The sequence below is a fragment of the Variovorax sp. J22R115 genome, from assembly GCF_030317005.1.
Classification (GTDB): Bacteria; Pseudomonadota; Gammaproteobacteria; order Burkholderiales; family Burkholderiaceae_C; genus Variovorax.
This window is the reverse complement of the sequence record NZ_JASZYM010000009.1, coordinates 165,878-220,375: the sequence shown is the minus strand read 5'-3', so window position 1 is coordinate 220,375 and position 54,498 is coordinate 165,878. Positions and strand designations below refer to the sequence as shown.

The following is a 54,498-nucleotide window of genomic DNA, read 5'->3' as shown; positions in this document are numbered from 1 at the left end:
GCCTGCGGCAGCTTGCGCTCGTCCGGTTCGAATCGCCCGTAGCGAAGCACGATGGTCTGCGGGAAGGTCAGCGTTGCCTCGCCGTGGTGCAGCCAGTTCAGCCAGGCGCCGAAGCCGGGTTCGTCCGGGCGAACCGCGAGCCCGCGCGTGTTGTCCGGATCGCAGCGCTGCGCGAGGTATTGGCACATCGCGGCGGACTCCGTCATGCGCGTGTCGCCGTCGATCAGATAGGGCACCGTTCCCAGCGGATTGATCTCGAGGTACGAACGCTGCAGCGCGCGCGGCGGGAACGGCAGCATGCGCAGCTCGTACGGTGCGCCCACCTCTTCGAGCATCCACAACGGGCGAAAGGAGCGAGCGCTGACGCAATGGTAGAGAACGATCATGGGCGCACTCTACGCGGTGAGCCGGTCGCGCAGTTCGCGCTTGAGGATCTTGCCGACGGGGCTCACCGGAAATTCATCCATGATCTCCAGCCGCTCGGGCAGCTTGAAGGATGCGATCTTCTGCTGGCGCAGGTAGGCAATCAGCTCATCGAACTCGAGCGTGGTGCCGGGCTGCAGGATCACGCAGGCGCACGCCTTCTCGCCGAAGACCGGATCGGGCAGGCCGACCAGCGCGACGACTTTCACCTGCGGAAGTCCGAAGATGAGGTTCTCGATCTCGTCGCAGCTGATCTTCTCGCCACCGCGATTGATCAGGTCCTTGCGGCGGCCTTCGGTGAACACGTAGCGTCCGCGTTTGCGCACGATGTCGCCCATCCGATAGAAACCGTCGGCCGTGAAGGCTTCGGCGTTCTTCTCGGGTGCGTTGTAGTAGCCGCGGATGGTGTAGGGTCCGCGCGTCACCAGTTCGCCGGTCTCGCCGTCGGGTACTTCGCGGTCGTTGTCGTCCAGCACCTTGATCTCGTCGAGTTCGCTCACGGGCGCACCCGAGCTTTCGAGCAGGAGCTCGTTCGGGTCGTCGAGCCGCGTCATGTTGATCAGGCCTTCGGCTGTGCCATAGATCTCCTGCGGCGTGCAGCCGAACTGTTCGCGCAGGCGCGTGCGCAACTCGGGCGCCAGCCGTGCGCCGCCGTTCTGCACGACCTTGAGCGACGAGAGATCGAAGCGCTTCGGCACGTCGCTGTTGAGCCAGTTGGAAATGAGCGGGACCACGCTCGCGATGGCCGATACGCGCTCGCGCTCGACGGATGCGAAAGTAGCCTCCATGTCGGTGCCCGCGGCAATCACCACGGTGCCGCCCGCGTAGAAGGTGCCCAGCAGGCCCGGCGACGCGAGGTTGTAGTTGTGGCCCAGCGGCAGGATGGCCATGAAGACCGTTTCGCGGTCGAAGCCCGCCGCCTGCGCGCAGAGGCGGGCGTTGAGCACGTAGTCGTTGTGCGTGCGGGGGATTAGCTTCGACACCGAGGTCGTGCCGCCGGAGAGCAACATGGTCGACACTTCATCGGGGGCGGGGCGTGCGGCGAGCAGTCTCGCCGTGGACTGGTCGTCTTCGCCCACGCCGCCGTCGATCAACGGATCCAGTGCACGCTGTCCCGGCGCCGGCTCGCCCGCAACGATCACGTGGCGCAGGAAGGGAAACTCCGCAGCCATTTCCGCAGCCATCGGCCGGTAGTCGAAGTTGCCGACGACGTCGGGCACCAGGTAGGCGGTCGCGCCGGAGGCACGGATGAAATGGCGCACCTCGGCATGCCGGTGCGCGCGCAGCGCCATCACCGGGATCGCGCCCATCCAGTTGAGAGCCAGATACGCAATGACGAACTCCGGCACGTTCGGCAACTGCACCACCACGCGGTCGCGCGGCTTCAAGCCCAGGTCGAGCAGGGCCATCGCGAGTTGCCTGGAACTGCCCACCAGTTCTGCATAGCTGATGCGGCGGTCGTTGAAGACCAACGCGGTCTTCTCTGGCGCCGCACGCATCGTGCGCTCGACCATCTCGGCCACCGTGAGGTCCTCCCACAGGTCGAGTTGGCGGAATTTTTGGGCCGCTTCGGCGGGCCAGGGAACGCAGCCTTCGAGCATGGTGGATTCCTTCCAGGTCAAAACGCCAGTTCCGGGTGCAGCTTCTCGTAGGCGGCCGCAAGCTCGGGGTCGCGCTTGCGCACGTCCGCATGGTCGACGCGGCCGCTGCGCGTGACGTAGTCGTAGGCGAAGGAGATCGGATCCAGTGGCAGCTTGGGCCCGAGGTTTTCGTACCACTCGGTGCTCTTGATCGCGGCCTTCTGAAGCGAGTCGGAGCCGGGCTGGCGGATGCGCACGAATTCTTCGAGCATCTTCGGCACATCCGCGCCGCAGGTCTTGCAGGCGTCGAAGAGCGCGATCGAATCCTGCATGGCGAGGCGCGTGCCCGACCCGACCGACGGGTGGCCGGTGCGCAGCGCATCGCCGATCAGCACGATGTTCGTGTAGTGCCAACTGCGGTTCTTGACGATGGTGTAGCGGAACCAGTTCGACTTGTTGGACAGCAGCTTGTGGCCCTGCAGGTCATCGGCAAACACCTTTTCGCACCATGCGAGGCTCTGTGATTCACTCATGCGGTCGAGGCCCGATCGGTGGAAGGTGGCCGGGTCGACTTCGACCAGGAAGGTGCTGTGCGTGCGGCTGTAGCGGTAAGTGTGGGCGATCGCCAGCCCGTCGGGGTTCTGCCGGAAGATGAGCGAGAGCGGGTCGAAGAGTTGCGTGGTGCCGTACCACGCCAGCAGGTTCGGTCGCTCGTCGAGCGTCGGCCCGAAGTGTTCCTTGTAGCGAGTGCGGATGGCGCTATTGGCGCCGTCGGCTGCGACGATCAGGTCCGCGTCTGCAAAGGCCGTGACGTCGTCGAAGCGCTGCTCGAACTCGATGACCACGCCCACCTCGCGGCAATGCGCGTGCAGCGCCTTGAGCAGGTCGATGCGCGCCATGCGATGGAAGGTGTTGTGCGCGAGCGTGACGTGCACGCCCTGGTGCACGACGGCCATCTCGTCGAACACCTCCTGGTTGCGCGTCATCGATTCGTACAGTTCCGGCGCGAGGTCGCGCACGAAGGCGAGCGCCACGTCGGAGAAGACCACGCCCCAGCCGTAGGTGGCGCTTTCCGGGTCGCGTTCGTAGACGCGGATGTCGTGCGACGGGTCGTCGCGCTTCATCAGATAGGCGTAGAAAAGGCCGGCGGGGCCGCCGCCAATGATGCGAATCTTCATCTGCTTGTCTCTGTGGTTTGTCCGTGGGCGCCGACGTGGTCCCTGAGGCTACAGTGGCGGGCTCGATCCCGACATTGTGGGGATCACCGACAGCGACGGAATACTTTCATGAACTCGAACATCGTCATCATCGGCGGCGGCCATGCGGCCGCGCAACTGTGCGCCGGCCTCGTGGAGGCGGGGCAGGGCGCGCGCGTGCACCTGGTCTGCGAAGAGGCGGCCATTCCTTATCACCGCCCGCCACTCTCCAAGACCTTCCTGAAGAGCCCAGACGAGACGCCGCAGTCGCACAAAGCCGAGACGTGGTACGGCGAATCGGGCATCACCATGCACATGGGCGATCCGGCGGTGTCCATCGATCGGGCGATGCACACCGTCACGCTGCGCTCAGGCAAGGTGCTCGGCTGGGAGCGGCTGGTGCTCGCGACCGGCACGCGGGCACGTCAGCTCGCCGCGCTGGCGGGGCTCGAGAACGTGGCCCTGGTGCGCGCCGTCGACGAAGCGACGCGGCTGCGTGCACAACTCATTGCGGCGCAGCACGTCACGGTTCTGGGCGGCGGCTTCATCGGGCTCGAAGTGGCGGCTACAGCGCTGGCGCTTGGCAAACAGGTGCTCGTGCTGGAAAGCGCGCCTCGCCTGTTGAGCCGCGCCGTGTCGCCGGACCTGTCCGCCCATGTGCTCGCCACCCACCGTGCCGCCGGAATGGATGTGCGCGTCGGCGTGCAGTGTGGGGTCATGAAGATCGACGGCACGCGGCTGGCGGCGATCGAGGTGAACGGGCAACCGCAACCCATCGACCTGCTGCTGCTCGGCATCGGCGCAGTGCCCGAGACGGCGCTGGCACAGGCGGCGGGCCTCGAGTGCGTGGATGGCATCGTGGTCGACGCCTACATGCAGACCAGTGACGAGGCCATCCTGGCCGTCGGCGATTGCACGCGCTTTCCGGATCGGCGCGCGGGCCAGCCGCTGCGGCTCGAATCGGTGCAGAACGCGAACGACCAGGCGCGCACCGCGGTGGCGACGCTCACCGGTGCGTCGCGACCGCATGACGCGTTGCCGTGGTTCTGGTCGGATCAGGGCGGGCTGCGGCTCCAGATGGCCGGGCTGGTGCCGCCCGAAGGCACGGCGGGTGCCGTGACCGTCAGGCGCTCCGGCGCCAATGCGGCATCGTTCTCGCTGCTGCATTACGTCGACGGACAGCTTCGCTGTGTCGAATCCGTGAATGCACCGGTCGACCACATGATGAGCCGCAAGTTACTGGAAGCGGGTCGCAGCCCGGACCCTGCGGTCGCGGCCGATCCGGCCGTGCCGCTGAAGACGCACCTGGCCTAGCTCGACACGCTGTCCCGCTCTGACGGGGCACTGATGTTCTTGCGGATTTCGGCGTCCATCATCCGGGTGCCGGCCGCCAGTGCCGCCTCGTAGGTGTCTGCCCCGTATTCGGCCGCTCTCACGACCTTTCGAGGCACGCCGCAGGCGTCGGTTTCGAGCAGCGTCCAGAGAAAAGACCCGGGCGCCGGCTCGTCGATGACGAGTTTGATCGGATTTTTCATGCCTTGATGGTGGGCGCGTGCGGGCGGAATTTCTGTAGGCCAACGCCTACGTTTCTGCCGGATTCAGGTGGGCAGCGCGAGGTTCACGATCGTGTGGTCGAGCACGATCCTCAACACGCCGGGGGCGAGCCAGCGATGCGTCATCACACTCAATCCACCAGGAAGCCGCAGCTGAGGTTGGCGACCGTGCCCGTGATGGCACCTGCGTAGCCGGAGGCGAGGAAGACGGCCGTGTTCGCGACTTCGTCCAGCGTGGGCAGCCTCTTCAGCAGCGTGTCGCCGGCTGCGCCCGCCAGCATCTGTTCGATGCTCACGCCGGCGCGGTCCGCCATGGGCTTGAAAACGGCTCGCGTGTGCGAACCCGCTGCCGCGGCTTCAGGGATGGCGTGCGGCCGGATGCACACCACCCGGATGCCCTGCGCGCCGAGTTCGCCGGCCAAGTGGCGCGACATGGCTTCGATGGACGCGCTGGCGACGCAATTGCCCATGTACCCGGGACCCGGGAGCCGCGCCCCCGGCGTGGAGAGCGTGAGGATCACGCCCGATCCCTTCTTCGCCATGTGCCGGGCGACGGCCTTGGCGGTGATGAAGTTGGTGCGCGTGTAGGTCGCGATGGGGAATTCGTAGTCCTCGAGCGACAAGTCCGCAAAGGGCGTGCCCTGGACGTGAGCGACACCGATGGCGTTCAGTGCGATGTCGATGCCGCCGGCTTTGCGAGCCACGCCATCGGCATGGCGTTCGACGGCGGGGGCATCGAGGGCGTCCAACGCGGTGGCTTCGGCCAGCCCTCCGGCGGCAACGATGTCGGCGGCCACCGCCTCCAGTCTCGACGGGGTGCGGCCGGCGAGGAACACCTTGGCGCCTTCACGGGCAAAGGCCCGGGCGACCGCACCGCCGATGGCGCCGCCGGCGCCGTAGATCACGGCGCACTTGTCGTCGAGGAGCATGGATCTCTCCTAGTTTGTGTACGGCATCCACAAACCTTAGCAGAGATACTGGACGGCGTCCACATGCGCTCTGGACTGCGCCGGAACTCAGTAGCGGTAGGGGTTGTCCGGACGGTAGTCGTAGCGGTTGGGGACGCCGTCGCCATCGCGGTCGCGGTCATAGCGGTTGGGGACGCCGTCACGGTCTCGATCGCCGTAGCCGCGGCGGTCCCATCGGCCGTCGCGTCCGTAGTAGCCCTGCCCGCGAGGCGCGTAGCCGGGTTGCGCGTAGCCGTAGCCGGGTGTCACGACGTAGCCGCGCGCCGGTGGTGGAGGCGGGGCCGGGACGACGATGACGCGGCCCGAATAGGGCTGTGCCAGTACCGGGGCGCTGAGCGTGGTCAGCGACAGCAGTGCAACGGTGCCGAGGGCGAAGGCAATCTTTTTCATGGCGGCTCTCCTGTCTGTAAGGAGACTCCATGCTGCTTGCGCCGTGTGAACGCCCGGTAATGGCGAGGCGAAATCTTGTGTAGTGTTGCGTCGCTTGTGTGGCTGTCGACGCCGACGCGATCTCTTGTAAGAATTGGTGTAAGTGTAGTTAAAATGTACTACATGAATACCGACAGAGATAATTTCCACGATTGGGCGCGAGACAAGCCGGATTCCACTTCGTTTTCCGGGTTGCAGCGGACGGATCTCGCCGACCTTGCGGGCCAACCGGGGGTGCGCTGGGGCCGGCTCGTGTTTCTCGCAGTACTCGCCGTGGCGCTCGTTGTCGGCCTCAAGTACGTTGCGGGCGCTCTGACGCGGTAATCAGCCCAGCATCCGCAGGCCGTCCAGCGCACCGCGCTGGCGCGTTGCGCGCACACGCAGCACCTGCACCGTCGCGCCGATCAGGAACACGATGAACAGCGCGCCGATCGTCCCTTGCAGGGCTGGCGATGCATCCCGATCCGCCACCAGGGGCGCGCCCAGCGGCAGGCGGGTCGCCGTCTCGGTCACACCGGGGATCATGTGGAAGAAGAAGGTCAGCGAATAGCAGACCACCGCCACGTAGGCCGACAGCTTGCCGAAGGTCTGCGATCGTTCCGCCAACATCGCCGTTCCCAGCACCACGAGCGTCACGATGCCCAGCACGTGCGGCACGCCGAAGCCTCCGTGCTGGAAGATGCCGAAACCCGTCAGGCAGGTGAGCACGGTGGCGATCACATAGACCCGTCCCGTGCGCGTGGCGAGCGCAATTTCCTTGTAGCGCACGAGCGCGATGAGCCCGGCCACCACCGCCACAAGGCTGATGACTGTGTGGACGATGCCAAGAGGGGTCAAGCCGTAGATCATGGATTCGCTCCTTGGTTGGAAGGCTGGCTGGGAAAGCAATTTGAAGGCCAGTGGCAGGCGGCGCACGCGTTCGCCGCCGCGGATCATTGCGCGGGTGCCCAGAGTGTTCAAGGGCAGCGGTGCTTTCGACACTGCCTGAAGGGGCCCAGCCGACTACCTCCAAAGGGAGGCCCGCGCGTCACAAGGATTCACACCACTTAATTTGTTCCGCGGTGCCCGCGCGCTGATCATTTCCATCCCGCCGCAGCCCGATGAGAGGAAAAAGCATGCCGACGATCGAATCCATCCGGGTTTTCGTGATTCATGAGGATCCCGTCATGTCCGCCGGCCTGGTCGCGATTCTGGGCAACCGGCCCGGGTTGGCCGTGACCGCAAAGGGCGCCATCCATTCGGCCGAAGGGGTCGTGATGCCCGATGTGGTCGTCGCGGACTATCGCAGCGGCCTTGCATTCCTGGCCGATACCAAGGCAGCGAAGGGCGAGCGGCGCAACCGTGGCGCCAAGGTCATGGTTGTCACAACGATCGATCGCGAGTGGGAGATCCGCTCGGCCATCAACGCCGGCATCCACGGGTATCTCCTGCAGGGCTGCCAGATCGACGAACTGATCGATGGCGTGACCGCCCTGAGCCAGGGGCAGCGCTATCTGGCCCACTCCGTCTCGCGGCGAATCGCAGACAGCCTCACCCGCGAGCGGCTTACCACGCGGGAAACGCAAGTGCTGAACTTGCTGACGACAGGCTCGTGCAACAAGGCGATCGCCAAGGAACTCGGCATTGCCGTCGGCACCGTCAAGGTGCACGTCAAGGGAATTCTCGAAAAGCTCGATGCGACAACGCGCACGCATGCCGTCATCGTGGCGGCGCAGCGCGGGTTGGTCAGCCAGGGCTTGAGCGAGGCGCCGCTGCAGGTGCGCGCGCCGGCAAACCTCGCAACGGTCACGCCGCTGTTCCAGGAACAGGGTCAGGCCCGGTTCGCTTAGCGACGGGTCAGCGCTTCTCGGCCTCGAGCTGCCGGAGCACCAGGCGCGCGCCCGCCACGTTCGTCGCGCAAGGCACGTCGTGGACGTCGCATGCCCGCACGAGGGCGTTGATGTCCGGCTCGTGCGGCTGCGCCGTCATCGGGTCGCGCAGGAAGATGACGACATCGATGCCGCCCGTGGCGAGCCGCGCGCCGATCTGCAGGTCGCCTCCTTGCGGTCCGCTCAACAGGCGCTCGACCGTGAGGCCCACCTCGGAAGCCAGCCGCGCACCCGTCGTGCCCGTGGCGCAGAGTTCGCACTGGCGGAGCAGGGATTCGAATTCGTGTGCAAGAGCCACCATCGCCGTCTTCTTGCCGTCGTGGGCGATGAGCGCGACGCGGCGCCGCGGTGGAGTGGGAAGCTCGGCCATGGTGTTCCTTCAAGTGGGCGATCCAGCGTAACGAGCCCGCATCTGCCGAGTGCCGCTATTCCCTGGCATCGATCAGCCACGCGGGAACCGAAGATTTCTTCTCGCGCGCGATCTCGCCACAGTAGTCCCTCGCAGCGAAGTTCCTGGCCGCGCGCGCGGCCGGGACCGGAGCCCACATCAGGGTCGTGAGGGTGGAATTCGGCGAGGTGTCGATCTGCGCATTGGCGTCGTCCCGCTCGCCGTAGACGGCGATCGGCTTGCCGGGTGCCCTCCTGGTGTCCAGCGGCCACGCGCAGACCATCACGTAGCGCGGCGCGGTCTTGATGTCCAGCGGCTGCGGCTCCGGCGTCATCACACTGCGGCGCGACATCGCTTGCGTGATCGAGGGCACGTACTCCGTGTACTGGACCAGCAGCACCTCGCCGGTGTCCAGCCAGCCAAAGGTGGCGATCCCGGCGGGCGGGCCCCCTGCCGATTCCTGACGGTATATGGATAGCAGCGTGTATTGGTTCCTCGCCGGCATGGCGGTGCGATAGGTCCCGATGATCGCCACGCTGGCAAATCCCAGTGGCTGTGTCTCCGCCGAGGTGTCTGCGGCGATGCCGGCCATGCTCAGCCCGACCAACGCACTGCAAAGCGCACCGAATGAATGATGCATGGTCGCGTCCGGTGAGTGCGCGCCCCGGCAGGGCTTGCCGTGGCGGCGCCCGGAAATTGTGGTGCGGAGCTGCCGGGCTCGCAATGGCGCAAACACTCTGTCGTACGATGGCTCCGGAGGATCAACAGTTTTGACGAGCAAAGCAACCCAAGGCGAGCACGACGGCCTGGACGATTGGGCATCCCGGATCGCCACGATCACCGCGGAGACCAGCATCGGGATGGACGGCAGTTTCACCGAGCGCTGCATCGGAAGCCTTCTGCGCGTGGTGCGCGAGCAGCTCAACCTCGAGGTGGTATTCGTGGGCGAGTTCGTGGATCAGAACCGCGTGTTCCGGCAGATCTCCGCAAAGGCCCTGGAGGCCATCATCCGGCCAGGGGATTTCCACCCTCTCACTGAAAGCATCTGCCAGCGGATCGTCGATGGCCGAATGCCTTGCCTGGTGCCCGACGTCAAACGCGTGCGGGTCGCGAATGGCCTTCCCGATTACTACGAGGCCCTGGGCGCCCATATTGGCGTGCCGGTGAGGTTCTCGGACGGAAGCTTGTACGGTGTGCTGTGCGGCTTCAGCTTCGAGCCGCGCGACGACCTCGACGAGCGCGACGTGAGGCGCATGGAAATGGCGGCCCAAGCCACGGCGCGGTTGCTGGCGCAGGCCGACGGACGCGATGTCACGCGGACGGTCTGACGCCGCCTTGACGCCTACTTGACGCGCTGCTTGACCAGCTTGCGCGCCAGCGTGCGGCGGTGCATCCCCAGCCTGCGCGCCGTCTCCGAAATATTGAAGCCGGTTTCCGCGAGCGTTTCGTGGATGCGTTCCCACTCGAGCGTCTTGATCGACGTGGAGCGGTTCGTCAGTTCGACTTCCGTACTGCCTTCGGCCCGGCCGAAGGCCGCCTCGATGTCGTCGGTGTTCGACGGCTTTGCGAGGTAGTGGCAGGCGCCGAGCTTGATGGCTTCGACCGCGGTGGCGATGCTGGCGAAGCCGGTGAGCACCACGATGAGCATCGCCGGGTCATGCTGGTTGAGCGTCTGGACGCACGCGAGCCCCGAAGCGTCACCGTTGAGCTTGAGGTCGACCACCGCATAGCCGGGCGAGTGCTCCTTCAGGAGCGTCGACACTTGGTCCAGGTTCGCGGCGAGCATCACGGTATAGCCGCGACGTTCGAACGAGCGTCCGAGCGTCCGCGCGAAAGCCGCGTCGTCCTCGACGATCAGCAGCAGGCGTTCAGCTTCCATGTCCTTCGTCTTCCAATTCGTCGTCCTCATCCTCTTCGAGGGTGATGGCGGCCAGCGGCAGCGTGAGCGTCACGACCGCGCCGCCTTCCGGCCGGTTGCGCGCCTCGACCCTGCCACCGAGCGTGCGCGCGACGTTGACGACGAGGAACAAACCCAGCCCGGCGCCGGGCCGGCCTTTGGTCGACTGATAGGGCTTGCCGAACTGCGCGAGCATTCCGAGCGCGAAACCGGGCCCGCGGTCGCTGACCGTCAGGGTCAGGTCGTCGCCGTCGTGTGCGGCTTCGAGGGCCACCCAACGTGGAGAGGCTTCCAGGGCATTGTCGAGCACGTTGAAGATCATCTGCTTCAGCGCCGAATCGGAAACCATGGGCAGGTCGTGGCCGAACCGGTTCTCGTAGGTGAAGGACGTCACGGGGCGCGTATCGCGCCACTCGTCGACCAGGTCGTCGAGGAAGGTACTGACGGTCGTCTCGACCGAGTTCTCGCCTCGCGCCTCGCCTGCCGACAGCAGGATGCCGCTCAGGATGCTCTTGCAGCGCTGCACCTGCGCTTCCATCTCGCTGACCTCGGCCAGTAGTTCGGGGTCGGAAGTGAAGTGAGGCAGGTGCTGCCAGTCGCCGAGGATCACCGCCAGCGTGGCGAGCGGCGTGCCGAGTTCGTGCGCGGCGCCCGAGGCGAGCAGGCCCATGCGCACGATGTGTTCCTCCTCGGCGGCGCGCTGGCGAAGCGCGGCCAGGCGCGCATCGCGACCGCGGAGGTTGCGGCTGATCCGCGTGATGAAGACCACCAGCAGGGCCGCAATGAGCGCGAAGCAGATCAGCACGCCCAGGATGTAGGGGCTGAGCAGGCCGCGGTCATGGTTGAGCGGAATCGAGAGCGGTCCCGAGAACAGGGCCAGCCCGGCGAAGCAGGCGGTGGTGACGCCCACCATCGTCCACGTCGACCAGGCCTCCAGCAACACCGCAGCCAGGATGACCTGAAGCAGATAGAGAAAGACGAACGGGTTCGTTGCGCCGCCGCTGAGGTAGAGCTGGGCGGTGAGCATGGCCACGTCGACCAGCAGCGCGACGAACAGCTCGGTGTTGGACACGTCGCGGTGGATGCGCCAGCGGAACTGGCTCGCCGCGTTGAAGGCGGCGAGGCATGCCAGCACGGCCAGCATCTGGTCGAGCGGCAGCCTGATCCCGAAGCCGAAATGAACGACGAGGATGGTGGCGATCTGCCCGACCACGGCAATCCATCGCAGCTGGATGAGCTGCTGCATGTTCTTGAGGCCGGTCGCGTCGCCGTGGCTCACGGTTTCGGCCCGGTCGGAGGGCGAGCCGGGAGCGATCACAGTGACTTCAGTCATGCCCGGCATCTTCGTTCATGCGCCCCTGCCGCACGCGTCGCTCGTCGCGCCCCACGTACCAGGCGGCTGCGGCGACCATCAGGGCCAGGGCAAACCAGGTGAATGCGTAGACCAGATGGTTATTGGCAAAGCTGATGACCGTCAAGCCGCCGACCGGCCAGGTGCGCGGGACGTTCGCTGCGCCTGTGCCGGGGCGCGACGGGGCGGCTTCGGCATCCACGAAATAGGGCGCGACGCCGCTCAGGCCGCGAACCGCCGCGATGGCCTGGACATCGCGCGAATACCAGCGGTCGGCGGCCGGATCGTTGCGCCGCAGGAAGCTGCCGCCCGGCTCGGTGATTCGCAGCAGTCCGGTGACCGTGGACTCGCCTTCGGGGTCGGCCGCACCGCGTGCCGCGCGATCCCGCGCCTCGGGCGGCACGAAGCCGCGGTTGATCAGCATGATGCTGCCGTCGGTCATGCGCAGCGGCGTCAGGACCCAGTACCCGCCGCCGAGTTCGGTCGTGGCCTGAACGAGCGTTTCGCTATCGTGGAGAAAGGTGCCGGTGGCGCGCACGCGCCGATATGCGTCATCGGCTGCATTGAGCTTCGGCCATCGGTCGGTCGCGGGCGGCGCGACGGCTGGTGCGTGCACGCGTTGGTCGATCCGGGCGATGAGGTCGAGCTTCCAGGCCCGACGCTCGACCTGCCAGATGCCCAACGCCACGAATCCCGCGAAGGCGAGAAGGGCGCAGAGCGCCAGCGCGGCGAGGACGGCGCTGGAGCGGGGCTGGGTCAAGGCACCTTGTGCATGTCGTGCATCATGCCCGGCATCATGTTGTGGTTCATGTGATACATGACCCACAACGAGCCGCTCAGGGTGATGACGACCACCACGATCGTGAAGATCAGCGCCAGCATCGTCCAGCCGTGCTCGGACTTAGCGTTCATGTGCAGGAAGTAAATCATGTGCACGAGGATCTGCACGACCGCGAAGCCGAGGATGACCATCGCCGTGGTGCTGGATTTGTCGAACACATTGCCCATCACCAGCCAGAACGGAATGGCCGTCAGGATCACCGACAGCACGAAGCCCGTCATGTAACCCTTGAAGGTGGCGTGCGGGGCGCCGTCGTCGTGGCCGTGGTGGTCGTCGTGCGCACCGTGATGGGCGCCATGGGCTGGAGTATCGGTATGCGCGCTCATGGCAGCACTCCCATCAGGTAGACGAAGGTGAAGACGCCGATCCAGACCACGTCCAGAAAGTGCCAGAACATCGAGAGGCACATCAGGCGACGGCGGTTCGCTGCGATGAAGCCGTGCTTTGCCACCTGGGCCATCAGCACGATGATCCAGACGATGCCGAAGGTCACGTGCAGGCCGTGCGTGGCCACCAGTGCGAAGAACGAGGACAGGAACGCGCTGCGTTGCGGTCCGGCGCCTTCATGGATCAGGTGCGCGAATTCAAAGAGCTCGATGCCGATGAAGCCGGCGCCCAGAAGGCCGGTGACGATTAGCCAGATCATGGTGCCGCGCACCTTGTCGCGCTGCATTTCCAGCATTGCGAAGCCGTAGGTGATCGACGACAGCAGCAGCAGGGAAGTATTGAGCGCGATCAGCCGCAGGTCGAACAGGTCGGCGCCGGAAGGCCCTGCCGCGAAACTGCGCCCCAGCACGCCATAGATGGCGAACAGGCAGGCGAAGACGAGGCAGTCGCTCATCAGGTAGAGCCAGAACCCGAGCATCGTGCCGTTCTCGGGATGGTGCTCGCCGCTCACGTAGTAGCGGGCGCTCGGGTTGGCGCTGATCGCGCCGGGCGTTGAAAGGGCGGTGACGTCAGACATGGGCGGCCAAAAGGCGAGTGCGAGCGCCTTCGGTGCGAACGACCTCGTCCGCCGGGACGTGGTAGTCGCGCTTGTAGTTGAAGGTATGGGTGATGATGGCGGCCAGCATCGCGAAGAAGCCGACGCCTGCAAGGATCCACATTTGCCAGATCAGGGCGAAGCCGCAGACCGCGGCCAGCGCGGCAATGATGAAGCCCGCGCCAGTGTTCTTCGGCATGTGGATCGGGATGAAGCCTTCCTCGGGGCGCACATAGTGGTGCTTCTTCATGTCGGCCCAGGCATCGTTGTCGTGCACGCGCGGCGTGAAGGCGAAGTTGTATGCGGGCGGCGGCGAAGACGTCGACCACTCGAGCGTGCGGCCATCCCACGGGTCGCCCGTGAAGTCGCGCAGCTGGTCGCGGCGGATGTAGCTCACCACGAACTGGATGATCATCGACGCGATGCCCAGCGCAATCAGCACGGCGCCGAAGGCGGCGATCTGGAACCAGATCTGCAGCGAGGGGTCTTCGAAGTGGCTCACGCGGCGCGTGACGCCCATCAGGCCGAGCACATAGAGCGGCATGAATGCGAAGTAGAAGCCGACGACCCAGAACCAGAACGAGCACTTGCCCCAGAACGGATCGAGCTTGTAGCCGAAGGCCTTCGGGAACCAGTAGGTGATGCCGGCCAGCATGCCGAACAGCACACCACCGATGATCACGTTGTGGAAGTGCGCGATCAGGAAGAGGCTGTTGTGGAGCACGAAGTCGGCCGGCGGCACCGCCAGCAGCACGCCGGTCATGCCACCGATCACGAAGGTGATCATGAAGGCGATCGTCCACATCATGGGTAGCTCGAAGCGGATGCGGCCCTTGTACATGGTGAACAGCCAGTTGAAGATCTTCGCGCCCGTCGGGATCGAGATGATCATCGTCGTGATGCCGAAGAACGAGTTCACGCTGGCACCGGAGCCCATCGTGAAGAAGTGGTGCAGCCAGACGAGGTACGAGAGGATGGTGATCACCAGCGTGGCGTACACCATCGACGCGTAGCCGAAGAGCCGCTTGCCGCAGAAGGTCGCCACCACTTCGGAAAAGATGCCGAAGGCGGGCAGGATCAGGATGTAGACCTCCGGATGGCCCCAGATCCAGATCAGGTTGACGTACATCATGGCGTTGCCGCCAAGGTCGTTGGTAAAGAAGTTCGTGCCGACGTAGCGATCGAGCGACAGCAGCGCGAGCACGGCGGTCAGCACCGGGAAGGCGGCGACGATCAGGATGTTGGTGGCGAGCGCGGTCCAGGTGAACACCGGCATCTTCATCAGCGTCATGCCCGGGGCGCGCATCTTCACGATGGTCGCGATCAGGTTGACGCCGGAGAGCAGCGTGCCCACCCCCGCAATCTGCAGGGACCAGATGTAGTAGTCGACCCCTACGTCCGGACTGAATTCGATTCCGGACAGCGGCGGATAGGCCAGCCATCCGGTGCGGGCGAACTCGCCGACGAACAGCGACGCCATCACCAGCCCGGCGCCGAAGGTGGTCATCCAGAAGCTGAAGTTGTTCAGGAAGGGGAAGGCCACGTCGCGTGCGCCGATCTGCAGCGGCACGACGTAGTTCATCAGGCCCGTGACGAGCGGCATCGCCACGAAGAAGATCATGATCACGCCGTGCGCGGTGAAGATCTGGTCATAGTGGTGCGGCGGCAGGAAGCCCGCTTCGCCGCCGAAGGCGACGGCCTGCTGGGCACGCATCATGATCGCGTCGGCGAAGCCGCGCAGCAGCATCACCAGCCCGAGGATGATGTACATGATGCCGATCTTCTTGTGGTCGATGCTGGTGATCCAGTCGCGCCACAGAGTGCCCCACACCCGGAAATAGGTGATGGCGCCAAGGAGCGCCATGCCACCAAGGATGACGGCAATGAAGGTCGCGAGAAGGATCGGCTCGTGAAACGGAATCGCCTCCCAGGAGAGGCGGCCGAAGATGAGCTTCGTCAGTTCAGGATGGTCAGGCATCTTTACTCTTGGATGCGAAGGTTGGTACGCGGAATGGACATGCCGGCGGGATCGTCGACCGTGCACATTGCCGTGACATAGGTTCGGATCGGAGAATTCTTCTGGTCAGCCTGCCAGGGCTTCGTCGTGATGTTGTAGGCACCGACTGCGCCGCCCACACCGCCATTCGCATCGATGGCCGCCATGTGCTTCACGCACATCTTGTTGCGGTCGACGCAGCGGTTGAGGATCGCGTCGTAGAGGTCGGGAGCGACGGTCCCGAATCGGCGCACCGGGTCGCGTTCGCTGGGGCGCTCGAGTTCCATGTAGCGCTCGCGCGTCAACTCGTCGCCGCCCGTCTTGGCTTTTTGCACCCACTGGTCGAAGTCGGTGTCGCTCAGTCCGTGGAACCTGAAGCGCATTCCGGAAAAGCCTGCGCCGCTGTAGTTGGCGGAAAAGCCCTCGAACTCGCCCGCCTCATTGATGACGGCGTTGAGCTTGGTCTCCATGGCGGGCATGGCGTAGATCTGCCCCGCCAGCGCCGGGATGAAGAACGAATTCATGACCGACGAAGCCGTGATCTTGAAGACGATCGGCCGGTCCACCGGCGCGGCCAGTTCGTTGACGGTGGCGATGCCTTGCTCGGGATAGATGAACAGCCACTTCCAGTCGAGCGCGACCACTTCGACGGTCAGGGGCTTGGTTCCTTCCGGCACGGGGCGTTGAACGTCGATGCGTCGCAGCGGCCGGTAGGGGTCCAGCGTGTGCGTGCTGATCCAGGTGATAGCGCCGAGGGCGATGATGATCAGCAGCGGCGCTGCCCAGATGGCCAGTTCCAGCTCGGTGGAGTGGTCCCAGTCCGGTGAATAGGTGGTTTGCTTGTTGGACTGCCGGTACTTCCATGAAAAGAAGACGATCAGTCCTATCACTGGCACGATGATCAGCAGCATCAGCACGGTGGAAATGACGATCAGGTTGCCCTGCTGGCGGGCGACGTCGCCGGACGCGTTCAGCACCACCGTGTTGCAGCCCGCCAACAGGGCGAGCGGGAGCACGAGCAGTCCGCGAAGGTTCTTGAGGGGAGGCATGCCGAAGAATGAGCGTAGGGAGCGCAAAGAGACCACAATCTACTTGTTTTGGCCCGTGCCGGATATTGGACGTTTTGTCCTATGGCGGCAATCTTCATTCAGTGAGACGCTCGTCGTGTACAGATGACACACGAACCACAGTAGAAATGATGATGTCCGGCATCAGTCCCTCCAGCACCGAATCCCCGTTGCACGAAACTCTCCACGAAGGCCCCGAGGGCGACGCGGATCATTCGCACGTCACCCCTTCGGAGATCGCCGTCGGCGTGGTCATCGGCCGCGCCTCCGAATACTTCGACTTCTTCGTCTACGGGATCGCTTCGGTCCTGGTCTTCCCGGCGGTGTTCTTCCCCTTCGAGAACCGCCTCGAAGGCACGCTCTTCGCCTTCACGATCTTCTCGTTCGCGTTCATCGCACGCCCCTTCGGCACCGTGATTTCGATGGCCGTCCAGCGCCGGTTCGGGCGGGAGGCCAAGCTGACGATCGCCTTGTTCCTGCTGGGCATTTCCACCGCCGGAATGGCCTTCCTGCCGGGCTATGCGAGCATGGGCTTTGCGTCCATCGTGCTGCTGTCGATCCTGCGCGTGGGGCAGGGCTTGGCGCTCGGCGGCTCGTGGGACGGCTTGCCTTCGCTGCTCGCACTCAACGCCCCGGCCAACCGCCGCGGCTGGTACGCGATGCTGGGGCAATTGGGAGCGCCGGTCGGCTTCTTCCTGGCCAGCGCGCTGTTCGCCTACCTCTACTCCAGCCTTTCGACCGAGGACTTCCTGGACTGGGGATGGCGTTACACCTTTTACGTTGCGTTTGCCATCAATGTGGTCGCGCTCTTCGCACGGCTGCGTCTGGTGTCCACCAATGAGTACGACCGCCTGCTCGAAGCGCGCGAACTGCAGCCGACCAACGTCGTCGAGCTGACGCGCTCGCAGGGCTACAACATCGTCATCGGCGCATTCGCAGCGCTGGCGAGCTATGCGCTGTTCCACCTGATCACCGTGTTCCCGCTGTCGTGGATCACGCTGTATTCGAATCAATCCATCACCGAATTCCTGGTGATCCAGATGATCGGTGCCGTCCTCGCGGCCATCGGCATCGTCGCTTCGGGCGTCATCGCCGACCGCGTCGGCCGGCGCCAGACGCTGGGCAGCCTCGCCGCGCTCATCGCGGTCTTCAGCGGATTCGCGCCGACCTTGCTCGACGGCGGCCGGCTCGGCCAGGACGTCTTCATCCTGCTGGGCTTCGTGCTGCTGGGGTTGTCCTACGGGCAGGCCGCAGGGGCCGTGACGGCCAACTTCGAGTCGAAGTACCGCTACACCGGCGCCGCGCTGACCTCCGACTTGGCCTGGCTGCTCGGCGCCGCTTTCGCGCCGCTGGTGGCCCTGGGCTTGTCCGCAAACTTCGGGCTGGGCTACGTGAGCCTCTACCTTTTGTCGGGCGCGGTCTGCACGCTCGTTGCGCTGCGAGTGAACCGCTCCCTCGAAATCCGCGATTGAACCGGTGCGGTGGCGCGGCTCAGCGCCGGGACCGCCACTGCCTGAGCAGCGCGATCGCCAGCGTGATGACCAGCGCCGCCACGATCAGATCATGCTCGTACGGTCGCAAGTGGCCGACCGCCGCGTGGATCCAGCTTGTGAGCTTCACGCCGAACAGGCTCACCACGGTCGCCCAGACGACTGCCGCCACCGCACCGAGCGCCGCATAGAGCGCCGCTGACATCCTGCCCATGCCCAGCGTGGCCGGCAGTGCGATGCGCAATCCCCACGCAAACCGCATGAGGAAGATCGTCGCGACAGGATGACGCGAAACGAACCCGTCGACACGTTCCATGTGGGCCCGGAGCTTTGGGCGGCTGGCCAGCAGGTCCACGCCCTTTCGGCGTCCGAGATGGAAGTAGAACTGGTCGGTGACGAAGGCCGCGGCCGCCCCGCAGGCGATCAGCGGCACCAGCGAGAGATACCCTTGATGCACGGCAAAGGCGCCGAGCATGAGGATGGTCTCGCCCTCGAACAGGCCCGCGACGAAGACGGCGGCATAGCCATATTGCTGGAGCAGTTCCGAGAGATGCATGGACGCCATCATGCAGGCACGGACGCGTAAGGAAAGCGAAGCCTGGATGGATGTAGGCTGCGCATTCCATGACTGAAGTACTCATGCCGGCCATCGAAGGCGCCCTGCATTTCGGACCTTTCCGGCTACTGCGCTCGCAAAAGCTGCTGCTCGAAGGAGACAAGCCGCTGCGCCTGGGCAGCCGCGCCTTCGACATCCTCACGGCCCTGGCCGAACAGGCCGGCGACGTCGTGAGCAAGGACGAACTCATCGCCCACGCATGGCCGGACACGATCGTGGAAGAAAACAGCCTGCGCGTGCACATTGCGGCGCTGAGACGGACGCTCGGCGACGGCCAGGATGGGCTGCGCTACATCGCCAACGTGCCGGGACGGGGCTACTGCTTCGTCGCACCGGTGTTCCGGCCTTCGAAGCGAGTCGTCGCGAGCGAATCCCCGGCGGCGGAGCGGCCGATTCACAACCTGCCCGTGCGCCTCACCCGAATGATCGGGCGCTCGCAGTTCGTCGAATCGCTGGCAGCCGCGTTGCCTCGACACCGTTTCGTCAGCGTCGTGGGGCCGGGTGGCATGGGCAAGACCACGCTCGCGCTCGCCGTGGCCGAGGACACGCTGGCGAGCTACGCGCACGGCGCGCGTTTCGTCGACCTCGCGCTGCTCGCGGATCCGCAACTCGTGCCGAGTGCGCTCGCCGCGGCGCTCGACGTCTCGGTTGCCATCCACGATCCGGTGGCCGGCCTGGTGACTCATCTGCAAGACAAGCGCCTGCTGATCGTGCTCGACAACTGCGAGCACGTGATCGAGGCCGCCGCCGCGCTTGCGGTGCGCGTGCTCAAGGCGGCGCCCGGCATTCACCTGCTGGCGACCAGCCGCGAACCGCTGCGCGCCGAGGGCGAACGGGTGGTCCGGCTCGCCTCGTTGGCCGCGCCCCCGGAATCGCCTCATCTGACCGCCGCAGCAGCCCTGGGTTACCCGGCCGTGCAGCTCTTTGTCGAACGCGCGGTTGCCACGCTGGACAGCTTCGAGCTCACCGATGCCGATGCGCCGCTGGCCGGTGAACTGTGCCGTCGTCTCGACGGCCTTCCGCTGGCGATCGAACTCGCTGCGGCGCGCGTCGGATTCTTCGGCATCCGCGAACTGGTCGCGCGCCTGGACGACCGCTTTCGCCTGCTGACCAACGGACGCCGCACCGTGCTTGCACGACACCAGACCCTGCGTGCCTTGCTCGACTGGAGCTACGAACTGCTGTCCGACAGCGAGCGCGTCACACTTCGGCGCCTCGCCGTGTTCAAGGGCGGCTTCACCTTGGAGTCGGCCGGTGCGGTCGCGGTGGACAGTACCTTCGGCGTAGTCGACGTGCTGGGCGATCTCACCGCGCTGGCCGCCAAATCGCTCGTGACGGTCGATGTGAACGACGAGGTCACCCGCTACCGGCTGCTCGACACGACGCGTACCTACGCGCTGGAGAAGCTGGTGCGCAGCGACGAGGGTCCGAAGATCTGCCGCAGGCATGCCGAGCACCTCTGTGAATTGCTCGGCGCCACGAACGTCGATGCGCCGGCGACGGTGCGCTCGCAATGGCTGGCGACCTATGGCCGCTTGATCGACGAGGTGCGCGCCGCCCTGGACTGGGCGTTCTCGTTCGCCGGCGATCCCGCGCTCGGCGTGCGATTGACGGAAGCGTCGACGTCGCTCGCGTACCAGCTGTCGCTGCTCGACGAGTACCGCGTTCGCGTCGAGCGGGCGCTCGGCGACATCGCGTCCCTCGAAACGCCGCAACCGCTGGTGGAACTCCGGCTGCATGTCGCTCTCGGCGCCTTCGCGGGACAGACGCGCGGCGCGCATGACGTGGCGAAGCGGGCCTTCAGGCGCGCTTTCGAACTCGCGGAGCAGACGGGCCAGACGCAGCACCGGATCGAATCGCTCTTCGGCTTGTGGGTCGGCGCGTTCGCGACCGGAGAGTACGCCGAATCCCTTCGCCTCGCCGAGGCCATGGCTGCCGAAGCGAAGGTCGATGCCGACGCGGTCGCCGCGTTGATCGCCGACAGGATGACGGCGCAGTCGCAACACAGCCTGGGCCATCACGCGGTGGCGCGCGATCTCGCCGAACGCGTGCTGGACCGTTCCCTGGAGCAGCTTCAGTTCGTGAAGAGCAAGCTGCCGTCGGTCGATCGCCGCGTGTCGATGCGCATCATCCTGGCGCGCGTCCAGTGGATCGAGGGCTATCCGGAACAGGCCGCCAGCACGGCAGCCGAGGCCTTTGAACTCGCGCTGTCGGACGTGGCCTTCGGCGTGTGCCACGCGTTGGGCTGGGCGGCATGTCCGGTGGCCTTGTGGACGGGAGACATCGTTGCCGCGCGGGGCCTGACGCAGACCTTGCGCGAGCAGTCCACCAAGTACGCGCTCGAGTACTGGCAATCATGGGCACGCAACTACGAACGCGTGCTGTCGCAGCAAGTTCCGCTCGTGTCGCCGTCAGACCCCAAGCAGTCGGACATGTTCGGTACGCTCGTGGCGGCGGAGGTCGGTGCGGCGAGCATCGCGCGTGTGGAGAACGGCACGGTCGGTTGGTGTGCGCCGGAGATCCTTCGCGCTCACGGGGAAAACCTGAAGGCGCGCGGTGTCGTCGCCGGCGAAGTGGAGTCGCTCTTTCAGAGATCGATGGAACTGGCGCGCCGCCAGGGCGCCTTGTCATGGGAGCTGCGCAGCGCCACCAGTCTCGGCCGCCTGTGGGAGGAGCAGGGGCGCGTGGCCCCTGCGCGCGAGTTGTTGAGATCGGTGAGGACGCGCTTCACCGAAGGCTTCGCCACGGCGGACCTGCGGGCCGCCGATGCATTGCTGGCGCAGTGGGCTTCGCCCCGACCGGGTCAGTAACTCGTCTCGCCCTTGGACTTGATCTGGCCGGACTTGTTGGCCTGCGCGGCCGCGGTCCTGCGCGTCTTGCGGGCCGATGAGCGGTCGGCGCCCGAGACCTTCGGCTCGGCGTGAGGTATGGGATCGCCTTCGCCCAGCTGCGGACCCTTGGCCGCTTCGGCGCCGACAGCCTTGCGTGAGCTGCGCGCAGCGGAACGTTCCTGGGCAGAGGTCTTGGGCTTGGCGGCGGGGATCGGTTGGCCTTCGCCAATTTGCGGGCCGCGTGCGGCTTCGGACCCTTCCTTCTTGCGCTCGGCGCGGGCCGCGGCCTTGTCGTCGACACCTATGGCTTGAGCGTGCGCGCTGATGGCGAGCATCTGGCCGATGGCCATGGCAAGGGACAGGGCAAGAATCTTCTTCATTCAAATCTCCAGAAAACCTTCATCGAAGGGACATCCCATGATCCTCTTTCGTGCCCCACATGCCAATTGCCCTTGGGGGCAGTAGCGGCTATCCCTACCGGCCAGTGAGATGAGCGCGGCATCGCGCAGGTCGAGCGCCTGGCGGAGCCTACGGAGTGCGATCGGCAGGCGGTGCCCGATCGGGCGAGGGAACGTCGCCGCCCTTCTGGCGTTCGCGAAACAGCGCGGCGCGCATCAGGAAGATGGTGGTGACCGGCGCGGTCAGCGCGACGAAGAGCGCGATGAGCGTCGCGTGCAGGAAAAGGCTGCCGCCCTGCACGGAGAAGTAGACGATGGTGGCGAGCGTGATGCACCACACGCCGACCGTTGCACCGAGCGTGGGTGCGTGGATGCGGCGGAAAAAGGTGGGGAGACGGATCAGTCCGAACGAGCCGATGGCGGCGAACGCGGCGCCGAGCACGGCGAACACGGCCGTCAGGATCTCCGCCCAGAGCGGCAGCGGGCCCATGATGAAATCCGTCATGGCGTCGCTCCCTGGATCATTCGATCACCTCGCCCCGCAGCAGGAATTTCGCCAGGGCGGTCGAGCCGACGAAGCCGAACAGCGCAATCAGCATCGCGGCTTCGAAGTAGACGTTGCTCGCGTACACGATGCCGAGGACCAGCATCATCAGCATGCCGTTGATGTAGAGACAGTCCAGCGCCATCACGCGGTCCTGCGCGGTGGGGCCGATGACCAGGCGCGCGACGGCGCACAGCATCGCCACCGCCAGCAGGAACAGCGCGAGCTTGAGCGCCCAGAAGAGAACTGGCGTCATGATTCGAAAATCTCCATCAGCGGGCGCTCGTAGCGCGACTTGATCATGGCGATGAAGGCCTGCTCGTCGTCCTCGTTGAACACGTGGATCAGCAGGCTCGAACGGTCGAACGATATCTCGCCCCATGCGGTGCCGGGTGTGAGGCAGAGAATCATCGCGAGCACCGCCAGCGCGTTGGGGTCGCGCATCTCCAGTGGCACGCGCACGAAGTGCGGCTCCATCCGGGCGCTACGCCGCGTGAGCAGCAGGCGAGCCACCGTCAGCGCCGAATGCACCAGGTCGAAGACGATCACGCCGGAGAGTCGCAGCGCGAGGCCCGGCCGGCGCATCTTCGCCGTGGCGGGACGCAGGGACTGGGTCAGGAGCGGCACCGCGAAGGCAAGGATGGCGGCGAGCAGGAGCGTGGCCGCATCCATCGACTGGTTCAGCAGCAGCCAGACCACGAAGAGGCCCAGCGACAACGGCGGGGAGGGGATCCAGCGCTTCATTTCGCAGCCTCCGGTTTCGCAGCAGGGCTGGGCACCTGCCGGGCGCCCAGTACGGCGTTGCGGTAGGCGGTCGGCGAGTGCAGGCTCTCCGCGGTGGCGATGGCATGCTGCATCACGGGCCCTGCTTCCCAGGTCAGCGCGAAGCAGGCTGCCAGCAGCGCAGCAACCGGGAGCACTTCGAGCGCAGGGAGCGCTGGCATGGTGGCGTGCACCTGTGTCCAGAAATGACGAATCCCGGTGCGTCCCAGGGCGAGCAGCGTGAAGAAGCCCGAAACGAGCAGCAGCGCCAGGAAGGTCCAGGCGGCCGGTGTGATGCGTTCGGCGCCGAACATGCCCGACAACATCGCGAACTTGCCGACGAAGCCGGACAGCGGCGGCAGGCCCGTGAGCAACAGCGTGCAGCCGACGAAGCTGAGGCCGAGAAATGCCACTCCGGCAGGTATGGCGCGTCCGTAGAGGGCTTGCGCGTCGTCGTCGAGGTTCACGTCGTCCAGCCGGCTGAGGTCTTCCGACAGGAAGGGCGCTCCGCCCGCCGCCTCGTGCGGGGCAATGCTCAAGCCGGCGTTGCGCCAGCGCTCGATCATGTCGATCAACAGGAAGAAGGCGCTTGCCGCCAGTGTCGAACTCAGCAGGTAGTAGAGCGCTCCGGCCCACATGGCCGGCTGGCCGAACCCTATGGCCGCCAGCAAGGTACCGGCCGAGACCAGCACACTGAAGCCGGCAAGGTTCGAGAGCCGCTGCGTCCCGAGGATGCCGAGCGCGCCGACGAACAGCGTAGCGAGCCCTACCGTGACCAGTACACCCTGCCCGAATTGCGCGGAAGCGCCGGTGTCGGGCGCGAAGAGGACGGTCCACAGGCGAAGCACGGTGTAGATGCCCAGCTTGGTCAGCAGCGCGAAGACGGCGCCTACCGGCGACACGGCGGCGCTGTAGGCCGGCACCAGCCAGAAGTTGAGTGGCCACGCCCCGGCCTTGGCGAAGAAGGCTGTCGCGAGGATGGCGGCGGCGGCGTGCACCAGTCCACGATCGGCCGGTGCGAGTTGCGCGATGCGCACTCCGAGGTCGGCCATGTTGAGCGTGCCGGTCACGCCGTAGAGCAGCGCGGCGCCGATCAGGAACAGCGACGACGCGGCCAGGTTGATCACCAGGTAGTGCAGGCCGGCCTGCACGCGCAAGCGCCCGGAGCCGTGCAGCAGCAAGCCATAGGACGCGGCCAGCATCACCTCGAAGAAGACGAACAAGTTGAACAGGTCGCCGGTCAGGAAGGCGCCGTTGAGGCCCATGAGCTGGAGTTGCAGCAGCGGGTGGAAATGCACGCCCGCCCGGTCCCAGCGCGAAGTCGAATAGATGGATGCCGCAAATGCCACCACACCGGTGAGCGCGACCATCATCGTCGACAGCCGGTCGGCCACCAGCACGATGCCGAAGGGCGCACGCCAGTTGCCGGGCAGGTAGACCCCGATCGAGCCGGGCCCGCTGCCGGTGTCCGCCGCATTGACCCAGCGCAGCAGCGCGAGCGCGGCGAGAAGGCCGATGAGGCCCGACGCCACGCTCAGGGCCGACTTGGTACGGCGGCGCTGCTCGCCGAGCATCAGCATCAACGCGGCCGTCAGCATCGGCACCAGGATCGGCACGGCGATCAGGTGCGGCATGCTGAAGTCGAGCAGCTGGTCGAGCAGGCGGAAGAGCTGGGTCATCATTCCTGCTGCCCCCGCCGTTCCTCGCCGTCCACGTGGTCGGTGCCGCTGAGACCGCGCGAGGCCAGCAGCACGACCAGGAACAGTGCCGTCATCGCGAAGCCGATCACGATCGCCGTGAGCACCAGCGCCTGAGGCATCGGATCTGCCGTATTGGCCAGCGTGGCCGTGAAGCCGGGAATCAGCACCGGCTCGCTGTCGATTTTGAGACGGCCCATGCTGAAGATGAAAAGATTGACCGCGTAGGAGATCAGCGTCAGGCCCATGATCACCTGGAAGGTACGCGGACGCAGCAACAGGAACACGCCAGAACCGGTGAGTACGCCGATAGCGATGGCAAGGACGATTTCCATCAGGCCGCGCCCTCCGTTTCGGCCGCGATACGCGCGGCTTCTTTTTCGGCCTGCTCGTCGACCCAGCGATGGCTGCGGATCGACTGGTGGGCCAGCGACGTAAGGATCAGCATGGTCGCGCCGAGGACCAGCGCGAACACGCCCATGTCGAAGAACAGCGCGCTGGGCACGTGCACCTCGCCGAGCCGCGGCAGATGCAGGTGCGCCGTGTGCGTCGTGAGGAAGGGGTAGCCGAGCACCACCGCGCCGCCGCCCGTGGCAAGCGCGAGCATCAGCCCGACCGCGATCCAGCGTCGCGGATAGATGCGCAGGTGCTCCTCGACCCACTCGGTGCCCGAGACGATGAACTGGAGTACCAGCGCCACCGACATCACGAGCCCGGCGACGAAGCCGCCCCCTGGCTGGTTGTGGCCGCGCATGAAGAAATAGACCGACACCAGCACCGACAGCGGCAGCAGCAGCCGGACCAGCACGGCAGGCACCATGAGATAGCCCACGGCGGTGTCCTTGGCGCGGCGCGGATTGAGCAGGTCGCTGCTGCCGTCATCGGGCTGCACGCGTTGCTGTGGCGGCAGCGCCATCGATTCGGGCGCCGGGCGGAAGCGTCGCAGCAGCGCATACACCGTGAGCGCGACGACACCGAGCACGGTGATCTCGCCCAAGGTGTCGAAGCCGCGGAAGTCGACCAGCATGATGTTGACCACGTTGGTTCCGCCGCCCAGGGACAGGGCGTTGTCCAGGAAGAAAGGCGAGATGCTCTGCGGGAAGGGTCGCGTCATCACCGTCCACGCGATCGCGGCCATGCCGGCGCCGGCCGCGATGGCGACGATCAGGTCGCGCCCGCGCCGGCCCCAGGGCCGGAGCATCGCTCGGATCGGCTCCGGCTTGGCGGTACGCATCGGGAGCCAGCGGAGTCCGAGCAGGATCAGTACCGTCGTCACCGCCTCCACCACCAGCTGCGTGAGCGCGAGGTCGGGCGCCGAGAACCAGATGTAGGTGATGCAGCACACCAGTCCGGCGGCGGACGCCAGCATCAGCGAAGCGAGGCGGTGGAACTTGGCCTGCCATGCCGCGCTGACGGCGCAGACGCAGCCGATGAGCCAGGTCATCGCGAACATCGGCGAGAAGGGGAGCAACTCGCGGGAGCCGCGCGCGGCTGGCGTGAACCAGAGCGATGCACCCGCGCCCGCCAGCGCGACCGCGACGAGCAGCAGCAATTGCGTCTGCAGGCGCCGCGTGCCGAGCAGGCGACGGCTGCGGCGACCGGCTTCGCTAAGCCGCGCGAGAGCGTTCTCGAAAATGCGCTGGCCGTCGAGGCCGTGCATGAGGGGCGTGGATTCGAGCGCGCCGCGCTCGCGACCTCGGCGTTGCAGCAGATAGAGCGCTGCCCCGCCCGCCAGCGCAACGAGGCTCATCAGCAGCGGCAGGTTGAAGCCGTGCCACACCGCCAGGCTGTACACCGGCAACTCGCCGCCGACGACCGGCGTCGCGGCCGTGGCGAGGAACGCGCCCACCGACCACGCCGGCGCCACGCCGACCACCAGGCAGATCAACACGAGCAGTTCCACCGGCACGCGCATCCAGTGCGGCGGCTCGTGCGGCTGCTTCGGCACGTCAGGGGGGGCGCACGGTGGGCCGAAGAACACGTCGAACACGAAGCGCGCCGAATACGCGACGCTGAAGATGCCCGCAATCGTCGCGATGACAGGCAGGCTTCTATTGACCCAGGGCGTCGACTGGATGAAGACGGTCTCGGCGAAGAACATCTCCTTGGACAGGAAGCCGTTGAGCAGCGGCACGCCCGCCATCGACGCGCTCGCGATGATGGCCAGCGTGCCGGTGATCGGCATCAGCTTGAGCAGCCCACTGAGCTTGCGGATGTCGCGCGTGCCGCTTTCATGGTCGATGATGCCCGCCGCCATGAAGAGCGATGCCTTGAAGGTCGCGTGGTTCATGATGTGGAACACCGCGGCGACGGCCGCCAGCGGACTGTTGAGCCCGAGCAGCAGGGTGATGAGCCCGAGATGCGAGATGGTCGAGTAGGCGAGCAGCGCCTTGAGGTCGCGCTGGAACATCGCCACGTAGCCGCCGAGCAGCAAGGTGATGGCGCCGGCGCCGCCCACCATCCAGAACCACTGCTCGGTGCCGGAGAGCACGGGCCACAGGCGCGCCATCAGAAACACGCCGAGCTTCACCATCGTGGCCGAATGCAGGTAGGCCGACACCGGTGTGGGCGCGGCCATGGCGCGTGGGAGCCAGAAATGGAAGGGGAACTGCGCACTCTTGGTAAAGGCGCCGAGCAGCACCAGCACCAGCACGACAGGGTAGAGCCGATGCGCGCGGATCAGGTCGCCCGAGGCCAGCACGACGTCGAGCTCGTAGGTGCCGACGATGCGGCCCAGCACGAGCACGCCCGCCAGCAGGCACAGGCCACCCGCGCCGGTGACAGCGAGCGCCATGCTGGCGCCGCGCCGCGCATCGCGCCGGTGGTGCCAGTAGCCGATCAGCAGAAAAGAAAACAGGCTGGTGAGCTCCCAGAACAACACCATCTGCACCAGGTTGCCCGAGAGCGCCACGCCCATCATCGCGCCCATGAATGCGAGAAGGAACGAGAAGAAGCGCGGCACCGGATCCGACGCCGACATGTAGTAGCGCGCATAGAGCACCACCAGCGCGCCGATGCCCAGCACCAGCATGCAGAACAACCATGCGAAGCCGTCCATGCGGAATGAGAGATCGAGGCCAAGGGCAGGCAGCCACTCGATCTCCTGCCGGATCACGTTGCCGTGGGCGACCTGCGGAAAAAACCATGCGGCCTGGACCGCGCAGCCCAGTGCAACCAACCCCGCCAGTGTCGATTCCCGGTTGCGCGCATTCGACGGCAGCAGAGCCGCGAGCACGCTGGCAATGAAGGGAAGCGCGACGAGAAATACGAGGGGCATTGCGATCGATTCTATCGACCGACCATTGCACCGAACTCATTCAGCCGATGAAGTGCTGCACCGTCCGGAAGCCCAGCCACGTCAGCAGAAGCGAGCCGCCCAGATGCAGGGCCACGGTGCCGAGCGCGAGGCCGGGACGTCCGCCCACGATCATGCCGACGACCTCGGCCGAGAAGCTGGAGAAGGTGGTCAGCGAGCCCAGGAAGCCGGTGACCACAATGAGGCGCCATGCGGGATCGATGTCGGGCAATGCGGTGAACCCTGCGATCGCGAGGCCGACAAGATAGCCGCCGATGAGATTCACCGCGAGCGTTCCCCATGGCAACAGGCCGCCCGGGTTGAGCCACATCGCGAATCCCCAGCGCAGCAGTGCACCGATGCAGGCGGAGACGCAAATGACGACGACATTCAACAGCATCAGACGATTATCTTCAGCCGGACGCCTGCTACTTCTCTGCGCCCATCACCACGTCGGGCAGGATTGTCACGATGCTCGGGAACACCGTGATGCAGACGATGCAGAGCACCAGGCAAAAGAAGAAAGGAATCGCCGCCTTGGCGATCACGTTGCTGTCCTTGCCCGTCATGTTCTGCAGCACGAAAAGGTTGAAGCCGACCGGCGGTGTGACCTCCGCGATCTCGACCAGCAGCACGATGAAGATGCCGAACCACACCAGGTCGAAGCCGGCCTTCTGGATCATCGGAAGCACCACCGCGCTGGTCAAGACGATCATCGAGATGCCGTCGAGCGCTGTGCCGAGCACGAGGTACACCACGACGAGCGCACCGATCAGCGCGTAGGGCGAAAGGTGCATGCTGTCGACCCACTCGGCCAGTTCGCGCGGGATGCCGGTGAAGGCCATGGTCTTGGTCAGGAAGGCGGCGCCAGCCAGGATGAACATGATCATGCAGCTGGTGCGCGTGGCACCCATGATCCCGTCCTTGAAGTTCCGCCACGTGAGGCTCTTGCCCCAGGCCGCGATGGCCAGGGAGCCCAGCACGCCGAAGGCCGCGCATTCCGTGGCCGTGGCCCAACCTGCGACCAGCACCCAGACGATGAAGATGATCAACAGTGCACAGGGGATCAGGTTGCCCGACAGGCGGATCTTCTCCATGAAGCTGGTCGGCGGATCGGCAGGTGGCACCTGGTCGGGATGGCGCAGGCTCCACCACCCGATGTACCCCGAGAACAGCACCATCAACAGCAGCCCTGGCAGGAAGCCCGCCAGGAAGATGCGGATGATCGACGCATCGGCCGCCACCGCGTAGACCACCATCGTGATCGAAGGGGGGATCAGGATGCCCAGCGTGCCGGCGGTGGCGAGCGAGCCGATGGCGAGCTTCTCGTTGTAGCCGCGGCGCACAAGTTCAGGCAGCGCGACTTTCGCGATGGTGGCGCAAGTCGCGGCGGACGATCCGGACACCGAGCCGAACACGCCGCAGCCGAGGATCGTGGTGTGCATCAGCCGCCCGGGCACGCGGTTGAGCCAGGGACGCAGGCCCTCGAACATTTCTTCGCTCAGCTTGGTGCGAAACAGGATCTCGCCCATCCAGATGAAGAGCGGCAGCGCGGCCAGCTCCCAGGAAGCGTTCGATTCCCAAAAGGAAGAAAAAAGGTTCTTGGCCGGCAGCGTATTGGTGAAGAAGGCCTGGCCGACCCAGCCGACGATGGCCAGGGTCATCGCGATCCAGACACCGCCGGCCAGCAGCACGAGCATGATGGCGAGCAGCAGCGCGCCCATCAAAAGGGTTTCGAGCATTGCTTGCCTTCTAGACGTCGGAGGAAAAATCGCCTGCGGCGTGGCGCTCTTCGACTGCGCGCTGGTAGCTGGGCTTCTCGCCGCGCACGACGCCCACGAGCTCGTCGATCATCGCGATCAGCAGTAGCCAACAGCCCAGCACGAAGGTCGATTGCGGAATCCAGATCGGAATGACGACGAGGCCGGTAGCCATCTCCGCGAACTCGTAACTCTCCCAGGTGAAGCTGGTGGCCGAGTAGGCGAGGTAGGTCACGGCGATCGCGGCAATCAGAAGGCAGGTGACGTCGAGCGCACGCCGAAGCTTGGGCGAAACGACGTCGAGCAGCAGCGTCACGCGGACGAAGTCACCGTGCCGGAAGGCGTGGGCCATCGCGAAGAACGCAGCCGCGGCACAGAGCCAGGCCACCACGTCGTTGAGCCCGCTCACGTGCCAGTTCACCTGCCGGCCGACGCCCGCGACGATCATGAGCACGAAGATCAGGAACACGCAGAACGCGGCGAGCGCACCCGCGCCGTCATAGAGACGGTCGAGGAAGCGGCGCATCGATTACTTCTTCTTGAAGGCGTCGACGATGGCTGCGCCATCCGCGCCGGCGGCCTTCAGCCAGTCGGCCTGCATGATCCCACCGACCTGGCGCATGTCGGCGTCGAGCTTGGGCGAGGGCTTGTGGATCTTCATGCCTCGCTCGGCGAGGAGGCGCTTGTACTCGTCGTTCTTCTCTTGCGCGACTTTCCAGCCGCGTGCCTCTGCGTCGGCAGCGGCCTTGGTGACGGCAGCCTTCGTGGCGGGGTCGAGCGCGTCGAACGCCTTGAGGTTCACGAGCACCGCGTTCTTCGGGATCCACGCCTGCGTGTCGTAGAAGTTCTTGATGCTTTCGTAGGTCTTGGTGTCATAGCCGGTGGAGCCGGAGCTCATGTAGCTTTCGATCACGCCCGTCGCCATCGCGGCGCTGAGTTCGGCCTGCTGGATCTGAACCGGCTGCGCGCCGATCAGTTCGGCGATCTTGGCCGTCGCCGGGCTGTACGCGCGCCACTTGATGCCGCGCAGGTCGGCCACCGAGCCGATCTCCTTCTTCGAATAGATGCCCTGTGGGGCCCACGGGACCATGAACAGGACCTTGATCCCTTGGGCTGCGAGCAGCTTCTCCATGGCGGGCTTCGAAGCGTCGTAGAGCTTCTTCGCTTCAGGATAGGTGGTTGCCAGAAACGGCACGCCATCGAGCGCGTAAATCGGGTTCTCGTTGGCAAAGTTGGCCAGGAGGATCTCGCCGGCCTGGGCCTGGCCGCTCTGCACGGCACGCTTGATCTCGGGAGCCTTGAAGAGCGAGGCGTTGGCATGCACCGTGACCTTCAGCTTGCCGGCCGTTGCCGCATCGACATCTTTCGCGAACTGCGCGATGTTCTCGGTGTGGTAGTTGGTGGCGGGATAGGCGGTGGGCAGGTCCCACTTGGCCTGCGCGAAGGCGGCTGCGCCGAGGGTCAGGCCAACGATTGCAATGCCGAACTTGTGATTCATGGGCTCTCCAGAACGTGCGAAAGTAAAAAGGCGACGGGGAGCATACGTGCAAATATCGGGCCATCGCTCGGGCATTTCCCTGCCATGGCCCAGGCCCGAATCGCATGGGATCGAAGCGAAAAGGCCGCCCGTGGGGCGGCCTTCGAATCAGCGCGGCGCACCGCGCAATATGCGGACTTAAGGCTTGCCGGCGGGCTTGTCGGCCTTCCTCGACTCGTTCCTGGCGACCTTGGCCGTTGCGTGCGCATTGCCAAAGCTCTGGCCGTTGACCGTGAGGCCCTCGGCCGACAGCTTGGTCGCGGCTTTTTCCTTCACGCCCTTCACGCGGCTCATGAAGTCGGGCCAGTCCTTGAACTCACCTTGCTTGCGCGCCTCGACGATGCGCTTGGAGAGCGCGGGCCCGACGCCCCTGAGCGAATCGAGCTCCGCGTCCGACGCCTTGTTGGCATCGACGGCCGCCCAGGATGCGACAGCAAACAACATGGCCGTGATGGCCACGATCTTTTTCAGCATACAAACTCCCTGACATTGTTTTGTGAGAAACGCCGGAGCGTTCCACCAGGCGCCTCGTGCGCACTGGCGCCGAAAATGATAGCGGCGACGCCGTCGCGTGCAAGCTGGCCAACTTGCCGGACGCGGTCAGAGTTCCTCGACTCTTCGGGGAGGGTAGCTGTCCCAGGCCTGGCAGCCCGGGCAATGCCAGAAATACTGATGGGCCTCGAAGCCGCATGCAGCGCAGCGATAGCGCATGAGCGGTCGGGTGGCCTGGTCGAGCGAGCGCTGCACCTGCGGATGAAACTGCTCGTGCTCGAAGCGCTCGCCGCTGAGCCAGCGCGATGCGGCCACCAGGGAGGGGTGGTGCGCGAGATGAGCGATGTACCCGTCGCGCGGCTCCAGCATGACGTCTGCCGTGGATTGCGCGTCGTCGGGCAAGGCCGGCGTGCCACCCAGCGCGATGATCGCTTCAAGCACGTCGATCGAGGGGGATGCGACGTACCGGCGTTGCAGCAGAGCCAGCGCTTCGCCGGAACGCTGCGAAGCGACGGCAGCCTGTTGCAGCATGGCGGCGTAGAGCGGCAGCGCCAGTGGCGCGTTCTCGCTGAGCGCTTCGAGCGTGTCGAAGGCGGCGGCGGAATCGCCGTTTCGCAACTGAAGGGTGGCTGTCTCGATGGCCGGCCGTGGCGCGTGCGGTGCCAGCGCCACGGCTTCCCGCAGCGATACCGCTGCGGCATCGAGATCGCCCGCTGCCACGCGTTCGGTGGCCTGTTCGCAGAGATGGTGGGCCCGGCGCGCGCTGTAGCTGGCCTGCTCGGATTCGTCGAGCTTCTGCGCTACCGCGGCGGCTTGGGCCCATTCGCGCGAACGCTCGTAGATGGCGAGCAGCGACAGCCTGGCCTCGTTCTCGTAGCGCGTGCCCTCGAGCTTTTGCAGTGCGGCTTCCGCGCGATCGAGCAGACCGGCGCGCAGGAAGTCCTGCGCCAGTGCGTGCTGCGCGCGGTCGCGGTCGGCGCGGCTCAGGTCGCCGCGCCCCAGCAGATGTTCGTGCACGCGCACGGCGCGCTGGTATTCACCACGGCGGCGGAACAGGTTGCCGAGCGCGAAGTGCAGTTCCTGCGTGTCGGGGTCGTTCTGCACCGCTTCGATGAAGGCGTCGATGGCCTGGTCCTGCTGCTCGTTCAGCAGGAAGTTGAGCCCGCGGAAATAGGCCTTCGGGGCTTGGCGGTTCTCGATCTTCAGTTGCCGGAGGTCGAAGCGCGATGCGAGCCAGCCGAGGACGAAGGCGATAGGAAGGCCGAGGAGCAACCAGCTGAGATCAAAGTCCATGTTGGCGTACGGCGGGTAGGTCGGTGGTGACGACAGGCTGGGCGGGCGTCGTGGCGGTGGTTCCGGTCGGCGTCGGGGTGGTGGGCAACTGGGCTGCCGCGCTGCGATGCTTCCACCAGCCCGGCAGCATGCCGAGGGCGCCGACCACGAGTCCGCCCGCAAAGGCTGCGAGGACCACGAGCACGAGCGGGGCGCGCCAGGAGGTGCCGAAGAAGAAGTAGACAGTGGCGTCGTGCTGGTTGTTCAGCGCGAAGGCGAAGAGGGTAAAAAAAATGGCTGCCTTAAGCAGCCACAGGAGGTATTTCATGCGCGTCCCCGTTGGCGGGGGAATTCTATGCCCGCCTGTCGCGGACCCCAATCGCCTCAGCCGCGTTTCTGTTTCGCGGCGTCGAGCTCGACGGTTCGTGCATCGACCGCTTCGCGCAGGGCCTTGCCCGGCTTGAAGTGCGGCACACGCTTCTCCGGAATCTGCACGCTCTCGCCTGAGCGCGGATTGCGCCCGATGCGCGGAGGGCGCCGGTTCACGGTGAAACTTCCGAATCCACGGATCTCGATCCGGTGCCCGCGCACCAGCGCGTCGCTCATCGCGTCAAGAATGGTCTTGACGGCGTATTCGGCATCGCGGTGTGTCAGCTGCGCGAAGCGCGCTGCGAGTTCTTCGACAAGGTCGGAGCGGGTCATGGCAAGAAAAAACGGAGACGAAAAAAAAGGACAGAGCGGAGCATGCGCCCACTCTGTCCCCGGACGCAGCTTACTTGTCGCTGTTGTCCAGCTTTGCGCGCAGCAGGGCGCCGAGGCTGGTCGTGCCCGCGTTTTCGCGTGCCGACTGCTGGCTCAGGCTGGCCATGGCGCCTTGTTCGTCGACCATGTCCTTCTGCTTGATCGACAGCTGGATGTTGCGGGTCTTGCGATCCACATTGACCACCACGGCCGTGACTTCGTCGCCTTCCTTGAGCACGTTGCGTGCATCTTCCACGCGGTCGCGGGAGATTTCGCTGGCGCGCAGGTAGCCGATGATGTCCTCGCCGAGGTCGATTTCAGCGCCGCGGGCGTCCACAGTCTTGACCTTGCCGGTGACGATCTGGCCCTTGTCGTTCACGGTCGTGAACGTCGTGAACGGATCGCTGTCGAGCTGCTTGATGCCGAGGCTGATGCGCTCGCGGTCGACGTCGACGGCCAGCACGATCGCTTCGACTTCTTGGCCCTTCTTGTAGTTGCGAACGGCGGTTTCGCCGGCTTCGTTCCACGAGAGGTCGGACAGGTGAACCAGGCCGTCGATGCCGGCAGCCAGACCCACGAACACGCCGAAGTCGGTGATCGACTTGATCGGGCCCTTGACGCGGTCGCCGCGCTTGGTGTTCTGCGCGAACTCTTGCCACGGGTTTGCCTTGCACTGCTTCATGCCCAGGCTGATACGGCGCTTGTCTTCGTCGATTTCGAGGACCATGACTTCGACTTCATCGCCCAGCGAGACGATCTTGTTCGGAGCGATGTTCTTGTTGGTCCAGTCCATTTCGGAGACGTGCACCAGGCCTTCGATGCCGGGTTCGAGTTCGACGAACGCGCCGTAGTCGGCGATGTTCGTGACCTTGCCGAACAGGCGGGTCGACTGTGGGTAGCGGCGCGAAACGCCCATCCACGGGTCGTCGCCCATTTGCTTGAGACCCAGAGAGACACGGTTCTTCTCAGTGTCGAACTTGAGGATCTTGGCGGTGATTTCCTGGCCGGCCTGAACCACTTCGCTCGGGTGGCGAACACGGCGCCATGCCATGTCGGTGATGTGCAGCAGACCGTCGATGCCGCCGAGGTCGACGAACGCACCGTATTCGGTGATGTTCTTGACGACGCCGCGCACGACTGCGCCTTCCTTCAGGGTTTCCATCAGCTTGGCGCGTTCTTCGCCCATGCTGGCTTCGACCACGGCGCGGCGCGAGAGCACCACGTTGTTGCGCTTGCGGTCGAGCTTGATGACCTTGAATTCGAGGGTCTTGTTCTCGTAGGGGGTCAGGTCCTTGATGGGACGCGTGTCGATCAGCGAACCCGGCAGGAATGCGCGGATGCCGTTGACCAGGACGGTGAGACCGCCCTTGACCTTGCCGCTCGTCGTGCCGGTGACGAAGTCGCCGGATTCGAGGGCCTTCTCGAGCGCGAGCCACGAAGCCAGACGCTTGGCGGTGTCGCGCGAGAGGATGGTGTCGCCGTAGCCGTTTTCAACGCTGCCGATGGCAACGGAAACGAAATCGCCGGCCTGGACTTCGAGCTCGCCCTTGTCGTTCTTGAACTCTTCGATCGGCACGTAGGCTTCGGACTTGAGGCCTGCGTTGACCACGACGTGGTTGTGTTCGACACGCACGACTTCGGCGGTGATGACCTCGCCGGTGCGCATTTCGGAACGCTTCAGGGATTCTTCGAATAGGTCGGCAAAAGATTCAGACATTGTGTTTTCCTTCCGTCACGCAGGGTTTGCAGACGCACCATTGCGGCTGACTTGTATCTGGAGACGGCGGTTGTTTGGGCTTGGGGCCCGGTTGAGGTTGAACAACCAGCAGGCCGGTGCGCTGTCGCGCGGCGGGGACCTGCTGGACCGAAACGCCGATCAAGAAGACTCGAAAGGCTGTACTTGCTGCCACCAGTCCAGCACCTGTTCGACCGATTGCTCGACCGAAAGGAAGGAGTTGTCCAGGAGGCGGGCGTCAGGCGCCGGCTTGAGTGGCGCGACGCTGCGGGACGAATCCCGGAGGTCACGCGCCTCCAGGTCGGCGCGAAGGGTATCAATTGTAGTCGAAATACCCTTTGAAATCAATTGCTTATAGCGCCGTTCGGCCCGGTGAGCGGCGCTGGCGGTGAGGAAAACCTTGAGCTTGGCGTCGGGAAAGACCACCGTGCCCATGTCGCGGCCATCGGCCACCAGGCCGGGCAGGCGACGGAAGCTTCTTTGCAGCGCCAGCAAGGCGGTGCGAACGGCGGGCAGCGCCGATACGCGGGAGGCATCCATGCCGGCGGCCTCGCTGCGGATCGCGTCGCTCACGTCTTCGCCGGCCAGCAGGACGCTGCCTTCACTGAAGCCCAAGGGCAAGGTACGGGCGAGTTCGGCGATCCGGGCCTCGTGCTCGGCGGTGGCATCCAGGCCGCTGCGACGCATGGCAAGACCGGTGACGCGGTAGAGCGAACCCGAGTCGAGGTAGTGGTATCCGAGGCGGCGTGCCACTTCGACGGTGAGCGTCCCCTTGCCGGACGCGGTCGGGCCGTCAATGCAGATCACCGGCACTTCGACGGCCCTGGCCACCGAGAACAAGGTTTCGAAGTAGTCGGGGAAGGTCTTGGCGACGCAGTGCGGATCCAGAATGCGCACCGCCACGCCGGCCGGATTGAACGCTGCCAGCGAGAAGCACATCGCCACCCGGTGGTCGTCGTAGGTGCGGATGCTTGCTGCGCGCCAATCCGCCGGGGCCAGCGGATGAACGCGGATGAAGTCCGGGCCGTCCTCGACCGTGGCACCGAGCTTGCGCAACTCGTTCGCCATGGCATCGATGCGATCGGTTTCCTTCACGCGCCAGCTCGCGATGTTGCGCAGGGTGCTGGGGCCGTCCGCGTAGAGCGCCATCACGGCCAGGGTCATGGCTGCGTCGGGAATGTGATTCGCGTCGATGTCGATCGATTTGAGCGGCCATATCCCCCGCGAAATCTCGAGCCAGTTCGGTCCGCTTTCGACGCGGGCGCCCATTTGGCGGGCGGCCTCGACGAAGCGGATGTCGCCCTGGATCGAGTCGGCGCCGACGCCTTCGATCCGGATTCCCGAACCGTGGGCAATGGCGCCGAACGCGATGAAGTAGCTCGCCGACGACGCGTCGGCCTCGACGTGAATCTCTCCGGGCGAGCGGTACTCGCTGCCCGCCGGAATTGTGAATCGCTGCCAGCCATCCCGCTTCACGACGATGCCGAAGCGCGCGAGCAGGTTGAGCGTGATCTCGATGTAAGGCTTGGATATGAGTTCGCCGACCACCTCGATCACGATGTCCCGGCGTGCCGCGAGAGGCAGGGCCAGCAGCAGCGCGGTCAAGAACTGGCTGGACACATCACCGCGTACGCGGATCGGTGCATCGAGTTGGAGCGAATCGAGCGCGACGGGATGAATCCGCAGTGGGGGATAGCCCGGGTTGCCGAGATAGTCGATGTGGCAGCCAAGCTGGGTCAGCGCATCGACGAGGTCACCGATCGGACGCTCGTGCATGCGAGGCACGCCGCGCAGTTCGAATTCGCCGCCCAGAAGCGCCAGTGCGGCGGTGAGCGGGCGCATCGCCGTGCCGGCGTTGCCCAGGAACAGCGAAGCCTCAGGGGTTCGGAGCTTGCCGCCGAGCCCTTCGATGCGCAGGGTGTTGTCGGACCGGTCGATGCCGCAGCCGAGCGCGGCCAGCGCATCCAGCATGACGCGTGTGTCGTCCGAGTCCAGCAGGTCGCGCACTGTCGTCGTGCCGCTGGCGAGCGCCGCCAGCAGCAGCACCCGGTTGGAGATGCTCTTGGAGCCTGGCAGGCGGACGGTGCCGGCTGCCGCTGCGAGCGGCGGAATATCGAGGAAGGGGGTCGAGAACATCGTCAGTCGGGCGAAGCCGCCGCGCCCGGCTGCCATTGCGCACGAGTGCGGCTCGCCGCGGCGATGGCGTCCTCGAGAGCTTGCGCATTGCCCGACGCCACCATGGCTTCAAGTTGCGTCAGTGCGTCGCGAAACGCCTGCGACTGGAGCAGCACTTGTTCGCGATTGGCGAGCAGGACGTCGCGCCACATGGCCGGATCGCTGGCCGCGATGCGCGTGAAGTCGCGAAAGCCGGGGCCGGCCAGCTCCAGGAAGCGTTCGCCCTGTGGCTGCGCGGCAATGGCATTGGTGAAAGCGAAGGCGAGCAGGTGGGGCAAGTGGCTGACGGCGGCGAAGGCGCTGTCATGCGCCTCGTAGGTCATCGTCACCACCTTGGCGCCGATGCCGGTCCAGACCTGCGTGGCCCGCTGGACGTTGGAGCGCAACGTGGCCTTGATCGGCGTGAGCACCACCTGGCGTCCGGTGTAGAGGCCGGCATCGGCATGCTCGACACCGGCGACTTCCTTGCCGGCGATGGGATGCGCCGGAACAAATGCACCGAGCTGGTCCTGCAGTCCGCGGCGCGCGGCCTCGATCACGTCGCCCTTGGTCGATCCCACGTCCATCACCAGCATCTGCTCGGTGATGCCGTGGCGGATCGCCTTGAATGTCTGTTCGGAGGCGCCGACCGGCACGGCGATCAGGACCAGATCGGCCCCCGACACCGCGAGCAGGGCCGAAGGCGCGGCCACGTCGATCACGCCCAACTGCTTGGCGCGCTCGGTGGTGGAAGGCGACTTGCTGTAGCCAACCACGCGCTTGACCAGACGGGCGCGCTTAAGTGCCAGGGCGAAAGATCCGCCCATCAATCCGCAGCCGATCAGACCCAACTGTTCGAACATCGCTGGGCCTCAGGCGGTGACGGGATAGGCGCCGATGACCTTGTAGAACGCGCAAAGCTTGCGCAGTTCGGCCAGCGCGGCAGCCACGTTGGGCTGCGAGGGATGCCCGTCGAGGTCGATGTAGAAGTAGTACTCCCACTGGCCAGTGCGCGCGGGGCGCGACTCGAAGCGGGTCATCGAGACGTTGTTGTTCTTGAGCGGCACCAGCAGGTCATGGACCGCGCCGGGGCGATTGGGCACTGACACGACGAGGCTGGTGCAGTCCTTGCCCGACGAGGGTGGCATCGCGAGGGTCTGCGGCAGGCAAATGACGGCAAAGCGGGTGCGGTTGTACGAGTCGTCCTGGATCGCATGCGCCACGATGTGCAGTCCGAAGCGCGTGGCGGCGCGTTCGCTAGCGAGCGCGGCCCAGGCGGGATTGCCGGCTGCGAGCCGGGCGCCTTCGGCATTGCTGGAGACTGCACGGCGTTCCGCGTGCGGGAGATGCTTGGAAAGCCAGGTCTGGCACTGGGCGAGCGCTTGTGGATGGGCGAGGACCGCCTCGATGCCTTCGAGTTCATTGCTGGTGCGCAGCAAATGATGCCGCACCAGCAAGCTGACTTCGCCGACGACGTGAGTGGGCGAGTGCAGGAACAGGTCGAGCGAGCGGGTGACGACGCCCTCGGTGGAATTCTCGACGCCGACCACGCCGTATTGAGCACTCCCTGCGGCGGTAGCGTGGAAGACTTCGTCGAAGCTCGCGCAGTAGATGAGGTCGGCGGCGCCGCCGAAGTACTCGACGGCGGCCTGTTCGCAGAACGTGCCTTCGGGGCCCAGCACGGCCACCCGCTGGGGCGACTCCAGCGCGAGGCAGGCCGACGTGATCTCTCGCCAGATGGCCGCCACGTGCAGGTCCTTGAGCGGACCGCCGTTGCTCTGCTGCATCTTCTCGATGACTTGCGCGACCCGATCTGGGCGGAAGAAGGGCGTGCCTTCGCGCTTCTTGACCTCGCCGACCTGCTCGGCGACATGCGCGCGCCGGTTCAGGAGATCGAGAAGCTGCTGGTCGAGCGAGTCGATCTGCACTCGCAGATCGGCAAGGCTGGAGGAGATGTCAGGGGTGGAGGGCTGGGGGGCGGGTGCGGTCATCGTTGAGGTGCGCAGCGTCTAGGCATGCGACCGTTCGAATTCTCGCATGTAGGACACGAGCGCCTGCACTCCGGTCAGCGGCATGGCGTTGTAAATGCTGGCGCGCATGCCGCCGACGGACTTGTGGCCCTTGAGCTGCAGCAGGCCCGCTTCGCGCGCGCCTGCGAGGAACGCGTCGTTGCGGCTTTCGTCGCGCAGGAAGAAGGGCACGTTCATGCGCGATCGGCAGGCGGCGTCGACCCTGTTGTCATAGAAGCCGGACCCGTCGATGAAGTCGTACAGGAGGCGTGCCTTCGCGATGTTGCGCGCTTCCATGGCACCGACACCGGTGAGCGCGCCCTCGGTCTGCTGACGCAGCCACTGGAAGGTCAGCCCGGCGATGTAGATGCCCCACGTGGGGGGCGTGTTGTACATCGACTGGTTGTCGGCGACCGTCTTGTAGTTGAAAGCGCTGGGGCAGATCCCGAGTGCATGGCCGAGCAGGTCATCCCGCACGATCACGATCGTGAGGCCGGCCGGACCCAGGTTCTTCTGGGCTCCGCCGAAAGCGAGCCCGACGCGGCGCCAATCCACCGGCCGCGAAGCCACGTGGGACGAGAAGTCCATGACCAAGGGGGCCTTGCTGCCGAGGGCTGCAAGGTCGGGCAGTTCCTGAAATTCGACGCCGTTGATCGTCTCGTTGCTGCAGATATGCACGTACGACGCATCGTTCGAAAGCTTCCAGGTCGACGGGTCGGGCAGGCGCGTGTGCTGCTCCGCAGCATTGGTCGCCGCGATGTTCACCTTGCAGTAGCGCTGCGCTTCCTTCTGCGACTTGGCGCTCCAACTGCCCGTGACCACGAAATCCGCGCTGGTACCGCGCGACAGGTTCATCGGAACGATCGCGTTTTCGCCCAGCCCGCCCCCTTGCATGAAGAGGATGTGGAACTGTTCCGGCACCGCGAGGAGATCGCGGATGTCGGTTTCGGCCTGCCTGCAGATCGCGCCGAACTCCTTGCCGCGATGGCTCATCTCCATCACGCTCATGCCGCTGCCTTCCCAGTCCAGCATCTCGGCGGCGGCACGCTGCAGCACCGCCTCCGGCATCGCAGCCGGACCGGCGGAGAAGTTGTACGGGCGCGGACCCGCTGGCTGCGTCACTTCTTGGCGGGCGCCTTGGCGGGCGCTGCCTTGGCTCCTGCTGCGCCACCCACCGGAGCGCCCAGCGCCTTGGCGACGCTGCTGTCGAGAGCGACCATCTTGGGTTCGATCGAGGCACGCGTTTCGGCAACCAGCTTTTCCGTCAAAGCGGTCTGCAGCTTGGGATTCATCTCCTGGTACTTCTTGCTCAGCGGCGAGTTGATCCACGCCAGCAGCTGGCGCATTTCTTCTTCGCTGAAGTTCTGTTCCATGATGGGCGTCAGGGCGCCCGGCGCGAGTTGCACGGCCTTGTCGCGCACGATGGGATAGGCCTCATCGAAGTACTTCTTGAGTTCGGCGTCGGCCGCCTTGGCTGCTGCTTCACGCTTCTCGGCGGGAACCTGCGTCTGCAGGTACTGCGAGCCTGCCTGGGCGATAGGGGCGCTCGACTGCTCGACCAGACCGCGCGCCAGCGATTCGATGCCGGGCTTCTGCAGATCGACGAACTGCTTGATGAGCGCGGCCTTGTCCTGGGCCATGGCCAGCGAACTGCCGGCAAGCGCGACCGTCAGGAGCGCGAGTTTGATTTTTTTCACTGAGGATTCTCCGTTGAAGATGATGAGGAAGTGTCGTCGGCGCCGGGCTCGTTCTCGACGTTCGCGTCGTTCTCGACGATACGCTGCAGCCCGCTGAGCTTGGCACCTTCGTCGAGCCCGATCAGCGTGACGCCTTGCGTCGCGCGACCGAGTTCGCGAATTTCGGCGACCCGTGTGCGCACGAGCACACCCTTGTCGGTGATGAGCATGATCTCGTCGTCGGCATGCACGAGAGTCGCGGCCACCACCTTGCCGTTACGTTCACTCTGTTGAATAGCGATCATGCCTTTGGTTCCCCGGCCATGACGCGTGTACTCGGTAATGCTTGTTCTTTTTCCGTAACCGTTTTCCGTGGCCGTCAAGACGCTTTGCTGCTCGTCCTCGGCGACGAGCATGGCGATCACGCCCTGGCCGTCCTCGAGCGTCATGCCGCGCACGCCGCGGGCGTTGCGGCCCATGGGGCGCACGTCGTTTTCGTCAAAACGGACCGCCTTGCCGCCGTCGGAGAACAGCATCACGTCATGTGCGCCGTCGGTCAGCGCTGCGCCGATCAGGTAGTCGCCCGGATCGAGATCCACGGCGATGATGCCGGCCTTGCGCGGGTTGCTGAACTCGTCGAGCGCGGTCTTCTTGACCGTGCCCATCGAGGTCGCCATGAACACATACTGGTTGGCGGGGAAGGTACGCTTCTCGCCGGTCAGCGCCAGCACGACGTTGATCTTCTCGCCCTCCTGGAGCGGGAACATGTTGACGATCGGCCGACCCCTGGAGCCGCGCGACCCTGCGGGCACTTCCCAGACCTTGAGCCAATAGAGGCGACCGCGATTCGAGAAGCAGAGGATGTAGTCGTGCGTGTTCGCGATGAAGAGCTGGTCGATCCAGTCGTCCTCTTTGGTCGCCGTGGCCTGCTTGCCGCGGCCGCCGCGTTTCTGGGCCCGGTACTCGCCCAATGGCTGGCTCTTGATATAGCCGCTGTGGGAGAGAGTCACGACCATGTCGGTCGGCGTGATCAAGTCTTCCGTGGAAAGGTCGAAGGCGCTGTGCTCGACCTGGCTGCGGCGCACGCCCAGCTTGGTCTGGCCGAATTCCTGTTTGATCGTGGCGAGCTCGTCGCCGATGATCACCGAGACGCGTTCGGGCTTGGCCAGGATGTCGAGCAGATCGTCGATCTCGGCCATCACTTCCTTGTACTCGGCGACGATCTTGTCTTGCTCCAGACCCGTCAGGCGCTGCAGTCGCATCTGCAGGATTTCCTGAGCCTGCGTGTCCGACAGCCTGTAGAGGCCGTTCGTGTTCATGCCGAATTCGCGTTCGAGACCATCCGGGCGGTAGTCGTCGGCATTGATTACGCCACCGTCGGCGCGCGTGCGGGTGAGCATCTCGCGCACCAGCTTGCTGTCCCAGGCGCGACTCATCAGCTCGGCCTTGGCGACCGGGGGCGTCGGCGCATTGCGGATGATCGCGATGAACTCGTCGATATTGGCGAGGGCGACGGCCAGGCCTTCCAGCACGTGGCCGCGTTCGCGGGCCTTGCGCAGGTTGAACACGGTGCGGCGGGTCACGACTTCGCGACGGTGCTGCAGGAAGACCTCGATCAAGTCCTTCAAGTTGCACAGCTTCGGCTGGCCGTCCACGAGGGCCACCATGTTGATGCCGAAGGTGTCCTGTAGCTGCGTCTGCTTGTAGAGGTTGTTGAGTACGACCTCGGGCACTTCGCCACGCTTGAGCTCGATGACCAAGCGCATACCCGACTTGTCGGACTCGTCCTGGATATGGCTGATGCCTTCGATCTTCTTCTCGTGCACCAGCTCGGCCATGCGCTCCTGGAGCGTCTTCTTGTTGACCTGGTAGGGGAGCTCGTCGACGATGATCGCCTGGCGCTGGCCGCGATCGATGTCCTCGAAGTGGCACTTGGCGCGCATCACGACCTTGCCGCGGCCGGTGCGGTAGCCGTCCTTGATGCCGTTGATGCCGTAGATGATCCCGGCCGTGGGGAAATCGGGTGCCGGCACGATCTCCATCAAGTCGTCGATGCTGGCTTCCGGATGGCGCAGAAGGTGCAGGCAGGCGTCGACAACTTCGTTCAGGTTGTGCGGCGGAATATTGGTCGCCATGCCCACCGCGATACCACCGGCGCCATTGACCAGCAGATTCGGCAGCTTGCTCGGCAATACCAAAGGCTCTTTTTCGGAGCCGTCGTAATTCGGGCCGAAATCGACAGTTTCCTTGTCAATATCAGCCAGCATTTCATGCGCAATTTTGGCAAGGCGAATCTCGGTATAGCGCATGGCGGCTGCCATATCGCCATCAACCGAACCGAAATTGCCTTGGCCATCCACCAGCATATGGCGCATGGAGAAGTTCTGCGCCATCCGCACGATGGTGTCGTAAACCGACTGGTCGCCGTGGGGGTGGTACTTGCCGATGACGTCTCCGACGATACGGGCCGACTTCTTGTAGGGCCGGTTCCAGTCGTTGTTGAGTTCGTGCATCGCATACAACACGCGCCGGTGCACCGGTTTGAGGCCGTCCCGGGCATCCGGGAGCGCGCGTCCCACGATCACGCTCATGGCGTAGTCGAGATAGCTGCGACGCATTTCCTCTTCGAGGCTGATGGGTAGAGTTTCTTTGGCGAACGAGGTCATGGGCGGCGGGCAGACGGCAAGGAGGCGAAATTTTACGCTGCCTGGGGTGTCGCACCGCCGCAACACAAGGCCGGTATTCCGCCTCCGTCCTACGCTTCAGGGGTGCCTGCCGGGCTGTTTGCCAAAGACCCTATGGCACAATCGCCTCAACGTTTTGGGTGGTGGTCACTTAAAGCGTCCTTGATTCGCAGCGCGGCTGCGGCTTTTTCCCCAAGAGGAGAACCATGAAGAAACTGAATAAAGTGGCGATGATGTTTGCAGTCGCTGCGCTCGCCACTGCCGCCGGCGCGCAGAACCGTGTCACCGCAGCGAATGGCGGTCCGGTGATCGACAACTGGCAAAACGGCACCGGCGAACTGGTTTGGAAAAATGGCACCAACGAACTCTGCTGGCGCGATGCCAACTGGACGCCCGCAACGGCTGCCGCCGGTTGCGACGGCGCGCTGGTTCCCCCGCCCCCGCCCGTAGCAGCAGCCCCCACCCCGCCGGCACCTGTGCCCCCGGCTGTCGCCGCTTCGAAGGTTACCTTCGCAGCTGACGCATTCTTCGACTTTGACAAGTACGTTCTCAAGCCCGAAGGCCGCGCCAAGCTGGACGACCTGGTCTCGAAGATCAAGGACGTGAACCTCGAAGTGATCATCGCTGTCGGTCACACCGACTCGATCGGTACCGTTGCCTACAACCAGAAGCTGTCGGTTCGCCGCGCTGAAGCCGTCAAGGCCTATCTGGTCTCGAAGGGCATCGAAAAGAACCGCGTCTACACCGAAGGCAAGGGCAAGAGCCAGCCTATCGCTGACAACCGCACTGCCGAAGGCCGCGCCAAGAACCGTCGCGTGGAAATCGAAGTGGTCGGTACCCGCCCCAACAAGTGATTCGCAAGAATCGCTAATGAAACCCCGCCTCGGCGGGGTTTTTTTATGGTCGATCGCGACGCGGGCAAGGCCTCGCGAGCGTGTGTCCGCAATTCCGTCGATTCATAATCGCTGGATGACCGATACCGTGAATGCCGATCCAGCAGAACTGGCCAAATTTTCCGAACTGGCGCACCGCTGGTGGGATCTCGAAAGTGAATTCCGCCCGCTGCACGAAATTAATCCGCTGCGACTGGAGTGGATCGACGGCATCGCGGCGATCGCGGCGCGCAAGGTGCTTGATGTCGGCTGCGGCGGCGGGATTCTCGCCGACTCCATGGCGCGCAAGGGCGCCGAGGTGCTGGGCATCGACCTGGCCGACAAGGCCCTCAAGGTGGCGCAGCTGCATGCGCTGGAGGCCGGGACGCGCGGCGTGAAGTACCGGTCGGTCAGCGTCGAGGCCCTGGCGGCCGAACAGCCCGAAAGCTTCGATGTCGTGACCTGCATGGAAATGCTCGAACACGTACCACAACCCGCGTCGGTCGTGAAGGCCTGTGCCGACCTCGTCAAGCCTGGCGGATGGGTGTTCTTCTCGACCATTCATCGAAATCTCAAGTCCTTCCTCTTCGCGATCGTGGGGGCGGAGTACGTGCTGGGGATGCTGCCGCGCGGCACGCACGAGTACCAGAAGCTGATCCGCCCCAGCGAGCTTGCCGCCCATTGCCGAGCCGCGAACCTCGACTTGCGCCATACGCGCGGCATGGAGCACAACCCCGTGACGCGGCGCTACTGGCTGAGCGATGACACCACCGTCAATTACATGTTTGCCACCCAGAAGCCGGCGGTGCGTCAGTGACGGGGCGCAGCGATACCCAAGCCGTCCTTTTCGACCTGGACGGCACCTTGATCGACAGCGCCCCGGATCTTGGTGCCGCGGCCGACCAGATGCGCACGGAACGGGGTCTCGCTTCCATTCCGTTGGAGCGCTATCGGCCGATGGCCGGTGCCGGCGCTCGCGGCATGCTGGGTGTGGCGTTCGGTATCAAGCCCGATTCGCCCGAATTTGCACCATTGCGCGAAGAGTTCTTCCTCAACTACGAGGCCAGGATGCTTCGCAATACCCAGGTCTTCGACGGCGTGGCTGAACTCATCGAGGCGCTCCGCGCGCGGGGCCTGCGCTGGGGCGTCGTCACCAACAAGTCCGTGCGATTCACCGGCCCGCTCACGCGTTCGATGCCTCTGTTCGCCACCGCCAAAGCCATCGTCAGCGGCGATACGACGCCTTACGCCAAGCCCCATCCGGAGCCCTTGCTCGAAGCGGCGCGTCAGCTCGGCGTGCCGCCGACTTCCTGCTTTTACGTCGGGGACGACGAGCGGGATATCCTGGCCGGTCGGGCCGCCGGGATGCGAACGGTCGCCGCAACTTACGGCTACATGGGCGAACAGGCGGAAGTGGCGCGCTGGGACGCCGACGCCGCCATTTCTTCGCCCCTCGAACTCTTGCAGTTGCTCAAACAGGCCTAAAATGGGTCGCTTGGGGCTGCACTGGTTTCGACGCGGGTTCGGAATCGCAGCGGGGCATGTCGAGCTGAATGCGCTCGTAAAACAGATTCAAACAAACTAACTGCAAACGACGAACGTTTCGCACTCGCCGCTTAATTGCCGGTGAGCTTTGCAACAGCAGGCCGATGGGCTGGGCAAGGGGGCGCTAGAGCAATCTGACGCCTCCCGGCTGCAAAGATAATCTACATGGGCTGGCTCCGATCCGGGTACCTTGGGTCGGGACGAGAAAATAGGGTACTGGCGGCCGGTGTAGCGTGCGACTGCGCGACACCGGTGGCGAGACCCAAATCAGACCGCTAAACATGTAGATCTGCGCGAAGAAGGCTTGCGGACGGGGGTTCAAATCCCCCCAGCTCCACCACACTCGACGACCGGCGCCAACGGAAGACTTTGGCGCCGGGTTCACTTCCAGAACCTCTGCCCACTACGCATTCCGCACTCCGAGTGCTGTCGCTGAGCGGCCGCGATCGACCCGCTGTGGGTTGCGTCGCACGAGCTGTGTCGCACGACAGAGCCGTGCTCTTTCGCCCTGCATGCGCGAGCTATAGTCCCCGACGTCGCTGCGGCATACATGGGACATGAGACATGAAAAAACTGGAATGGACGGGGGCGCTTCGCACCTCGGTTGCGCTGGCTCTGGCCGGAGCCGCTCAACTTCACGCGGCGTCGCTTGCGCCGGTCTCAGCCGAAAACGGCATGGTGGTCAGCGCGCAGCATCTCGCCACCCAGGTCGGCGTTGACGTGCTCAGGCGCGGCGGCAACGCGATCGACTCTGCGGTCGCCGTCGGCTACGCGTTGGCGGTGGTCTACCCCGCGGCCGGCAACCTCGGCGGCGGTGGATTCATGACCGTGCAATTGGCCGACGGGCGCAAGACCTTTCTTGATTTCCGTGAGAAAGCGCCGCTGGCGGCGACTGCCAACATGTACCTCGACAAAGACGGCAACGTCATCAAGGGCCTGAGCACCAACGGTCACCTTGCCGTCGGCGTACCGGGCACCGTGTCCGGGCTCGAGCTGGCGCGCGAGAAGTACGGCACCATGAAGCGCGCAGCCTTGATCGCGCCTTCGATCAAGCTGGCTGAGCGCGGATTCGTCCTGGAGCAGGGCGATATCGACATGCTGACAACCGCCACCGCTGACTTCAAGAAGGACGCCGTCTCCGGTGCGATCTTCCTGAACAAGGGCGAACCCTTTGCGGTCGGCCAGAAGCTGGTCCAGAAGGACCTGGCGAAGACACTCAGGGCCATCAGCCGCAACGGCACCGAAGGCTTCTACAAGGGGCCCATAGGCGCTGCGATCGTGGCATCGAGCCAGGCGGGGAAAGGGCTCATCACGCAGGCTGACCTCGACCAGTACCAGACGCGCGAACTCCCGCCCGTCGAATGCGATTACCGGGGCTACCACGTGATCTCGGCGCCGCCGCCGAGCTCTGGCGGGGTGGTCATCTGCGAAATGCTGAACATCCTCGAGGGCTATCCGCTCAAGGACCTCGGCTTCCGCTCGGCGCAAGCCGTGCACTACCAGATCGAGGCGATGCGCCATGCGTACGTCGATCGCAACAGCTACCTGGGCGACCCCGACTTCGTGAAGAACCCACTCGACCGGCTGCTCGACAAAGGCTATGCCGCAAAGATCCGTGGCGTGATCGACCCCGCAAAAGCGGGCGTCTCCAAGGACATCAAGCCCGGCGTCGCTCCGCACGAGGGCAGCAACACCACACACTATTCCATCGTCGACCAGTGGGGCAATGCAGTTTCGGTGACCTACACCCTCAACGACTGGTTCGGCGCCAAGGTGACGGCCGCGAAAACAGGCGTGCTGCTCAACAACGAGATGGACGACTTCACTTCGAAGGTCGGCGTGCCCAACATGTACGGCCTTGTGCAGGGCGAAGCCAATGCGATCGCGCCGGGCAAGCGCCCGCTGAGTTCGATGAGCCCGACCATCATGACCAAGGATGGCAAGCCGGTCTTCGTCGTCGGTACGCCGGGCGGCAGCCGGATCATCACGGTCGTGCTCCACACCATCCTGAACGTGGTCGACTACGGGATGAACGTGCAGGAGGCGGTCGACGCACCGCGCTTCCACCAGCAATGGCTGCCCGACGTGACCAACGTCGAGACCTTCGCGCTCTCGCCGGACACGCGCAAGATCCTCTCGGACATGGGCCACAACCTGGGTGTGCCGCAGCCGGCCAACCATGCGGCGGCGATCATCGTCGGCGCGCCGTCACTCGGTGGCAAGCCGGTGGGCGCCAACCGCTTCTATGGCGCCAACGATCCGCGTCGCAACACCGGCCTGGCGCTCGGCTACTGATGCGCATCGAGGAAATTCTCTACACGCAGGGTTTTGGCACACGCCGCGTGTGCGCGGGGCTGGTGCAGCAAGGCTTCGTGACGATCGCGGGTTCCCCGGTCGACGATCCGGGGCGCGACGTCGAAACCGAAGGTCTTCGCTTCACCGTGCAGGGCGCCGAGTGGGAATACCACGAGAAAGCCTACCTGATGCTGCACAAGCCGGCCGGCACGGAGTGCTCCCAGAAGCCGTCGACCTACCCCAGCATCTACACCTTGCTACCGTCGCCGTTGCGGCTGCGGCCGAACAAGGGCGCAGTGCAAGGCGTGCAGGCGATCGGGCGGCTCGACCAGGACACCACGGGCTTGCTGCTCCTGACCGACGACGGCCAGTTCATCCATCGGATGGGCTCGCCCAAGCACCATGTGCCTAAGGTCTACGAGGTCACGACCAAGCATCCCGTCGACGACGAGCAGGTGGCACGCCTGCTCGCCGGCGTCGTCCTGGACGACGATCCGAAGCCGGTGCGCGCGGCCGCGTGCGAGCTTGCCGGGCCGCTCCATCTGAGCCTCACGCTCACCGAGGGCAAATACCATCAGGTCAAACGCATGCTGGCCGCCGTCGGCAACCGGGTCGAGGCCTTGCACCGATCGCGCATCGGCGTGCTCACCTTACCTGACGACCTGGCGCCCGGCCAGTGGCGCTGGCTGCGACCGGAGGAGGTCGAAGCCTTGCGGCACCCGCGCGGCGGTCAGCCCGCGGTGGGAGCCGCTCGCTAGAATCCATGTTCTTCTGCCGGAAAACGTCCCTTGCGCTCCATTCCATTCCTGACGGGCCGTCTTGCGGCCTTTTTGTTTGTCTGCGCGGTGCTTCCGTCGCAGGCCGCCGAACCACCACCCATCTTCGTGCTCAATTCGCTCGACGCGACAGTGAGCGTGATCGATCCGGGCAACTGGGCCGAGAAGCAGCGCATCCCGACCGGCAAGGAGCCGCATCACCTCTACCTCACGCCCGATCAGAGTTCGTTGATCGTCGCCAACTCCGCCGGTGATTCGCTGACCTTCCTGAACCCCCGCACGGCCGAAGTCCAGCGCGTGGTTTACGGCATCCTCGATCCCTACCACCTGCGCTTTTCGCCGGACATGAAGTGGTTCGTCACGGCGGCCAACCGCCTGAACCACGTCGACATCTACCGATGGGACGGCAAGGAGCCCAAGCTCGTCAAGCGCATTCCCACCGGCAAGACGCCCAGCCACATCTGGATCGACGGCAAGAGCACGACCGCCTACGTCACCATGCAGGACAGCGATGAGTTGATCGCCGTGGACCTTTCCACGCAGACGATCCGCTGGCGCGTGCCCACTGGCCCGATGCCGGCCGACATCTTCGGCATCCACGACGGCAAGACGCTGCTGGTCGGCCTGACGGGCAGCGATGGCGTGCAGGTGTTCGACGTGGCGGGTGCCCAGCCCAAGCTGGTCGGCCAACTCCCGACCGGCAAGGGGGCCCATGCATTCCGTTCCGCGGGCGACGACCGCAGCGTGTTCGTCAGCAATCGCGTGGCCAATACGATCAGTCGCATCGATATCCAGACGCTCAAGGTCACCGACACCTATCCGGTGCCGGGGGGACCCGATTGCATGGATGTCTCGGCAGACGGCAAGACGCTCTTCGTCACCTCGCGCTGGGCGAAGAAGCTCAGCGTGGTCGACCTTGCCAGCCGCAAGGTCGTGCGACAGGTCAACGTCGGCCGTTCGCCGCATGGCGTCTGGACCCTCGACCATGCCAAGATTTGAGTCCGGGGCTGCGATGCTCCTGGTGGCGGCTTCGGTCGTGTCCACCGGCGCAGTCGCCCAGGGCACCTGCAGCAAGCCGGTGTACCTGACCTTCGATACCGGCCATATGGGCGTCGCGCCCCTGGTTGCCGAGGTGCTGAAGCGACAGGACGTCCGCGTGACCTTCTTCGGCGCTGCGGAGCGTACCCAGACCGACGGCGACAGCCTCGACAACCACTGGGCGCCATGGTGGAAGGCGCGGGCCGCGGAAGGGCACGAATTCGCATCTCACACCTACGACCATGCCTACTGGCGCGGCGATCTACCGGGAGTCGAGCCGCGCTTTCGCATCAAGCCGACGGCGGGCGCCTTTGCGGGCCGGGAATTCACGTGGGACGCCAAGCAGTACTGCGCCAACGTGGCCAAGTCTTCCGAACGCCTGCAGGACATCACCGGCAGGAAGCCGCTTCCTCTGTTCCGCGCGCCCGGCGGCAAGACTTCGCCAAAACTGCTGGCGGCTGCCAAGGCCTGCGGCTATGAGCACGTCGGTTGGGCGCCAGCGGGCTTCCTGGGTGACGAGTTGCCGAGCGAGAAGTTCAGCAACGAAAAGCTGTTGCAGCAGGCGCTCGACAAGATCGAGCCGGGAGACATCCTGCTTGCGCACCTGGGCATCTGGTCGCGCAAGGAGCCATGGGCACCCGCCGCTCTCGAACCGCTGATCGTCGGGCTCAAGGCCAAGGGCTTCTGCTTCGAAACGCTGCGCCAGCATCCGGCTTACCGCGCCTGGATCGCGGCTCATCCCTGAACCTTTCCGCAAGGGCCGGGATCGCACGCCAATGGATTGGCTCACCGATTTGTTTGCGAACCTGCAGCAGTGGCTGTTCGAGACGGCGATTCAGCCGGTGGTCTACGCCGTCGGCTTGGGCGGCTGGGTCGAGGACGCGTTCGACGCGACGGGCTGGCTGCTGGTCGGCCTGATCCAGATCGCTGTGCTGATCGCCGTGATCGGCCCGTTGCAGCGCTGGCGACCGGCCGAGCCGGTGGTCGACCGGCGCGCCATCCGCATCGACGTGATCTACACGCTGATCCATCGGCTGGGCCTCTTCCGGCTCGCGATGTTCTTCGCGCTCGACCCCTTCTTTGACGACGCACTGGGCACAGTGCGGTCCGCGGGCTGGGGCACCTTCCATCTCGATCAGCTCTGGCCCGGCGTCACCGACGTGCCCTGGATCACGCTCGTGATCTACCTCGTCGTGCTGGACCTGGTCGAATACCTGATTCATCGCGGGCAGCACCGCTTCGAATGGTGGTGGGCCCTGCATTCGCTCCATCACTCGCAGCGCCAGATGACGATGTGGAGCGACAACCGCAACCACCTGCTCGACGACGTGATTCACGACACGATCATCGTGATCGTCGCGCAGCTGATCGGCGTCGCACCGGGTCAGTTCATCGCCATCGTCGCTTTCATGCAACTCAGCGAGAGCCTGCAGCACGCCAACCTGCGGCTGAGTTTCGGCGCGATCGGTGAGCGGCTCTGGATCAGCCCGCGCTTCCATCGCCTGCACCACAGCATCGGGATCGGGCATGAATCGCGTGGTCCGAAGACGCTCGGGGGCCACAACTTCGGCGTGCTGCTGCCCTGGTGGGACATGTTGTTCAGGACGGTGAACTTCGAGGACCGCTACGACCCGACGGGCATTCGCGACCAGGTCGAGCCCGACGACCGTGGCCGCGTCAAGGACTACGGACGCGGCTTCTGGTCGCAGCAATGGCTGGGACTCCGGCGCCTCGTCGGCCAAGGCTGACGGGCGCCTCGCACGCTGGCGTTATCCTCGGCACCAATGCGTCTTCTCCTCGATTCCTTCTGGCGTTCGGTCGCCTACTGCATGCACCCGCGCGTGATCGTGCTGTCCTTTCTGCCGCTGGGGCTCATGGTGGTGCTCGCGGCGGTGTTCGGCTATTTCTTCTGGGACGCAACCGTCGCATGGACTCGCGAGGCGCTGGACGCCTGGCCCCTGCTGGCCAGCTTCTGGGGCTGGATCGGCCGCCTGTTTTCGGGCGATGTCACCGCCATGCTCGCGCCGCTGTTGGTGGTGTTCGCGGCCACGCCGCTCATCGTGGTGGTGTCGCTCCTGGTCGTCGCCGGGTTCATGGCGCCAGCGCTGACCCGCCTGGTGGCTGAGCGGCGATTTCCGGCGCTGGAACAAAAGAAGGGTGCATCCTTCATCGGAAGCATGGCCCGCTCGCTCGGACTGACCGTGCTGGCAATGCTGGCCCTCGTGGTGTCGATGCCGCTCTGGCTCATCCCCCCGCTGGTGCTCATCCTTCCGCCGCTCATCTGGGGTTGGCTGACCTATCGCGTGATGAGCTTCGACGCGCTCGCGGAGCATGCGAGCCCGGAGGAGCGGGACGAACTGCTGCGGAAGCACCGATTGCCGCTACTCGGTGTCGGCGTGCTGTGCGGCTATCTCGGCGCGGCGCCGGCCATCGTCTGGGCGTCGGGTTTGCTTTTTGCGGCCGCCTTCTTTGTGCTCGTGCCCATCGCGATCTGGATCTACACGCTGGTGTTCGCGTTCTCCGCGCTGTGGTTCGCTCACTATTGCCTCGACGCACTGGCGCAACTGCGAATGCAGCGCGCCGCCGCGGCTGTTTCACCACCTGCGGTCGAGTTGGCCGATGCCAACGCTGCCGCAAGCCAATGGGGTGCCCCATGAGTCGTTCATTCGGTCTGATCGTCGTCGGCGACGAAATCCTTTCCGGCAAGCGCATCGACAAGCACATGCCCAAGGCCATTCAACTGCTCGCCGAGCGCGGCCTGGAGCTGGGATGGGCCGAGTACGTTGGAGATGTGCCGGCGCGCATTACGGCGGCGCTGGCGCGCGCTTTCGCTTCCGGCGACGTCGTGTTCTCGACCGGCGGCATCGGCGCCACGCCCGATGACCATACGCGCCAGTGCGCGGCCGCCGCCCTTGGCGTCCCGCTCGGCCTGCACCCCGAGGCCGAGGCGCTGATCCGCGAGCGAATGCAGGACACCGCGCGCGAGCAGGGGACGGTCTACGAGCCCGACCGGCCGGACAACATTCACCGCCTCAACATGGGCGTCTTTCCGCTGGGCGCAAAGATCATCCGCAACCCCTACAACAAGATCCCCGGGTTCAGCGTGGGCGACGTGCACTTCGTGCCCGGCTTCCCGGTGATGGCCTGGCCGATGATCGAATCGGTGCTCGACGAGCGCTATGCCGATCTCTTCGCCCGCGGCCGAGTCGCCGAAAGATCCGTGATCGTCTACGGTGCCATGGAGGCCACGTTGACGCCACTGATGGAGGCCATCGAGCAAGCGCATCCCGGCATCAAGGTGTTCAGCCTCCCGAGCGTCGACCATGCCGAGCATGGACGGCACATCGAACTCGGCGTCAAGGGCGACGCCGACAGAATCGGACCCGCCTACTCGCAATTGCTGGCGGGTCTGCACGCCTTTGAAGCGCGTCTCGGCCCCGAAATGGTGCGTTGAATTCGTCCGCACCAATTTGGTTACAACTCGCCTGTTTTTGGGGTCTGGCGGCGGCGCCACACCCCCCTCGGCTGCAGTGACAATGGCACAGAAACTGCATTCCGGAATACCCGTACTTCCAACCACTATCCAAACCAGGAGAACCTGATGGCAAAGACCGTCGCCGATGTACTCAAACTCGTCAAGGAAAACGAGGTCAAGTTCGTCGACTTTCGCTTCACCGACACTCGCGGCAAGGAACAGCACGTCACCGTGCCGGTTTCCGCGTTCGATGAGGACAAGTTCA

General features: G+C 65.2%; 56 protein-coding genes and 1 other RNA gene (2 of these 57 only partly in view). 18 read left to right on the top strand and 39 right to left on the bottom strand.

Annotation, left to right across the window (positions count from 1 at the left end):
- The 3 genes in view from QTI04_RS17755 to QTI04_RS17745 are tightly spaced (at most 17 nt apart) and all read right to left on the bottom strand, a layout consistent with a single transcriptional unit that may run on beyond the window.
- On the bottom strand, positions 1–386 hold the 5' portion of the coding sequence (locus QTI04_RS17755; protein ID WP_286616777.1) for a glutathione S-transferase family protein. It extends 307 nt beyond the left edge of the window; 386 of the gene's 693 nt are visible here — the first part of the coding sequence; its start codon is at positions 384–386; its stop codon lies off the left edge, out of view.
- Between the two features lie 9 nt (positions 387–395).
- Positions 396–2,024 (bottom strand): (2,3-dihydroxybenzoyl)adenylate synthase, encoded by a 1,629-nt coding sequence (locus tag QTI04_RS17750; protein WP_286616775.1) that lies wholly within the window; start codon positions 2,022–2,024, stop codon positions 396–398.
- A gap of 17 nt (positions 2,025–2,041) precedes the next feature.
- A complete protein-coding gene (locus tag QTI04_RS17745) occupies positions 2,042–3,181 on the bottom strand; it encodes an FAD-dependent monooxygenase (protein ID WP_286616772.1) in 1,140 nt (379 codons plus the stop codon).
- 108 nt (positions 3,182–3,289) lie between these two features.
- Between QTI04_RS17745 and QTI04_RS17740 the strand changes: the two genes are divergently transcribed.
- Positions 3,290–4,513, top strand: a complete 1,224-nt coding sequence (locus tag QTI04_RS17740) for an NAD(P)/FAD-dependent oxidoreductase (protein ID WP_286599731.1) — start codon at positions 3,290–3,292, stop codon at positions 4,511–4,513.
- On the opposite strand, the gene QTI04_RS17735 is transcribed toward QTI04_RS17740, so the two are convergent.
- The 3 genes from QTI04_RS17735 to QTI04_RS17725 form a co-directional block, all read right to left on the bottom strand.
- Positions 4,510–4,734 (bottom strand): hypothetical protein, encoded by a 225-nt coding sequence (locus tag QTI04_RS17735; protein ID WP_286599732.1) that lies wholly within the window; start codon positions 4,732–4,734, stop codon positions 4,510–4,512. The two genes, QTI04_RS17740 and QTI04_RS17735, sit on opposite strands and share 4 nt — an antisense overlap.
- 149 nt (positions 4,735–4,883) lie before the next feature.
- Entirely contained in the window at positions 4,884–5,681 is a 798-nt protein-coding gene (locus tag QTI04_RS17730) for an SDR family NAD(P)-dependent oxidoreductase (RefSeq protein WP_286616770.1), read from the bottom strand.
- Between the two features lie 87 nt (positions 5,682–5,768).
- Complete coding sequence (locus QTI04_RS17725; RefSeq protein WP_286599735.1) at positions 5,769–6,110, bottom strand: thrombospondin type 3 repeat-containing protein; 342 nt, start codon at positions 6,108–6,110, stop codon at positions 5,769–5,771.
- Between the two features lie 162 nt (positions 6,111–6,272).
- Between QTI04_RS17725 and QTI04_RS17720 the strand changes: the two genes are divergently transcribed.
- Entirely contained in the window at positions 6,273–6,473 is a 201-nt protein-coding gene (locus QTI04_RS17720; protein ID WP_286616768.1) for a hypothetical protein, read from the top strand.
- On the opposite strand, the gene QTI04_RS17715 is transcribed toward QTI04_RS17720, so the two are convergent.
- Complete coding sequence (locus QTI04_RS17715; RefSeq protein ID WP_286616766.1) at positions 6,474–6,998, bottom strand: hypothetical protein; 525 nt, start codon at positions 6,996–6,998, stop codon at positions 6,474–6,476.
- A 266-nt stretch (positions 6,999–7,264) separates the two neighbouring features.
- Between QTI04_RS17715 and QTI04_RS17710 the strand changes: the two genes are divergently transcribed.
- Positions 7,265–7,978: a response regulator transcription factor gene (locus QTI04_RS17710; RefSeq protein ID WP_286616763.1), complete on the top strand. Its 714-nt coding sequence runs from the start codon at positions 7,265–7,267 to the stop codon at positions 7,976–7,978.
- Positions 7,979–7,985: 7 nt separating this feature from the next.
- On the opposite strand, the gene QTI04_RS17705 is transcribed toward QTI04_RS17710, so the two are convergent.
- The gene (locus QTI04_RS17705) at positions 7,986–8,387 is read right to left on the bottom strand and encodes a methylglyoxal synthase (protein ID WP_286599741.1); all 402 of its coding nucleotides are present in this window, start codon (positions 8,385–8,387) and stop codon (positions 7,986–7,988) included.
- 55 nt (positions 8,388–8,442) lie between these two features.
- Entirely contained in the window at positions 8,443–9,045 is a 603-nt protein-coding gene (locus QTI04_RS17700; RefSeq protein WP_286616760.1) for a hypothetical protein, read from the bottom strand.
- On the opposite strand from QTI04_RS17700, the gene QTI04_RS17695 reads away from it, so the two are divergent.
- Positions 9,044–9,733: a GAF domain-containing protein gene (locus QTI04_RS17695; RefSeq protein WP_286616759.1), complete on the top strand. Its 690-nt coding sequence runs from the start codon at positions 9,044–9,046 to the stop codon at positions 9,731–9,733. The two genes, QTI04_RS17700 and QTI04_RS17695, sit on opposite strands and share 2 nt — an antisense overlap.
- Before the next feature lie 14 nt (positions 9,734–9,747).
- On the opposite strand, the gene QTI04_RS17690 is transcribed toward QTI04_RS17695, so the two are convergent.
- The 7 genes from QTI04_RS17690 to cyoA are packed head-to-tail and all read right to left on the bottom strand — an operon-like array spanning position 9,748 to position 16,521.
- Positions 9,748–10,284 (bottom strand): response regulator transcription factor, encoded by a 537-nt coding sequence (locus QTI04_RS17690; protein WP_286599744.1) that lies wholly within the window; start codon positions 10,282–10,284, stop codon positions 9,748–9,750.
- Positions 10,274–11,635 carry an ATP-binding protein gene (locus QTI04_RS17685; protein ID WP_286616758.1) on the bottom strand — a complete coding sequence of 454 codons (1,362 nt, stop codon included), beginning with the start codon at positions 11,633–11,635 and terminating at the stop codon, positions 10,274–10,276. Before QTI04_RS17685 ends, QTI04_RS17690 begins: the two co-directional genes overlap by 11 nt.
- Positions 11,628–12,413, bottom strand: coding sequence for an SURF1 family protein (locus QTI04_RS17680; protein ID WP_286616756.1), 786 nt, complete (start codon positions 12,411–12,413; stop codon positions 11,628–11,630). Before QTI04_RS17680 ends, QTI04_RS17685 begins: the two co-directional genes overlap by 8 nt.
- Complete coding sequence (gene cyoD / locus QTI04_RS17675) at positions 12,410–12,820, bottom strand: cytochrome o ubiquinol oxidase subunit IV (protein WP_286599747.1); 411 nt, start codon at positions 12,818–12,820, stop codon at positions 12,410–12,412. The genes QTI04_RS17680 and cyoD overlap by 4 nt, the downstream gene beginning before the upstream one ends.
- A complete protein-coding gene (gene cyoC, locus QTI04_RS17670; RefSeq protein WP_286599749.1) occupies positions 12,817–13,458 on the bottom strand; it encodes a cytochrome o ubiquinol oxidase subunit III in 642 nt (213 codons plus the stop codon). Before cyoC ends, cyoD begins: the two co-directional genes overlap by 4 nt.
- Entirely contained in the window at positions 13,451–15,454 is a 2,004-nt protein-coding gene (gene cyoB / locus QTI04_RS17665) for a cytochrome o ubiquinol oxidase subunit I (RefSeq protein ID WP_286616754.1), read from the bottom strand. Before cyoB ends, cyoC begins: the two co-directional genes overlap by 8 nt.
- 2 nt (positions 15,455–15,456) lie before the next feature.
- A complete protein-coding gene (gene cyoA, locus QTI04_RS17660; RefSeq protein WP_286616751.1) occupies positions 15,457–16,521 on the bottom strand; it encodes a ubiquinol oxidase subunit II in 1,065 nt (354 codons plus the stop codon).
- A 188-nt stretch (positions 16,522–16,709) separates the two neighbouring features.
- Between cyoA and QTI04_RS17655 the strand changes: the two genes are divergently transcribed.
- Entirely contained in the window at positions 16,710–18,011 is a 1,302-nt protein-coding gene (locus QTI04_RS17655; RefSeq protein WP_286616748.1) for an MFS transporter, read from the top strand.
- Positions 18,012–18,030: 19 nt separating this feature from the next.
- Here QTI04_RS17655 and QTI04_RS17650 read toward each other — a convergent pair whose 3' ends face one another.
- Positions 18,031–18,585 carry a DedA family protein gene (locus QTI04_RS17650; protein ID WP_286599755.1) on the bottom strand — a complete coding sequence of 185 codons (555 nt, stop codon included), beginning with the start codon at positions 18,583–18,585 and terminating at the stop codon, positions 18,031–18,033.
- A 68-nt stretch (positions 18,586–18,653) separates the two neighbouring features.
- Between QTI04_RS17650 and QTI04_RS17645 the strand changes: the two genes are divergently transcribed.
- Entirely contained in the window at positions 18,654–21,455 is a 2,802-nt protein-coding gene (locus QTI04_RS17645; protein ID WP_286616745.1) for a winged helix-turn-helix domain-containing protein, read from the top strand.
- On the opposite strand, the gene QTI04_RS17640 is transcribed toward QTI04_RS17645, so the two are convergent.
- The 22 genes from QTI04_RS17640 to gyrA all read right to left on the bottom strand — a co-directional run bounded on the left by QTI04_RS17640 (position 21,449) and on the right by gyrA (position 44,214).
- A complete protein-coding gene (locus QTI04_RS17640; protein ID WP_286599757.1) occupies positions 21,449–21,856 on the bottom strand; it encodes a hypothetical protein in 408 nt (135 codons plus the stop codon). The genes QTI04_RS17645 and QTI04_RS17640 overlap by 7 nt on opposite strands.
- Before the next feature lie 148 nt (positions 21,857–22,004).
- Positions 22,005–22,379: a monovalent cation/H(+) antiporter subunit G gene (mnhG, locus tag QTI04_RS17635; protein WP_286599758.1), complete on the bottom strand. Its 375-nt coding sequence runs from the start codon at positions 22,377–22,379 to the stop codon at positions 22,005–22,007.
- Positions 22,380–22,395: 16 nt separating this feature from the next.
- Entirely contained in the window at positions 22,396–22,674 is a 279-nt protein-coding gene (locus QTI04_RS17630) for a K+/H+ antiporter subunit F (RefSeq protein ID WP_286616743.1), read from the bottom strand.
- Entirely contained in the window at positions 22,671–23,162 is a 492-nt protein-coding gene (locus QTI04_RS17625; protein WP_286599759.1) for a Na+/H+ antiporter subunit E, read from the bottom strand. The genes QTI04_RS17630 and QTI04_RS17625 overlap by 4 nt, the downstream gene beginning before the upstream one ends.
- Positions 23,159–24,859, bottom strand: a complete 1,701-nt coding sequence (locus QTI04_RS17620) for a monovalent cation/H+ antiporter subunit D (RefSeq protein ID WP_286616741.1) — start codon at positions 24,857–24,859, stop codon at positions 23,159–23,161. Before QTI04_RS17620 ends, QTI04_RS17625 begins: the two co-directional genes overlap by 4 nt.
- The gene (locus QTI04_RS17615) at positions 24,859–25,212 is read right to left on the bottom strand and encodes a Na+/H+ antiporter subunit C (RefSeq protein WP_286616740.1); all 354 of its coding nucleotides are present in this window, start codon (positions 25,210–25,212) and stop codon (positions 24,859–24,861) included. Before QTI04_RS17615 ends, QTI04_RS17620 begins: the two co-directional genes overlap by 1 nt.
- A complete protein-coding gene (locus QTI04_RS17610; protein ID WP_286616738.1) occupies positions 25,212–28,154 on the bottom strand; it encodes a monovalent cation/H+ antiporter subunit A in 2,943 nt (980 codons plus the stop codon). The genes QTI04_RS17615 and QTI04_RS17610 overlap by 1 nt, the downstream gene beginning before the upstream one ends.
- Before the next feature lie 40 nt (positions 28,155–28,194).
- Positions 28,195–28,572, bottom strand: coding sequence for a fluoride efflux transporter CrcB (crcB, locus tag QTI04_RS17605; protein WP_286599765.1), 378 nt, complete (start codon positions 28,570–28,572; stop codon positions 28,195–28,197).
- 28 nt (positions 28,573–28,600) lie between these two features.
- Positions 28,601–29,914, bottom strand: a complete 1,314-nt coding sequence (locus QTI04_RS17600) for a TRAP transporter large permease (RefSeq protein WP_286599767.1) — start codon at positions 29,912–29,914, stop codon at positions 28,601–28,603.
- Between the two features lie 10 nt (positions 29,915–29,924).
- Positions 29,925–30,458, bottom strand: coding sequence for a TRAP transporter small permease (locus QTI04_RS17595; protein ID WP_286599769.1), 534 nt, complete (start codon positions 30,456–30,458; stop codon positions 29,925–29,927).
- Between the two features lie 3 nt (positions 30,459–30,461).
- A complete protein-coding gene (locus QTI04_RS17590) occupies positions 30,462–31,430 on the bottom strand; it encodes a TRAP transporter substrate-binding protein (RefSeq protein WP_286599771.1) in 969 nt (322 codons plus the stop codon).
- A 177-nt stretch (positions 31,431–31,607) separates the two neighbouring features.
- Positions 31,608–31,943 (bottom strand): helix-hairpin-helix domain-containing protein, encoded by a 336-nt coding sequence (locus QTI04_RS17585; RefSeq protein WP_286616736.1) that lies wholly within the window; start codon positions 31,941–31,943, stop codon positions 31,608–31,610.
- Between the two features lie 126 nt (positions 31,944–32,069).
- Entirely contained in the window at positions 32,070–33,254 is a 1,185-nt protein-coding gene (lapB, locus tag QTI04_RS17580) for a lipopolysaccharide assembly protein LapB (protein WP_286599774.1), read from the bottom strand.
- On the bottom strand, positions 33,244–33,561 hold the full coding sequence (locus QTI04_RS17575) for a lipopolysaccharide assembly LapA domain-containing protein (protein ID WP_286599775.1): 318 nt from the start codon (positions 33,559–33,561) through the stop codon (positions 33,244–33,246). The genes lapB and QTI04_RS17575 overlap by 11 nt, the downstream gene beginning before the upstream one ends.
- A gap of 56 nt (positions 33,562–33,617) precedes the next feature.
- The gene (locus QTI04_RS17570) at positions 33,618–33,935 is read right to left on the bottom strand and encodes an integration host factor subunit beta (protein ID WP_286567171.1); all 318 of its coding nucleotides are present in this window, start codon (positions 33,933–33,935) and stop codon (positions 33,618–33,620) included.
- Between the two features lie 70 nt (positions 33,936–34,005).
- Positions 34,006–35,691: a 30S ribosomal protein S1 gene (gene rpsA / locus QTI04_RS17565; protein WP_286599777.1), complete on the bottom strand. Its 1,686-nt coding sequence runs from the start codon at positions 35,689–35,691 to the stop codon at positions 34,006–34,008.
- 159 nt (positions 35,692–35,850) lie between these two features.
- Positions 35,851–37,845, bottom strand: a complete 1,995-nt coding sequence (locus QTI04_RS17560) for a bifunctional 3-phosphoshikimate 1-carboxyvinyltransferase/cytidylate kinase (protein WP_286616734.1) — start codon at positions 37,843–37,845, stop codon at positions 35,851–35,853.
- 2 nt (positions 37,846–37,847) lie between these two features.
- On the bottom strand, positions 37,848–38,726 hold the full coding sequence (locus tag QTI04_RS17555) for a prephenate dehydrogenase/arogenate dehydrogenase family protein (protein ID WP_286599780.1): 879 nt from the start codon (positions 38,724–38,726) through the stop codon (positions 37,848–37,850).
- A gap of 9 nt (positions 38,727–38,735) precedes the next feature.
- The gene (gene pheA / locus QTI04_RS17550) at positions 38,736–39,854 is read right to left on the bottom strand and encodes a prephenate dehydratase (RefSeq protein ID WP_286616732.1); all 1,119 of its coding nucleotides are present in this window, start codon (positions 39,852–39,854) and stop codon (positions 38,736–38,738) included.
- Between the two features lie 18 nt (positions 39,855–39,872).
- Complete coding sequence (gene serC, locus QTI04_RS17545) at positions 39,873–40,994, bottom strand: 3-phosphoserine/phosphohydroxythreonine transaminase (RefSeq protein WP_286616731.1); 1,122 nt, start codon at positions 40,992–40,994, stop codon at positions 39,873–39,875.
- Positions 40,991–41,569, bottom strand: coding sequence for a DUF2059 domain-containing protein (locus QTI04_RS17540; RefSeq protein WP_286599784.1), 579 nt, complete (start codon positions 41,567–41,569; stop codon positions 40,991–40,993). The genes serC and QTI04_RS17540 overlap by 4 nt, the downstream gene beginning before the upstream one ends.
- Positions 41,566–44,214, bottom strand: coding sequence for a DNA gyrase subunit A (gene gyrA / locus QTI04_RS17535; RefSeq protein WP_286599785.1), 2,649 nt, complete (start codon positions 44,212–44,214; stop codon positions 41,566–41,568). The genes QTI04_RS17540 and gyrA overlap by 4 nt, the downstream gene beginning before the upstream one ends.
- 224 nt (positions 44,215–44,438) lie before the next feature.
- Here gyrA and ompA point away from each other — a divergent pair, with 224 nt between their 5' ends.
- The 12 genes from ompA to glnA form a co-directional block, all read left to right on the top strand.
- A complete protein-coding gene (gene ompA / locus QTI04_RS17530; protein WP_286599786.1) occupies positions 44,439–45,086 on the top strand; it encodes an outer membrane protein OmpA in 648 nt (215 codons plus the stop codon).
- Between the two features lie 115 nt (positions 45,087–45,201).
- Complete coding sequence (gene ubiG / locus QTI04_RS17525) at positions 45,202–45,921, top strand: bifunctional 2-polyprenyl-6-hydroxyphenol methylase/3-demethylubiquinol 3-O-methyltransferase UbiG (protein ID WP_286616858.1); 720 nt, start codon at positions 45,202–45,204, stop codon at positions 45,919–45,921.
- On the top strand, positions 45,918–46,589 hold the full coding sequence (gene gph, locus QTI04_RS17520) for a phosphoglycolate phosphatase (RefSeq protein ID WP_286599787.1): 672 nt from the start codon (positions 45,918–45,920) through the stop codon (positions 46,587–46,589). Before ubiG ends, gph begins: the two co-directional genes overlap by 4 nt.
- Before the next feature lie 12 nt (positions 46,590–46,601).
- Positions 46,602–46,989: a transfer-messenger RNA gene (ssrA, locus tag QTI04_RS17515) on the top strand.
- 224 nt (positions 46,990–47,213) lie between these two features.
- Entirely contained in the window at positions 47,214–48,944 is a 1,731-nt protein-coding gene (gene ggt, locus QTI04_RS17510) for a gamma-glutamyltransferase (RefSeq protein ID WP_286616730.1), read from the top strand.
- Entirely contained in the window at positions 48,944–49,702 is a 759-nt protein-coding gene (locus QTI04_RS17505) for a pseudouridine synthase (protein ID WP_286599790.1), read from the top strand. Before ggt ends, QTI04_RS17505 begins: the two co-directional genes overlap by 1 nt.
- 72 nt (positions 49,703–49,774) lie before the next feature.
- Positions 49,775–50,719, top strand: coding sequence for a YncE family protein (locus tag QTI04_RS17500; protein ID WP_286616857.1), 945 nt, complete (start codon positions 49,775–49,777; stop codon positions 50,717–50,719).
- 13 nt (positions 50,720–50,732) lie between these two features.
- Positions 50,733–51,503: a polysaccharide deacetylase family protein gene (locus tag QTI04_RS17495; RefSeq protein WP_286616856.1), complete on the top strand. Its 771-nt coding sequence runs from the start codon at positions 50,733–50,735 to the stop codon at positions 51,501–51,503.
- A gap of 31 nt (positions 51,504–51,534) precedes the next feature.
- Positions 51,535–52,506 (top strand): sterol desaturase family protein, encoded by a 972-nt coding sequence (locus QTI04_RS17490; protein WP_286616729.1) that lies wholly within the window; start codon positions 51,535–51,537, stop codon positions 52,504–52,506.
- A gap of 36 nt (positions 52,507–52,542) precedes the next feature.
- Positions 52,543–53,415, top strand: coding sequence for an EI24 domain-containing protein (locus tag QTI04_RS17485; protein ID WP_286616728.1), 873 nt, complete (start codon positions 52,543–52,545; stop codon positions 53,413–53,415).
- Entirely contained in the window at positions 53,412–54,212 is an 801-nt protein-coding gene (locus QTI04_RS17480; RefSeq protein ID WP_286616727.1) for a molybdopterin-binding protein, read from the top strand. The genes QTI04_RS17485 and QTI04_RS17480 overlap by 4 nt, the downstream gene beginning before the upstream one ends.
- 147 nt (positions 54,213–54,359) lie before the next feature.
- Positions 54,360–54,498, top strand: partial view of a type I glutamate--ammonia ligase gene (gene glnA / locus QTI04_RS17475; protein ID WP_286599796.1) — the 5' end (the start) only. The gene runs 1,277 nt beyond the window's last position; 139 of the gene's 1,416 nt are visible here — the first part of the coding sequence; the start codon lies at positions 54,360–54,362; its stop codon lies beyond the right edge, outside the window.

Excerpts from the sequence above, each read along its gene's own strand:
- QTI04_RS17725 (WP_286599735.1), bottom strand. The coding sequence starts at position 6,110 with ATGAAAAAGATTGCCTTCGCCCTCGGCACCGTTGCACTGCTGTCGCTG.
- QTI04_RS17735 (WP_286599732.1), bottom strand. The coding sequence starts at position 4,734 with ATGAAAAATCCGATCAAACTCGTCATCGACGAGCCGGCGCCCGGGTCT.
- cyoB (WP_286616754.1), bottom strand. The coding sequence starts at position 15,454 with ATGCCTGACCATCCTGAACTGACGAAGCTCATCTTCGGCCGCCTCTCC.
- QTI04_RS17645 (WP_286616745.1), top strand. The coding sequence starts at position 18,654 with ATGACTGAAGTACTCATGCCGGCCATCGAAGGCGCCCTGCATTTCGGA.
- QTI04_RS17720 (WP_286616768.1), top strand. The coding sequence starts at position 6,273 with ATGAATACCGACAGAGATAATTTCCACGATTGGGCGCGAGACAAGCCG.
- QTI04_RS17490 (WP_286616729.1), top strand. The coding sequence starts at position 51,535 with ATGGATTGGCTCACCGATTTGTTTGCGAACCTGCAGCAGTGGCTGTTC.
- QTI04_RS17750 (WP_286616775.1), bottom strand. The coding sequence starts at position 2,024 with ATGCTCGAAGGCTGCGTTCCCTGGCCCGCCGAAGCGGCCCAAAAATTC.
- gyrA (WP_286599785.1), bottom strand. The coding sequence starts at position 44,214 with ATGACCTCGTTCGCCAAAGAAACTCTACCCATCAGCCTCGAAGAGGAA.
- QTI04_RS17740 (WP_286599731.1), top strand. The coding sequence starts at position 3,290 with ATGAACTCGAACATCGTCATCATCGGCGGCGGCCATGCGGCCGCGCAA.
- QTI04_RS17620 (WP_286616741.1), bottom strand. The coding sequence starts at position 24,859 with ATGACCCAGCTCTTCCGCCTGCTCGACCAGCTGCTCGACTTCAGCATG.
- QTI04_RS17640 (WP_286599757.1), bottom strand. The coding sequence starts at position 21,856 with ATGAAGAAGATTCTTGCCCTGTCCCTTGCCATGGCCATCGGCCAGATG.
- cyoA (WP_286616751.1), bottom strand. The coding sequence starts at position 16,521 with ATGCCTCCCCTCAAGAACCTTCGCGGACTGCTCGTGCTCCCGCTCGCC.
- QTI04_RS17705 (WP_286599741.1), bottom strand. The coding sequence starts at position 8,387 with ATGGCCGAGCTTCCCACTCCACCGCGGCGCCGCGTCGCGCTCATCGCC.
- QTI04_RS17480 (WP_286616727.1), top strand. The coding sequence starts at position 53,412 with ATGAGTCGTTCATTCGGTCTGATCGTCGTCGGCGACGAAATCCTTTCC.
- crcB (WP_286599765.1), bottom strand. The coding sequence starts at position 28,572 with ATGCTGTTGAATGTCGTCGTCATTTGCGTCTCCGCCTGCATCGGTGCA.
- QTI04_RS17685 (WP_286616758.1), bottom strand. The coding sequence starts at position 11,635 with ATGACTGAAGTCACTGTGATCGCTCCCGGCTCGCCCTCCGACCGGGCC.
- QTI04_RS17575 (WP_286599775.1), bottom strand. The coding sequence starts at position 33,561 with ATGAAATACCTCCTGTGGCTGCTTAAGGCAGCCATTTTTTTTACCCTC.
- QTI04_RS17625 (WP_286599759.1), bottom strand. The coding sequence starts at position 23,162 with ATGAAGCGCTGGATCCCCTCCCCGCCGTTGTCGCTGGGCCTCTTCGTG.
- QTI04_RS17610 (WP_286616738.1), bottom strand. The coding sequence starts at position 28,154 with ATGCCCCTCGTATTTCTCGTCGCGCTTCCCTTCATTGCCAGCGTGCTC.
- QTI04_RS17695 (WP_286616759.1), top strand. The coding sequence starts at position 9,044 with ATGGTCGCGTCCGGTGAGTGCGCGCCCCGGCAGGGCTTGCCGTGGCGG.
- QTI04_RS17745 (WP_286616772.1), bottom strand. The coding sequence starts at position 3,181 with ATGAAGATTCGCATCATTGGCGGCGGCCCCGCCGGCCTTTTCTACGCC.
- QTI04_RS17650 (WP_286599755.1), bottom strand. The coding sequence starts at position 18,585 with ATGCATCTCTCGGAACTGCTCCAGCAATATGGCTATGCCGCCGTCTTC.
- QTI04_RS17710 (WP_286616763.1), top strand. The coding sequence starts at position 7,265 with ATGCCGACGATCGAATCCATCCGGGTTTTCGTGATTCATGAGGATCCC.
- ompA (WP_286599786.1), top strand. The coding sequence starts at position 44,439 with ATGAAGAAACTGAATAAAGTGGCGATGATGTTTGCAGTCGCTGCGCTC.
- QTI04_RS17555 (WP_286599780.1), bottom strand. The coding sequence starts at position 38,726 with ATGTTCGAACAGTTGGGTCTGATCGGCTGCGGATTGATGGGCGGATCT.
- QTI04_RS17595 (WP_286599769.1), bottom strand. The coding sequence starts at position 30,458 with ATGCGCCGCTTCCTCGACCGTCTCTATGACGGCGCGGGTGCGCTCGCC.
- cyoD (WP_286599747.1), bottom strand. The coding sequence starts at position 12,820 with ATGAGCGCGCATACCGATACTCCAGCCCATGGCGCCCATCACGGTGCG.
- ggt (WP_286616730.1), top strand. The coding sequence starts at position 47,214 with ATGAAAAAACTGGAATGGACGGGGGCGCTTCGCACCTCGGTTGCGCTG.
- QTI04_RS17630 (WP_286616743.1), bottom strand. The coding sequence starts at position 22,674 with ATGACGCCAGTTCTCTTCTGGGCGCTCAAGCTCGCGCTGTTCCTGCTG.
- QTI04_RS17505 (WP_286599790.1), top strand. The coding sequence starts at position 48,944 with ATGCGCATCGAGGAAATTCTCTACACGCAGGGTTTTGGCACACGCCGC.
- pheA (WP_286616732.1), bottom strand. The coding sequence starts at position 39,854 with ATGACCGCACCCGCCCCCCAGCCCTCCACCCCTGACATCTCCTCCAGC.
- QTI04_RS17600 (WP_286599767.1), bottom strand. The coding sequence starts at position 29,914 with ATGCTCGAAACCCTTTTGATGGGCGCGCTGCTGCTCGCCATCATGCTC.
- QTI04_RS17700 (WP_286616760.1), bottom strand. The coding sequence starts at position 9,045 with ATGCATCATTCATTCGGTGCGCTTTGCAGTGCGTTGGTCGGGCTGAGC.
- rpsA (WP_286599777.1), bottom strand. The coding sequence starts at position 35,691 with ATGTCTGAATCTTTTGCCGACCTATTCGAAGAATCCCTGAAGCGTTCC.
- mnhG (WP_286599758.1), bottom strand. The coding sequence starts at position 22,379 with ATGACGGATTTCATCATGGGCCCGCTGCCGCTCTGGGCGGAGATCCTG.
- cyoC (WP_286599749.1), bottom strand. The coding sequence starts at position 13,458 with ATGTCTGACGTCACCGCCCTTTCAACGCCCGGCGCGATCAGCGCCAAC.
- QTI04_RS17485 (WP_286616728.1), top strand. The coding sequence starts at position 52,543 with ATGCGTCTTCTCCTCGATTCCTTCTGGCGTTCGGTCGCCTACTGCATG.
- QTI04_RS17690 (WP_286599744.1), bottom strand. The coding sequence starts at position 10,284 with ATGGAAGCTGAACGCCTGCTGCTGATCGTCGAGGACGACGCGGCTTTC.
- lapB (WP_286599774.1), bottom strand. The coding sequence starts at position 33,254 with ATGGACTTTGATCTCAGCTGGTTGCTCCTCGGCCTTCCTATCGCCTTC.
- QTI04_RS17560 (WP_286616734.1), bottom strand. The coding sequence starts at position 37,845 with ATGTTCTCGACCCCCTTCCTCGATATTCCGCCGCTCGCAGCGGCAGCC.
- QTI04_RS17585 (WP_286616736.1), bottom strand. The coding sequence starts at position 31,943 with ATGCTGAAAAAGATCGTGGCCATCACGGCCATGTTGTTTGCTGTCGCA.
- QTI04_RS17615 (WP_286616740.1), bottom strand. The coding sequence starts at position 25,212 with ATGGAAATCGTCCTTGCCATCGCTATCGGCGTACTCACCGGTTCTGGC.
- QTI04_RS17495 (WP_286616856.1), top strand. The coding sequence starts at position 50,733 with ATGCTCCTGGTGGCGGCTTCGGTCGTGTCCACCGGCGCAGTCGCCCAG.
- ubiG (WP_286616858.1), top strand. The coding sequence starts at position 45,202 with ATGACCGATACCGTGAATGCCGATCCAGCAGAACTGGCCAAATTTTCC.
- QTI04_RS17730 (WP_286616770.1), bottom strand. The coding sequence starts at position 5,681 with ATGCTCCTCGACGACAAGTGCGCCGTGATCTACGGCGCCGGCGGCGCC.
- QTI04_RS17715 (WP_286616766.1), bottom strand. The coding sequence starts at position 6,998 with ATGATCTACGGCTTGACCCCTCTTGGCATCGTCCACACAGTCATCAGC.
- QTI04_RS17570 (WP_286567171.1), bottom strand. The coding sequence starts at position 33,935 with ATGACCCGCTCCGACCTTGTCGAAGAACTCGCAGCGCGCTTCGCGCAG.
- QTI04_RS17590 (WP_286599771.1), bottom strand. The coding sequence starts at position 31,430 with ATGAATCACAAGTTCGGCATTGCAATCGTTGGCCTGACCCTCGGCGCA.